We start from the raw sequence: 57,671 nt of genomic DNA on the forward strand, positions 1-57,671 counted from the left end.
CACGCTCCTCAGATGCGGCAGCAGCGTGTTGTTGATGACCGTAATAAAACCCCACATGAAGAACAGCGTCGCCAGCAACCTCAGCGCACCGGCGTAGGTTGCACCGGTGGATGCCGCGCCGGGCAGCGTGTTGGTGGAACCGAATGCGGCAGGCATCGAAAACCCCTCCCGTGTGTCCGAGCGACAGCACGGACTCTACCTTTACAATTTGTCTGAGTTTAAACTAGAGAACGGACAGGTCAATCGGGAGAGGATGATGGCAGCGCTCGAAACCGCGGCAGTCCGGCTGTTCGGCGTCGCGCCGATCGTGGCGGGGCTGCTCGTCTCGGCCGGTGCCCATGCCGCCACCGCCGAGCGTTCCGCCTTCGGCAAACTCGCGGACGGGACCGTGATCGAGGCGGTGACGCTCACCGGGACCAACGGCGTCTCGGCGCGTATCATCACCTATGGCGCGACGCTGCAGGCGCTGAACGCGCCCGGCCGCGACGGCAAGAGCGTCGACGTGACGCTCGGCTACGACGATCTCCAGAGCTATATCGACCATCCCAATTACTGGGGCCAGACGATCGGGCGCTATGCCAACCGGATCGCCGGCGGCCGGTTCACGCTCGACGGCAAGGGGTATCGGCTGACCCGGAACGACAAGGCCAATTCGCTTCACGGTGGCACGACCGGCTTCGACAAGCGGGTGTGGCGGATCGTCGGAGTGAAGAGCGGGCCCGATGCGAGCGTGACGATGGCGCTGACCAGCCCGGCGGGCGACCAGGGCTATCCCGGCAAGCTGGAGGTCACGACGACCTTCACGCTCGACGACAAGGGCAGCCTGACGATCGACTATGACGCGAAGAGCGACGCTCCCACCGTCGTCAACCTCACCAACCACGCGCTCTTCAACATGGGCGGAGAGGGGGCGCCCGGCGGCATCCTGCAGCACCGGCTGACGATCCCGGCCAGCCGCTATACCCCCGTCAACGCCGCGCTGATCCCGACCGGTGAGCTGAAGCCCGTCGCCGGCACGATCTTCGACTTCACCCGGGGCCGCGTCATCGAGGACGGCATCCGTGACGGCCGCGATCCGCAGGTCGTGATGGGGCGCGGCTATGACCATAATTTCGTGCTCGACGCCGGCAGGACGGCCGAGCCCAAGCTCGCCGCCCGGCTCGAGGATCCGGCCTCCGGCCGTGTGCTCGAGGTGCTGTCGGACCAGCCCGGCGTCCAGGTCTATACCGGAAATTTCCTCGACGGCACGCTCATCGGCAAGGGCGGGCATCTCTACCGGATGGGCGACGGCATCGCGCTCGAGCCGCAGCTCTTTCCCGATACGCCCAATCAGCCCGCCTTCGGCTCGGCGCGCGTCGCTCCCGGCAAGCCGTACCGCCACCGCATGATCTACCGCGTGTCCGTCGCGCGCTGAGCCTCAAGCTGCCGATCGTGCGGGGCCGCCTCATGGCCGATCGCCGCCGCTATGCCGATGCATTTGCAGAGGCGATGGATTGGCCCGAGCAGTGATCCGGCGTTGCCGGTCTATCGCCAGATCATGTATCGGGCGGTCATCCGCGTCATTGCTCCGCGATCGGTGGCGGGCGGGTGACGCCTGCCATGGTGGCTGCAGAGCCATAACTCGTGGTTATGCATGAGGCCCAGCTCGATATAGGCATCGCGGCCTATTCCTTCGCATATCGGATTGCTCGTATCAGTTCGGGGTTCCTCATGATCGCCAGCCCTTATCTGCTCTATCTCGGACGATCCGATGACGAGGTCGGCATCAAGACCTCGCGTGGCTTGGCTGTTTTTCGGCGTGACGACTGCGTCGGCGAGTATCGCCACGATGCTTGTCCGCTGACGCTCGGGCTGCCGCGCCTGACGTTCGCGGAGGCGGTCGCCGCGGGGGCGCGGACGCTGGTGCTGGGGATCGCCAACGCCGGCGGGCGGATGGCGCCGGAGCTGGTGCAGGATGCGGTCGGTGCGATCGAGGTCGGGCTCGACGTCGCCGCCGGTCTGCATCAGCGGCTCCGCGACGAGCCCGCGCTCGTGGACGCCGCGCGCCGTCACGGCCGCACGCTGCACGACGTCCGCGATCCTGCACCGGGCATTCCGGTCGGCAACGGCCTGCCGCGCGCCGGCAAGCGGCTGCTGACGGTGGGCACCGACTGTTCGGTCGGCAAGATGTATACGACGCTGTGCCTCGAGCGAGGTATGCGCGCGCGCGGGATCGCCGCCGATTTCCGCGCGACCGGCCAGACCGGCATCCTGATCGCCGGCGACGGCGTGCCGCTCGATGCGGTGGTGGCCGACTTCATCTCCGGCGCGATCGAGCAATTGTCCCCCGCGCGCCATGACGGCGGTTGGGACCTGATCGAGGGGCAGGGATCGCTGTTCCACCCGTCCTTCGCCGGCGTGTCGACCGGGCTGCTGCACGGCGCCCAGCCCGATGCACTGGTGCTCTGCCATGATCCGTCGCGCGAGCATATGCGCGGCCTGCCGCACTTTCGCCTGCCGGACCTCGCCGAGACGCTGGAGGCGAACCTCAGGACCGCGCGGCTGACCAATGCCGGTGTTCGCGCGGTCGGCATCGCCCTCAACACCTCGAAGCTCGCGCGCGGCGACGCCGAGCGGCTGTGCGCCGAGACCTCCGACAGGTTCGGCCTGCCCTGTACCGATCCCTTTGCGATGGGGGTCGATACCATCATCGATCGGATCATCGAATGCTTCGAACGCTCGGCGCCCGCCGCGACGCTTTCTCGTTAGCCGCGCCGTTCCGTATCTCGCGCGGGGTCAAGACCGTCGCCGAGGTGGTGACGGTCGAGATCGCGGATGGCGACCATGTCGGACGCGGGGAGGGGGTTCCCTATCCGCGCTACGGGGAGACCGTCGCGGGCGCACTCGCCGAGATCGCCACGGCGCGCCTCGCGATCGAAGGCGGCGCCGATCGTGCGGAGATCCAGCGGCTGATGCCGCCGGGGGCTGCGCGCAACGCCGTCGATTGCGCGCTGTGGGACCTGGAGGCGAAACGGTCCGGCACTTCGGTGACGGCGCTGCTCGGCCGTCCCCCGATCAGCGCCACGGCGACGGCGATCACGGTCAGCCTCGATTCCCCCGAGGCGATGGCGGCGGCCGCCGCCAGGCTCGCCGACGTGCCGCTGATCAAGGTGAAGGTCGGAAGCGTCGACCCGATCGCCTTGGTCCGCGCCGTGCGCGCGGCGGCGCCGCGTCCGCGGATGATCGTCGATCCCAACGAAAGCTGGACGATGGACCAGGTCGCCGGGCTGCAGGCCGAGCTGGCCGAACTGCGCGTCGACCTGCTCGAGCAACCGCTGCCCGCCGGCGCCGACAGCGCGCTGGAGGATTTCGAGCCGCTGGTGCCGCTGGCCGCAGATGAGTCGGCGCACGTCGTCGACGACGTCGGGCTGCTCGCCGGGCGCTACCAGGTCGTCAACATCAAGCTCGACAAGACCGGCGGCCTTACCGGCGCGCTGGCGCTGGCGGACGCGGCGGAGGCGGCGGGGCTGGGATTGATGACGGGATCGATGATCTCGAGCTCGCTGTCGATCGCACCGGCGCTGGTGATCGCCGCGCGATCGCGGTTCGTCGATCTCGACGGGCCGCTCTGGCTCTCGCGGGACAGGCCGGGCGGCGTGCGCGGCGAGCAAGGCGTGCTCGCGCCGCCCGAGCCGGGCTTCTGGGGCGAGGCATGATCCTGGTTCATGCGCTCATGGCGTGTCGATCGTCTCGGCCAGCAGATCGAGGAAGTCGCTCGCCAGGCGGGACAGCGGACGGCTTTCCAGCGCCATCGCATAGACGTCGAAGGTCAGCGACGGCCGCAGCGGGCGGAACGAGACGCCGTCACCGACAGCGGCCTGAGCGGTGAAATTGTCGAGCACGGCCATGCCTACGCCTTCGCGGACCAAGGCTGAGGCGATGTAGAAGGTGCGCGCCGATGCGACCTCGGCAAGGTCGAGGCCGAGGCGGGTCAGCTCGCTGCGCAGCAGATCGCCGAGCGGTCCGCTCTGCACCAGGCTGATGAAGTCGCGATCCGCGATGCGCTCCAGGTCGATCCGTGGCGGTGCGTCGGGCACATCGTCCTCGCGGTAGAGCAGGCCGAGTTCGCCTTCGCCCAGCCAGCGCGCATTCGCCGGCAAGCCGCTCGGCACCTGATAGGCGATGACGATGTCGGTCTCGCGCTCGTAGAGCCTGCGCGCGATCTCGTCGTGGTGGACGGTCTGCAGGTCGAAGAACACGTCCGGCGCCCGGCCAAGGAAGCGCGCGACCGCGCGCGGCAGCACCGACAGCGCCAGCGAAGGCAGCGCCGAGATCCGCAATGTGCCGCCCATGCCGCGCCGCATGTTGCGGCTCGCCTGGCGCAGCGAGGCCACCCGCGACTGGATGTCGGAGACGTCGGCGAACAGCGCATGGGCCTCTTCGGTCGGGATCAGGCCGCCGGCGCTGCGATGGAAGAGCGGAAAGCCGAGCAGCTGTTCGGCATGGCGCAGCGTCTTGGTCACGGAGGGCTGCGATACGTTGAGCGCCCGCGCCGCGCCGGTGATCGACCCGCTCGTGTAGACCGCGTGGAAGATCTCGATGTGCCGGAGGTTCATGGAACGAGGCTAACCGAGCGCGGCGCGCCGACCAAGCGGGTGTCGCGATGGTCCGCATTGACGGAACTGCGCGACCCCCGGTTTACGGCCTCCAGGCGAGCGTCCCCTCAGCGCAGCTGAAAGCGCACGCCCGCGCGGAAGGTGCGGCCGAGCATGTCCGAATAGGTGCTGTTGGCGGCGAGGCCGGTCTCGGGCACCAGCAGCGGCCAGCGGTTGAACACGTTCGTGACATTGATGAAGACCTGCGCGTCCGACGTGTCGCTGACCGCGATCTTCTGCGTCAGGTTGAGATCTACGTAGAACAGCCCTGAGACGTGGTTGTCGTCATAGGTCTGAAACGGCGATGTCGTGGTCGTGACCGGGCAGCCGGTGGTGCACTCGATGCCGTTGGCGACATATTTGCCCGCGCTGACACCGCGACCGGTGACCGTCGCCGAGAAGGTCGGCGTCTCATAGATCGCATTGGCACGGAAGACCCAGGTCGGCGTGCTATACTGTCCGCCGTTCGCGCCGACGGTGTTCACCGGGACGGTCCCGGCGATGCCCGTATCGGAGAGGTTCTCGATATAGCGTGTCGCGACGCCCTTCAGGGTGAAGCTGTCCGTACCCAGCGGGATGCGATAGGCCGCCTCAAAGTCGATGCCGCGCACCAGCCTGCGCACGAAGTTGAACGGCTGGCTGCGGATCAGCAGATACGGCGCGGCCGGCGTCGAGCGGATCGGATCCTCGGTGATCGCGTCGCAATAGTCCTCCACGCCGTCGGCGCAGCGGTTGACGATCTCCTGGGCGGTGATCGAGTCGATCGCGTCCGAAAGATTGATGCGGAAATAGTCGACCGATGCCGTGAAGCCCGGCAGGAAACGCGGCGACAGCACTGCGCCAATGTTCCACGAATTGGCGACTTCCGGCCTGAGGTTCGGATTGCCGGTGGTGAGGCCCGAATAGCCGAATCTCTGCGGGCCGTTCAGGCCGTCCGAAGTATAGTTGGGATTGGCCACCGTGTCGCTGTTGGCGGTGCCGGCCTGATAGAGCTCGTTGAGGTTGGGCGCGCGGATATCGCGCGAACGCGTTACGCGGAAGCGGATGTCCTCGATCGGTGCCCAGGTCGCGCCCAGCTTCCAGGTGGTGACATAGCCGGAATTCGAATAGTCGGTGGCGCGGACCGCGCCGTTGAACTCGAGGCCGAAGCCGAGCGGGATCACCGTCTCGAGATAGGCTTCCTTGACGTTGTACTCGCCGGTGAAGGGCAGATAGTTGCCCACCGACCACCGGTTGGTCGTGCCGGTGGTCGTCACGATCGGCTGGAATTCCGCCGGCACGCTGCCGCGGATCTTTTCCTTGCGGTACTCGCCGCCGAAGGAGATGCTGACATCGCCCGCCCAGGTGGCGAACGGGGTGATCGCCCAGTTGGTGCCGGCGACGTACTGCTCCATCACCTGGTCGCGATATGGGTCGCCCAGCACATAGTCGATCGCTGCCTGGCTGGCGACGCTCACGCCCATCCGGTTCAGCGGCACGCAGGCCGGATCGTCGTCGGTGGTGCTGGCGTTCACGTTGATCAGGCACTGGATCGAGCCGGCCGCATAGCCGCGCGCATTGCCCGCCGGCGCGAACGCCGCGGCCGTCGCATTGGCCATGTTGGTCAGGTTCATGATGTCGCGAAGCTGCTCGCGCAGATCGGAACGGCCATATTGGGCGTAGACCTCCCAATGTCCGGGCTTGCCGAACGCGTCGAAATTGCCTTCGGCGCCGACGACGTAGCGCTGCACCTTGCGCTCATTGTTGATCCCGCGGAACGGCAGGTCGGCCGCGGTGGTCGCCAGCGTGATGCCGGTGACGTCGGTAAGCCGCGCGGCGCCGAGCGACTGCAGCGCGAAGGCGTTGCAGGTCACCGGAACGGGAACGGTCGTGCAGCCGGTGGTGTTGATCGCGATGCCGGTCGACAGGTTCGGACCCGCGTTGAAGAAGACTTTCTGGCGGTTGTACGATCCCTCGGCGAAGACCTCGACGCCGTCGGCGACCTCGTAGCTCAGCCGGCCGAAGACGCCCCAGCGATCATCCTTGGGCATCAGGCCGATACGGGTACCGGAATCGTTGACCTGCCACGATCCGCCCTGGGTGAGGCTCGGCGCGGAGGATCCGGGCGCCCGCGTGAATGCCGGAAAGGTGAACGTGCCATAGTCGAAGACGTTCACCGCCCCGCCTTGGCCGAAATACAGTCCGCGCAGGGCATTCGCGCTGGCACCGGCCGAGCCGGTGATGAGGCCGCCCGGCGTCGAGTTGGACGCACCGACCTGGCGCTTGGTGGTGATGTAACGCGGCGTCGTGCTGACATTGGCCACCCAGTTCGGGTCCTGGACCCGTACATAGCCGGTGTGGTTCCATTCGCGCTCGTCATTGATCTCGAAGATGCCGTCCTGATGCGCGATGTTGGCGCTCAAAAGGATATGGCCGCGACCGCCGGCGAACGATTTGCCGCCCGCGATGCTACCCGAATAATTGCCGCCGTCGCCATAGGTGGTGACGCCCGAGTCTGCCTCGATCTTCAGCCCCTCGAGCTTCTTGTTGAGAATGAAGTTCACCACGCCCGAGACGGCGTCCGAGCCGTAGGCGGACGAAGCGCCGCCGGTGACGACCTCGACGCGCTCGACCAGCGCCTGCGGGATCGTGTTGATGTCGACCCAGCCATAGATCGTCGAGCCGACCGAACGGCGGCCGTCGAGCAGGACCAGCACGCGGCCTTCGCCGAGATTGCGCATGTTGAGCGCATTGATGCCGGCCGAGCCGTTCGACAGGTTGAGGCGCGAATTGGCCGGTTTGGTCGAGCCGGCGAGCTGGGGCAGCTGATTGACGAAGTCGGCGATGTTGTTCGTCGGCGAGGTGTTCTGGATGTCTTCCTGCGTCAGCACGATGAGCGGCGTCGGAGCCTGGAACCCGTCGCGCCGGATGCGTGAACCGGTAACAAGGATGTCGCTCCGATCCTCAGCAGGGGCTGCCTGTGCATCCTGCTGCGCGGCCGGCGCATCCTGCTGCGCGGCCGGCGCATCCTGCGCCATCGCCGGTGCCGCGTGGATGATCGCGAGGGCGGTCATGGCGATGCCCGTCGCACCGCGGCGGCCGATCCGCGGATGAATTTGCCCGAGAATAGACATTCGAAGATCCCCTTTGGCTTGGGATCAGGCCAACGCGGCAGGCGGCTTCCGACGTCTGCGGCGCGCTAGTCCGGCAAGACCTGATAACCCAGCTTCACCGATGTGACTGCCGTGCAGCACATTCGTCCCACCTGCTTCTTCATCGGGATTGTCCGGGTGAGCCGTTAGGGCTTCATACTCCCGTCACCCCTGTTTTCTCTGGAGAATTACCTCCGGTCGCGCGGGAACATGTCAGTTCCGAGACAGGAGGTTACAGGGTGTGGGAGAGCGGTCAATACGGCCGACATGCTTAGATTTTGCCTGGGTATAACCTGAAGTAATAGCGCCAGGGGAGCCGCAATGCGGCTTGCTCCCGCGCCGATAGCTCCTGGTTATAGGCAGCCGTTAGTTTGCTATGCGGTCGTGCCGGCGCGGTGCAATAGGCTTTCGATCTCGTCGCATCGGCGTCATGAGGGGAGGCTTGATGATACAGCGCCGCGCGTTCCTGCTAGCATCGGCAGCGATGCTGTCCCTGGAAGGCACTGGCCTCGCGCGGCCGAAGGGCAAGGCCAGGACCGGGCCTGGTGGCAAGGTTCGGGTCGCCGGCGCACGTGCGGCGATCGAGATCCTCGAGGACCGGATGGGCATCCCGCACATCCGTGCACGGTCCAAGCATGATGCGTTCCTCGGCCAGGGCTATGCCGTCGCGCGCGACCGGCTGTTCCAGATCGACTTCGCCTATCGCCGCGAGCTGGGGCGGATGGCGGAAGCGTTCGGCCCGCGCTTCGTCGCCGCCGACCGCGCCGCGCGTCTCTTCCACTTCCGCGGCGATATCGATGCCGAGCTCGACGCACTGCCGCCGGAGGTGCTGGAGTGCGCGCGCGGCTATGTCGCCGGGGTCAACGCCCGCATCGCCGAGCTGGAGGCCGATCCCACCCTTCTGCCGCTCGAATATCGCATCCTGAGCATCACTCCGCTGCGCTGGGACGTGCGCGATCTCGTCCGCGTCCGCGGCGACGGCATGGGCAACACCGACGACGAGGTGCGGCGCGCGCAGCTCCAGGCGCGCGGGCTCCTCCATCTCGACCAGTTCATGGACCCGCTGCGGCCGGCGTGGCAGTTCACCGTGCCCGAAGGACTGGATTGCGCGGCGGTCAGCGAAGCCGACCTCGGCATCCTGCTCGACGCGGCGAGGCCGCTGCCCTTCGACGACAACCAGGCCGCATCCTACGACCGCGAGTTGGATCGGATCGATCTCGCGGCGCAGGGCAGCAATGCCTGGACCGTGAGCGGCGCGCGTACCGCGACCGGGCGGCCGATCCTGGCGAACGATCCGCACCTCGGGATCGGCGGGGCGAGCCCGCGCCATATCTCGCATTTGACCGCGCCGGGGCTCGACGTGATCGGCGGCGGCCAGCCGGGGCTGCCCGGGATTATGCAGGGGCATACCGACCGCTTCGCCTTCGGCCGCACCAACTTCCATATCGACCAGACGGACCTGTTCATCCTGCGGACGCGCGAGGATGACCCGGAACAATATTGGCACGACGGCAAGTGGAAGCGGTTCGAGGCGGTCGAGGAGGAGATCGCGGTCAAGGGCGCGCCGCCCCAGCGCGTCGTGCTGCGTTATGCAGAGGGGCGCCCGATCGTCTCGGAGGACCCGACGCGCCACCGCGCGGTGGCCTTCGCCAGCGTGTCGCTGCTGCCCGGCGCGAACATGCGGTTCGCGATGATCGCGATCAATCTGGCGCGCGACTGGGCCTCATTGCGCGAGGCTTTCAAGATCCACGTCTCGCCGACCAACATCCATTACGCCGATGTCGATGGGAATACCGGCTGGCACACGGTCGGGTTCGTGCCCAAACGGCCGCGGCACGATGGGCTGTTCCCCGCGCCGGGCGACGGCAGCTATGACTGGACGGGCATCCTCGAGGTCGAGGAGATGCCGAGCATCTACAATCCGAAACAGGGCTGGTTCGCCTCCGCCAACGAGATGAACCTGCCGCGGGACTATCCGTACAGAGAGCGCAAGATCAGCTTCAGCTGGAGCGATTCATTCCGCCACGATCGGGTCGCCGAAGTGCTGAGCGCCCAGCCCAGGCATCGGATCGAGGACAGCATCGCGCTGCAGCACGACGTGCAGTCGCTGCCGGCGCGCGCGCTGGTGAAGCTGCTCCCCGCGACTCCATCGCCTGCGGCGGCGCCGGCCGTGGCGCTGCTGCGGCGCTGGAATTGCGCGATCGAGGCCGACAGCGCCGCCGCCCTGCTCTATGAACTGACGATGCCGGAGCTGTCGTCGGCGTTCCGCGAGCTGGTCATCCCGCCTGCCGCCCGTGACCTTATCAAGTCGGTGAACCTGTCCGAGATGCTGCGGCTGCTCGCCGCGCCCGACACGCGCCTGGGTGCCGATCCCGCGGCCGCGCGCGATGCGCTGATCGACACGGCGCTGGCGGCGGGATGGGCCAAGGCGGTCGAGCTGCGCGGACCCGATCCGGCCGGGTGGCGCTGGGGCGATCTCCATCAGGTGGCGATCGCGCACCCGCTGTCGAAGCTGCCGGCGATCGCGGCCGCCTTTCCCAGGATCGACGGCGGTCGGTCGGGCGGCGACGGTACGACGGTGATGGCACGCGGCGTCAATCCGGCACGCGGCTTCAACGTCACGCATGGCGCGAGCTATCTGCTCGTCGCGGACGTCGGGGCCTGGGACAATTCGCGGGTGCTGCTCCTGCCCGGACAGTCGGCCGATCCGCGTTCCCCTCATTATCGCGATTTCTATCAGGACTGGCTCGCCGGGAACATGCAGCCCTTGTGGTTCAGCAAGGCGGCGGTCGACGCGCATACGGTGTCGCGGACGGTGCTGACGCCCGCTGCGGGCTGAGCAGGCGACGAGCAGGATGGGGGCATGTCTCAGCAGCTGACGCGGCGGCAGCTCATCGGCGGCGCGATGGCGGCCGGAGGGCTGGCGAGCCTGCCGGGCCGCGCGGACGCGCTTGCCGACCGCGCGACCCTGTTCCGCGAGGTCATGCTCGTCGACGGGACGGGAGCTGCGCCGAGGCTGGCGGACGTCCTCGTCGCAGGCGATCGGATTGCCCAGGTCACTTCGCCGGCAGCTCGAGGCTCGGGATCGGCCATACGGATTGTCACCGGCGAGGGGCGCGTCCTCGCGCCGGGTTTCATCGACCTGCACAGCCATGGCGATCCGCTGAAGGAATCCTACGAATCCTTCCTCGCGATGGGCGTCACCACGATCACGCTCGGGGTGGACGGCAGCGGCCCGAGGGTAGGGAAGGACCTCGACCCCAGGCGCTGGATGCAGGCGGTCGACCGCGCGCGCATCGACGTGAACGTTGCTCTGCTGGCGGCCCACGGCACGCTGCGCCGCGCCGCCGGCGTGCCGGATTCGGTCCGCCGTCCTGATGCCGCCGGGCTCGCGCGGATGGCGGCACAGCTCGATTCCGAGCTCAGCGCCGGCGCGTTCGGTCTGTCCTATGGCCTGGAATATGTGCCCGGCATCTATTCCGAGACGCCCGAGCTCACCAACCTCGGTCGCGTGGTGAGCCGCTACGGCGGCGTCGTCATGAGCCACATGCGCTCGGAGAACGACGACGAGATCGAGGACTCGATCGACGAGCTGATCGCCTCCTCGCTGCCGGCGCGCCCGCACATCTCGCACCTCAAGGTGGTGTTCGGCAAAGGCGAGCAAAGGGCGCGCGCGCTGCTCGATTTCCTGGCCGAGAAGCGCCGCCAGGGGATCGACCTCACTGCCGACGAATATCCCTATGAGGCCGGCTATACCGGGATCGAGCTGCTGTTCCCGCAATGGGCACTGCCGCCGACCGACTATGCCGCGGTCGTCGCCGGGCGCCGGCAAGAGCTGCGCGACTATCTGGAAAAGCGCATGATCCGCCGCGGCGGGCCGGAGGCGCTGCTCCTCGGAACCAAGCCCCATGCCGGCAAGACCGTCGCCCAGGCGGCGGCGGAGGCCGGGCTCCATTTCGCCGACTTCCTCATCGAACTGGGACCGGAGGGCGGTTCGGGCGCGCATTTCACCATGGACAAGGCGCTGCAGGACGTGCTGCTCCTCGACCCGTACGTGGCGTTCTCGACCGACGGCCGCCCGGGTATGCGCCATCCCCGCGCGACCGGCACCTATGCCAAGCTGATCGAGGATTATGTCGTGCAGGGCAGCAAGCTGACGATCGAGGAAATGGTCCGCAAATCGACCGGCTTTCCCGCGCAGATCCTGCGCCTCGGCGATCGCGGCGTGATCCGGGTCGGCGCCAAGGCCGACCTCGTTCTCTTCGATCCCGCGAAGGTTCGGGCGCGCTCCACCTATGTCGATCCCTTCGCCCGGGCAGAGGGGTTCGACCTGGTGATGGTGAACGGCCGCCCCGCCTTCGAGGGCGGCAAGCGGGTCGGCAGGTCCGGACGATTGCTCCGCGCCCGCTAGATCAGCTCCCCGGCGCGCTCGCCGCCTTGCACAGGCTGTCGGTCGCGAGCGCGATGCGCGACTCCGGCGTGGTCCGGTTCGAAGCGTCGTTCTCGACGCCGCGGGTCTCCGTGTTGAAGGCGAGCAGGCTGCCCATGTGCTGGTCGGGGCACAGGCTCAGATAGGCGCGGAAGCCGTTCTGGTCGCCATTGTGGCCGACGATGCGGATGCCGTCGCTGCGGTCGAGGAAGAAGGACAGGCCGCTCCACGTCGTCGGCGCCATCCGGCCTTGGGTGAAATCGTCACCCGCGGCGATCTGCGGGCGCCACATCTCCTCGAGCGAGGACCGCTTGAGGATCAGGTCATATCCGGCCTGACGCTTCGCATCGCCGAGCAGGAAGGCCACATATTTCGCCATGTCCGGAAGCGGCGCGTTGAGCCCGCCGTTCGACACCGTCACGCCCGTGTCGACGTCGAACGGCGCCTCGACCCGCTTGCCGTCCCGCATGTGATAGCTGTGCGACCGGTGCGGCGAGAGATAGGGAGGCGTGCGGTCGAAATAGCTCGCATACATGCCGAGCGGCTTCAGGATGTTCTTGTCGACGTAGACTTCATAGTCCTCGCCCGAGAGCCGCTCGATCACCTGGCCAAGATAGACGATGCCCGGATTGGAGTAGCTGAACCGGGTGCCGGGCCGGAACGTCACCTCGGTATAGGGGAGCATCGCCGCCAGCTGCGCCCAGCTCGGCGGCTCGAACGGCTGCCAGTCGCGGTCCCGCCAACGCCAGGTCGCGCCGCCGAAGCCGGCACTGTGGCTCATCAGCTGGCGGATCGTGATCGCGCCCGTATCGCCGAAGGGATTATGCACCCGGGCGAGCTCGGGCACGTAGCGGACGATCGGATCGTCCAACTGCAGCAGCCCGCGGTCGCGCAGCTGCATGATCGCGATCCCCGTCATCGTCTTCGTGATGGACGCCCAATGGAAGATCGTCTGCGCGTTCACCGGCACTTTGGAATTCGCGTCCCGGAGGCCGAGATGGTCGGCGACGACGACGCTGCCGTCCCGTACGACGTAGAAGCCGCTGCCGACGATGCCGGCCCGCTGCATCTCGGAGCGGTGTAGCGCCCGAAAATCGGCCAGCGCCTCGTCGAAGGAGCGCTCGCCCGCCGCAGCCGGGCCGGCAATCAGCGATGAAGCAAGCACGAACCAGGCAGCGAGCCGACGGGACATGGGCGATTTCCTCGCTCCTCAGTGGAGCCTCCGCCGATGTTGCGGAGACTTGTCGACGACGCAACGAGAATAGGGTTAACGGGGCTGTCCCGCATTCCTTCCTGTTTCATGCGTCTGCAAACATGACGTTTGAACGTCGGGAAAAAGTCGCCGTCGTTTATCTGATGGCTCCTGGCGGCGGCAGTCGGATGGACGCCGCCGGATCGTATGTCCATTGCGCCTGGTCACGAAGCCCGCCGCCGGTCACCGTCACGACGTTCGTGCCCGGACGCAGCAGGATGTTCGACCATATCGCGACATGATCCCTGACCGCGACGCTGCCGATCTCCCTGCCGTTCAGCTGAAGCGAGACCTTCGGAAGGTTGGTATAGACCTTGACGTCGACGGCAGCGCGCGTGCGATAGACGTGGCGGCTGTCGGCGAGGTGCAGCACCGGCTGCCTTGACCAGTTCGCCTGATACCAGAAATAGGCGTCCTTGCGGACGGCTCGGTCATAGGTGACCAGCCCCTTGTCGTTGATGCCGTCGCGGTCGCCCTCGCTGCGGCCGTCGGATGCGAGATCGAAGGCGACCCATATGAAGGAGCCCCACAGAAAGGGCAGGTTCGCGATCCCGCGCCAGTTCCGCTCGTGATAGAGCGCCTGATATTGCTCGGGATGCCATGGCCCGGCGGGGACGGGCGGCCCGGGATCGCTTTCCTGGTGCCGGATGCTCCCGCCGGCGCCATATTCGCTGACGGCGACCGGCCGATCGGGGAATCGGGCGTGGAAACCGCGTGCCCATTCGCCGAGCGTGCCCTTCTGATCCGGATACCAGCCGAAATAGCGGTTGAACGCGCCCAGATCGGAGATCAGCGCCTTGGGCGCGTCATCCGCCTGGCAGCAATGGGCATAGGCGGTCGGCCGCGACGGATCGGCGGCCGCGGCGGTGGCCTGCGCGGCGCGGATGACGCGCAGCACGTTGTCGCTCTCCGCATAGACTTCGTTTCCCAGGCCCCAGACCATCACCGACGGATGATTGAAGTTCTGGGCGATCAACTCGCGCATCTGCTGTTCGATGTTGCGTTCGAACGCGGCGCCCGGATCGATCACGCCGTTCAGCGGTATCTCGGTCCAGACGAGCAGGCCGCGTCGGTCCGCCTCGTCATAGGCCTGCTGGGGATGCTGGTAATGGACGAAGCGGACGCCGGTCGCACCCAGATCGGCGATGATCGCCATGTCGGCCGACACCTCCCGATCGGTAACGGCGGTGCCGCGGCCGGGCCGCTGGGCGTGGAAATAGTTGACGCCATGCACCCGATAGGGCCGGCCGTTGAGCAGCAATCCGCGGTCGGCGGTGATCCGGATCGCGCGGATGCCGAACGGCGTCTCGATCCGATCGCGCTCGCGTCCTTCGGCATCGACGATCGTCGTCACCGCCGAATAGAGATAGGGGTCGGCAACGCCGTTCCAGAGGTGCGGATCGGCGAGCGTGATTTCACCGGCGACGTCCGTGGTCGCTCCGTCCTCGACGGCCACAGCCTTGCTGACGCGCGCTACCTCCCTGCCGCCGGCGTCGCGAACGCTCGTCACGATGCTGAGGCGCGTCGGCGCCTGCCCGTCGTTGGACACCCGCGCGCGGACACGGACCTGGGCGGACCGGGCGTCCACGCGCGGCGTCGACACGTAAACGCCGGGGCCGCCGTGATCCATCATGTCGATGTGCACGAGATCGGTCGAGACCAGCGACACCGGCCGGTAGAGGCCGCCGAACACGGTAAAGTCGCCGCCGAGCGGTGCAATGTCCCGCCCCTTGCCGTTGTCGACGCGCACCGCGACCGTGTTGGCGCCGTCGGCAAGCGCGTCGGTCACGTCGAAGCGGAAGCGGGCGTAACCGCCCTCGTGCCGCCCGACCTTTCTTCCGTTCACCCAGACGTCGGCGGCGAGCGCCGCGCCGTCGAATGTCAGATAATATCGGCGGGTCGGATCCTTGCGGAACTCGGCGAGACGGGTGCGGTACCAGGCCGGACCGCGATAATAGCCTCCGCCGTCGTCGCCGTCGCTGCCGTTGAACGTGTGCGGCAGCGTGACTCGGCGCCAGTCGCCGTCATCGAAGGCGGGACGGGCGGCATCGGTGATGTCGCCTTTTGCGAACGACCAGACCGCATCGAGCGGTGTTTCGCTGCGCGGCAGCGCGGCCGCTGGCACCGCCCACGCCATCACCAGGCAGACGAACAGCAACTGTCGGAAGAACGGATGGGCAGTCATCGGGGCTCCTCGAGAGACGGGCAGGGGTTCAGCGGTAGCGCCCCATCGTCACCTTGAGCACATGGGGCCGGTCGAGGAGGTTGATCCCATAGTCGGTCTGGTCGCCGTTCCAGACCCGGCTCGCGACCCAGCGCCCCTGCTCGAACCGCCCCTCCTCCACGCTGACCACCATGGCGTTCGGTGCGGTGCCCGGCGCGGCGGCGAAGCTCAGCCGGACATGATCGCCGACCACCAGGAACGCGTCGTCGGACAGCTGCGCGACCGCGACGCCGCCGACCGGTTCGGTCGCCCAGGACGGCGGCTCGGACTTGAGCCAGGTCCAGTCCTTCTGCCCGAACTGCCATTCGCCCCAGCTCGCGGTGACGGTCCAGGCGCCCATGGTGGCCGACTGCGGCGCGTTGTCGTCGGGTTTGAATGTGCCCCAGGTCGGTCGCTCCGCCGCGATCCGCGCCCAGTCGCGCATGATCGAGGACAGCGCGGCATAAGGCAGCGCGAAGGCGTCCAGCGTCCGCTCGTCGAGCTGCTTCGCGCCGAGCGGATAGTTGTAATAACCGGTGCCGTCGACGCCGAACGGCGCGAAGCCGATCGCGCCGCGGCCGATCGCGCCGTAGAAGAAGCGCGCGAACTCCCGAGCGTTGCCGATCTCGGGGACCATCAGGGCGTTGTCGGGCCGCGCGTATTTGTCGAGATATTGGGCGACGTTGCCGCTCGCGCGGTCGTAGATGTCGGGGGCGGCGAAATCGATCGCGGGCGCTGCCGCCTTCCAGATGTCCAGCACGTCCTGCTGCGGTCCGCCGCTGGCGACGCCGGTCGGATCGGGCACGTTGGACGGCCCGGCGAGTGCCGCGTTGACGTACATCGGCAGCGGCTTCGCCGCCTTGCCGGCCGCCGCGATCTCGTTGACGTAGGCGGCGACGTGCCAGGTGTTGAACGCGCGATCGGCCTGCGCGCCGAACGCCTGGGTCCAGGTCCCGGTCTTGCCGATCCGCTTGGCCAGCGCCGCCGGGATAGGCTGTGCGAACAGCCGGTCCGCGGCGGCGCTGTAGTCGCGCGGCACGCGATAGCTGCCCACCTCGTTCTCAGGCTGCACCATGATCACGGTGTTCTGCGGATCATGGTCGCGCAGATACTCCATGACCTTGACGAAGGCGCGCTTGTCGGCCTCCAGCGTCGTACGGGCCAGCGGCGTGTGGACATAATGGTCCTTGCCGGCGCGGTCCTTCATGCGCGGGAATCGCTTGTTGTCGAGCTTGGCCCAGGCCGGCATGTAGCCGGGCGCGGTGTTCTTCCAGGTGCCGAACCAGAGCAGCACGACGCGCTTGTCGTGGGCGCGTGCCTGGTCGAGCAGCGTCTGTAGGAAGGAGAGGTCGAACCGCCCCTCCTCCGGCTCGACCTGCTGCCAGGCGATCGGGACCTCCACGGTGTTGGCGTGGATGCGATCGAGCAGCGGCCAGGCGGTGCTCAGCGGCTCGGGATAGTTGCTGGAGTTGTTGACCTGCGCGCCGAGGATCAGGAACGGCGCCCCGTCGACGATCAGCGCGTGACGGCCGTTGCGTGTGACGAGCTGGGGGATGGGGGTGGTGGCCGCGGACTGCGCGGCTGCGGGTTCAGCGAGGGCGAGGCCCAGCGCCAGCGAGAGGGTCAGCAGCTTGTTGATCGTCATTGTCCTTTCCTCCCGATCGGATCGCCGTAAACAATCCCGCGTCCATCCGTGCCGATGTAGACCCGCCCGAACCGGCGCGGATCGCCGGAGATCACGCGAAAGCGCAGGCCCCATTGGTGGCGGTCGTCGTTGATCCGTTGCCAGCGGTCGCCGCCGTCGAGCGAGCGCCAGATCGCGTAGAGCCCGTTGCGCCGACCGATCGCGTAGATCGCCGGCAGGTCGCTGCCGGGCGCGGCGTGGCCGAGCCCGTAATAGGCGCAGTCGAGGCCGATCCCCGTCCGCGTCCAGCGCTCGCCAGCATCGACCGACCGGTAGAGATCGCCGCCGACCTTCAGCCAGAGCGCGCCCGCCCGGCCCGGCGTCGCGGCCAGCGGGTTCTGCGCCTCGCGCCAGGTGACGCGGGCGCCCGACAGGTCGGCGGGCAATCCTTCGCCGCGGACGGCCTGGAAATGGCGCCCGCCGTCGTCGCTGCGCAGCATCCTGTTGGCGGCGAAGTCGCTCGCGTAGAAGCGCCGGGCATCGGCCTTATCGGCGGTGACGCGGGTGCGGCCCGGCAGCCCCTCGATCGCCTGCCAGGTGCGGCCGCGATCGGCGGTCAGCAGCGGCCGGTCGGTTTCGACGACGAAGGTCGTGCCGTCGGCCGATACGGTGATGGCCGTATCCCCGGTCTGCTCGGGGCTCGGGCTGCCGTAGGCGCGGGGTTGCGAGGGCGGCGTGGCCAGCGGCGTCCAGCTCGTCCCGCCGTCGGCGGACCAGGCCAGCGACGGGCCCGGCACGATCGGCGAGTGCGTGCTGCCGCTGCGCACCATGATCGCCGGGGCGAGTCCGGCATAGTCGAGCGTGTTGGTGTTGGTGAGATACGGATTGCGGTGCACATGCGGCGGCGAGACCGTGAGGTCGTCATGGCGGAATCCCGCGATGTCGCCGAAGCCCGAGACAAGCGGCGCGCCGCCGGTCGGGCTCACCAGGGTGATGATCGCCGTCTGCTCGATCCCCCTGGTCCACGGCCGCCACAGCATCGTCCCGCGGCGGCCGAAATCGTGCGTCGCATAGAGCGTCGCGCCGGTGACATAGGCGGCGTGACTGTCGTCGAACGGATCGATCGCCAGCCCCGCGATCCAGTGGCCGAAATCGGCCTTGCCGTCGAGGTCGAGGAACGGCGCCGCACGGACGTCGCGCTCGCTGCGGCGCCACAGCTCATCCCAGTGCTTCCCCGCGTCGGTCGAGCGCCAGACGGTGTCGATCGGCTTGTAGCGGTTGACCGTGCTGACCGCGATCACCTTCGGGTCGCGCGCGGATACCGCTACCCCCATGTAACCGCCCGGCGGCGCGCCGGCGCCGCGCTCCGGCGTCACGTCGGCCCAACGATCGACGGCAGGGTCGTAGCGCCATACGCCGCCGCGCGTGATGCCGGTCGGGCCGATGCCGTCCGACCAGGTGATGGTGAGGATGCCGTCGCGGCCGACGACTCCCTTGACCGGCAGCAGGTCGTCCGTCGGGCCGCCGGCGACAGGGGCCCAGCGGACGCCGCCGTCGTCGGAGCGGAACAGGTGCGTGCCACCGGAATCGGCGCTCGCCACGAACAGGCGTCCGCGGTGCATGGGGTCGAACAGCACGAACGAGAGCCCGCCGTTGGTCGCGCGGCGCTCGGCCGGCCGGCCGCGGCCCGGTCGCGGAAAGCTCGCCACCTGCTTCCAATGCGCGCCGGCATCGTCGCTGCGCCATAGCCCGTCATGCCGCGATCCGAAGAACAGCGTCTCGTGCCGATGGGGGTCGACCGCCAGTCGTTCGCCGAGGCCGCGGCCGTCTTCGTTGCCGCCCATGGCGAACGGCACGGACACGATACGCCAATGCGCCCCGCGATCCCCGGATCGGAAGATCGCCGCCTCGCCGCGCTTGCTCATTCCCGCCGCCAGATAGACGACGTCGGGGTCGACCGGATCGGGGGCGATGCTCTCGATCCCCATGTAGCTCGAGATCGCCTGATCGTCCTGGAGGGGAATCCAGCGCCCTGCCTTGGCGTCCCAGCGATAGGCGCCGCCCATGTCGGTGCGCAGGTACGCCAGTCCCGGTTCGATCGGGCTGAACACGATCCCGGGTGCAAAGCCACCGCCGCCGACCGCGGCGTTGCGCCAGTTGTAGGGCACCGATTCGACCAGCTCGGGCGAGGCTTGGACGGCCGTGACGGCCAGCAGGATTCCCGCCCCCATCGCGAAGGCAAACCGCCCCTTCATTTGCGTCTTCCTCTCCGTTCCCCCGCCGCGCCTTGACGGTGCGCGGACAGGTAGGATAGCGCTAACACACCGAAAGAGGAAAGGGGCGTTGCGACCAAAGTCGTGCTCCGGCGATCCGCATAGGGGAGATGTCATGAAGTTGCGCCGCATCCTTGTTGCCAGCACGATCCTCGCGGTCGCCAGCCCCGCCGCTGCGCAGTCGCTGGGCACGGTCGACCGCCACGGCAGCATCGTCGCGGTCGAGCCCTATGCGCCCAACATCGTTCATGTGACGATCGCGCTCGATCCCAAGGAGGTCGCGGCAGGCGCGGGTTATGGCATCAGGGCCAAGCCCGACATGGGCGGGTGGACCCATCGCGCCGATGCCGAGGGCGACACCTACAGCTCCTCGGCGCTGTCGGTCACGGTCGCGGCGCAACCCTGGCCCAAGCCGCCCACGCAGATGCAGCGCTATTTCGCGCCGTCGCTCCCGCCCGTCTCGATCGTGATTCGCGGCGCCGACGGACGCGAGGTCACCCGGATGGGTGGCTGGGAGATGGCGCCCCACGAGGTGAACGGCGAGGCGACCTTCCGCGTCGGCGCGAGCTTCGGCGATACGCCCGGCACGCACTACTACGGCCTCGGCCAGAATCAGGAAGGCATCCTCGACCTTCGCGGACGCACGATCGATTGCCGTCACTATTACGACGCTCCGGCCGGCGAGACGGTGTGCGTCCCGTTCCTGGTGACGGACAAGGGCTATGGGATCGTGTGGGACAACCCTTCGGTGACCACCGTCTCCCCCGGCCTGCACAACCGCACGCATTTCCAGTCGGAGGTGGGGGAGCGCGTCTCCTTCTTTGTCATCACCGGCAAGTCCGCCGACGATCTCTACGCGGGCTATGCCAAGCTGACCGGCACGACGCCGCTGCCGCCCAAGGCCGCCTTCGGGCTCATCCAGTCGAAGGCGCGATACGAGAGCCAGGCTGAGCTGCTCGGCATCGCCGAGGGGTATCGCAAGCGGGGCTATCCGCTCGACGTGATGGTGCTCGACTGGTTCTCCTGGACGCGGATGGGGCAGCTCGACATCGACCGCGCTGCCTTCCCCGATCCCGCGGCGATGAACCGGCAGCTGCACGACGCCGGGATGCACTCGATCCTCTCGGTATGGCCGCGGTTCGAGCGCGAGAGCCGCTATTACGACATGCTCGCCGCGCGCGGGTGGTTCCTCAAGAACAAGGACGGCGATCCGGTCGACGGCCTACCGGTGCGGTCCGATCGCGCCGGCGCGCTGCTCGACAGCACCAATCCCGAGGCGCGTGGCTGGTTCTGGGGGAAGATCCGCGACAATCTGGCGAGCCAGGGCTTCGACTGGTTCTGGCTCGACGAGACCGAGCCCGATCTCGTTCCGTCCGGATATTTCTATTCGGTCGGGTCGGGCGATCGCTACTTCAATCTCTATCCGCTGGTCCACACCGCGGGCGTGGCCGAGGGATCGGCGAAGGACCGGCCGGGCTTCCGGAACCTGATCCTCGCCCGCGCGGCCTATCTCGGGGCGCAGGCGTCCGGGGCGATCTTCTGGACCTCCGACGTCCAGTCCACCTGGGAGGCGTTGCGGCGGCAGGTTCCCGCCAACCTCAACATGGCGGCGAGCGGTATCGCCTATACCAGCAGCGACACGGGCGGCTGGCAGTGGCCGAACGGGCCCGAGGCGCAGCGGCCGGTGCTGGTCGATCCGGCGGGGGCAACGGCGATGGCTGCCTCCTATCGCGATTACCCCGAGCTGTTCGTCCGCTGGTTCCAGCTCAACACCTTCACGCCGACGCTGCGCATCCACGGGCAGCGTCCCGCGACCGCGATCTGGGAATATGGCAAGGCGGCGGAGCCGATCCTCGCCGATTTCCTCAAGCTCAGGTATCGGCTCATGCCCTATCTCTATTCGCTCGGGTACGGGACCTATCGCACCGGCGCGCCGTTCATGCGCGCGCTGTTCATGGACTTTCCCGGCGATCCCAACGTCGCTGCGATATCCGACCAATATATGTTCGGGCCGGCCTTCCTGGTCGCGCCGGTGCTCGATCAGGGCGTGACCGGCCGCCGCGTCTATCTGCCTGCAGGAACCGATTGGTACGACTGGTGGACCGATGAGCGGCATTCGGGCGGACAGTGGATCGAGGCGGCGGCGCCGATCGATCGCATTCCGCTATTCGTCCGCGCCGGATCGATCGTGCCGCTCGGCGCCGACGTGCCGAACACCGGAGTGCGCCAGCCGCTGAGCGAGATCCGAGTCTATCCGGGGGCGAACGCGATCTTCACGATCTACGACGACGATGGTGTGACGAACGATTATCGGAACGGCGCGGGCCGATCCGCCGACCTCAAGTGGAACGACGACGCGAAGCGGCTGACCGGCTCCGGCAAGCTGCCGACCGGGCAGAGTGTCGATTCGCTGGTGCGGATTATGGGAACGGGACCCGGCCGGTAGTTGCCGGCAGGCCGCGCGCGCCAGAAGATTCAAAGCCAGGTCTGAACCCTAGGTTAGCGTCAACACTTGCGTTGCTAATCAGTGTCGGCATTCGTTATCGTCCTGGCGAGCGGCGGTGGTAGCGCGGCTACAAATGTAGTCGATAAGTCAACGACTTCCCTAGACCCTTACCCGAAATTGCATGGGCAATATCGCTATTGCCAGCCGCGAACCGCAGGAATAATAAGATCAGTGTGAGCGCTCACACACCTAGAGATGTGGGGCCAAGCGGACAGGCCATGTTCGCATATCGGGAGAGGGGATCGAAAGATGACAGCTACGCATCGGCAGAAGGGGCGTCAGGTGGCCAGGCGCGGTGTTTCACTCGTCGCAATGGCCGTGATGGGCGTTGCGTCGCCAGCCTGGGCCGCGGCTCCGGACGAAGCGACGGCCGCGAACCGGGCTCAGGATTCGTCGCAGGCCGATCCGAATGGTCCCGCGCAAACTGACCAGCAGAGAAATTCGACCAACGCTGACATCGTTGTCACCGGGCGCCGCGCCGCGCTGGAAGCCGCCGACGAGCGCAAGCGCCGGAGCGAGACCATCATCGACTCGGTCGTCGCCGACGACGCCGGCAAGCTGCCCGACAATTCGATTACCGAGGTGCTGCAGCGCGTCTCGGGCGTCACCATCGTGCGCTTCGGCGCGCTGAACGACCCCGATCACTATTCGGTCGAGGGGACGGGCATCCAGATCCGTGGTCTGACCGGCGTCGCCTCGCGCCTCAACGGCCGCGAGATCTTCAGCGCGAACAACGGACGTTCGCTGCAATTCGCCGACGTCACTCCCGAGCTGATGGCGGCGGTCGACGTGTACAAGGCCTCGACCGCGGACCTGATCGAAGGCGGCACGGGCGGCCAGATCGACCTGCGCACCAAGGTGCCGTTCGATTACAGGGACGAGCGCTTCCACGTCGCCGCGACCGGCGACCTCAGCATGGGCGACCTCGCGCGCAAGGCCGATGCTTCGGGCTCCATCCTGGTCAGCAAACGCTGGTCGACCCCGATCGGCGACATCGGCTTTCTCGGTGACCTGGCGTACAGCCGCCTTAGCTCCAACTCGCACTTCTTCCGCGTGGAGCCCTATTTCCGGCAGAGCATCTCGGGCACCGACTATTATATCCCGGGCGGCTACACCTATGGCGAGGAGCAGTTCCAGCGCACCCGCACCGGCATCTACGGCGCGGTGCAATGGGCGCCGTCGGATTCGCTGACCTTCACCGGCACCTTCTTCCAGTCGCGCTACAAGAACCGGTCGGGCGACTGGGGAGCGTTCGTGCAGTCGCAGACGATGGCCGTCGATCCGGCGAACAGCGAGTTCGACGAGAACAACATGCTGATCTCGACGCCGCTGCTGTTCAATCGCGATCAATCGACCTTCCTGCCGAGCGGTCAGACCACGACCGGCGGCAACAAGGGCGCCTATGCCAGCAGGACGACCACCAAGGACTATTCGCTGAGCTTTGACTGGTCGCCGGCGGATAGTCCGCTGTCCGTCAAGGGCGCCCTTCAGCGCGTCGATTCGACCCAGATCTCCGATCGTATGGACGTGTTCCGTGACGTCCCGTTCCCGGCGGGCTTCGGCTTCGACCTGAGCGGCGACCTGCCGGTCGTCACCATGCCCGCGGGTTCGCAGGCGAGATTCGACAATCCCGCCAGCTATTTCTGGACGGCATCGATGCCGCACAACGAGGACAACAGCGGACGGCTCGACTCGGCGAACCTCGATCTCGAATACAAGTTCGAAGACAGCTTCTTCAGGTCGATCAAGATCGGCGGCCGTGCCGCCAGGCGGACCGAGCGCGACTACAACAACGGCTTCAACTGGGCGGCGCTGGGCCGCGGCTGGAACGGCGATCCGCAGCTGACCTATGCCAATGCCGCGCCGGGCGACGTCGAGCTCCACGTCTTCAAGAACTTCTTCCATGGCCAGGCGGCGTTGCCGGCGAACCTGATGTTCCCGACCGACGCGCTCGTCCGCCGCTTCGACCGCGCGCAGTTGACTGCGCCGCCGCCGGCGGGCTTCTGCGGCCTGCCGCCGACCGATACGGCCCCGAACCCCCTTTGGAACGATTGTTCGGCGGCCGGTCCGCTGCCGCAGACGGGTTACGGCGGCGCTTCAGGCATCCGGCCGATCGGCTTCGTGCTGCCGATCGATCGTGTGGACAACGAGACCAGGACCATCGCCGGCTATGCGCTCGCGCGGTTCGGGTCCGAGAGCCTTGGGCTTTCCGGCAATGTGGGCGCGCGCGTCGTCCATATCAGGAACAAGGGTAGCGGCTTCGTCCAGCAGAATGCCGCGGAGTTCATCCGCAACGGCCAGACGCAGACGCTCATCAACGTAGCGGTCCCGCGCGGCGGCAAGGCGTCGTTCACCCGCGTCCTGCCGTCGATCAACTTCGACTATGCGCTGGCCGACAACGCCAAGATCCGCTTCGGATACAACATCACCCTGGATCTGCCGACGTTCCAGGCGTTGCGCGCGTCGGGTTCGATCGGTGCGGCGACGATCGGCAATCCCACCCCCGGGCTTCCGAACATCTTCACCAACTTCACCGCCGATACGGGCAACCCGCTCCTCAAGCCGGCCCTGTCGAACAACTTCGACCTGTCATTCGAATATTATCCCAGCGCCGGCACGTCCTTCCACCTGGCGCCGTTCTACAAGCGCCTGACGAACCTGCCGATCTATTCGCTGACGCAGCGGGAGGTGACGTTCGTCTTCGCGAACGGAGCCACCGAGACGGCGACCGTCGCCGCGACCGACTATATCAACTCGCCCAGGGCGGCGACGGTCAAGGGCTTCGAAATCGGCGGCCGCATCTTCTTCGACATGCTGCCGGGATTGCTCAGTGGGTTCGGTTTCGAGGGCAACTACACCTTCGTCGACAGCAGGAATCCGGGAGACCTGTATCGCGACATCAACGGCGTGATCCACAGCGACGCGCCGCTGGTCGGATTGTCCAGGCACAACTTCAACGCGGTGCTGTTGTACGAGCGCAAGACCGTCTCGGCTCGTATCGCCTATTCCTGGCGATCGCGCTATCTGCAGTCGACCAACAGCAACGGCACCAATCCGACCTATCAATATTACGCCAGTCCAGGTGTCGCTACGCCCACGCAGATCGCCCTGCCGATCTATGGCGCCAGCTACGGGCAGCTGGAGGCCGGCATCAGGTTCAGGGTTACCGAGAACTTCTCGTTCAACGTCCAGGGAACGAACCTGACCAATTCGATGCAGCGCACGTTGATGGGCGGCTATCCCGGTGGCAAGCTGGTCGGGCGCAGCTGGTTCCAGAGCGATCGGCGCATCAGCACGGGAATCAGCCTGGCGTTCTAGAAAAAGGGGGCCGGCCACCGGAAGGCCCCCCTGCCGGTGGCCGGGTATCGCTGAGGCACGGATGTGATGGCGAAACGCGTTCTGATCGTGGGCGGCGGCACGGCGGGCTGGCTGACCGCGGGCTATCTGGCGAAGCGGCTGAGCGCCGACCTGCCCGGCGGCGTCTCGATCCGGCTGGTCGAATCGCAGGCGATCGGCATCCTCGGAGTCGGGGAGGGGACCTTTCCGACCATCCGCCGCACGCTGGCCACGATCGGCGTCGACGAGGCCGAGATGGTGCGGCGGTGCGGCGCTACCTTCAAGCAGGGCGCCAAGTTCGTCCACTGGCGCCGTCCGCCCAGCAAGGGCGGCCCGGACCATTATCTCCATTCCTTCCAAGTGACGGAGGACCATAACGGGTTGGACCTTCTCCCCTATTGGCTGCTCGGCGTTGCGGGCGACCAGAACTGGGACGAGGTCAACACGCCGCAGAAGAAGGCGGCGGACGCGCATCGCGCGCCCAAGCTGCCGTCGCACCCGGACTTCGTCGGGCCGCTCAACTACGCCTTCCACTTCGATGCGGTCACGCTCGCGGAGCTGTTGCGCGACCAGGGAATCGCGAACGGGGTGCGGCATCTCGTCGACACCGTCACCGAAGTGCTGGTGGACGGCGAGGGGAGCATCGCGGGTGTGCGGACCGAGGCGAACGGCCTGCTCGATGCCGATCTCTACATCGATTGCACGGGCTTTCGCGCCGAGCTGATCGGCAAGGCGCTCGGTATGCCCTACCGGTCGTGCCGCAAGGTGCTGTTCTGCGACAGCGCGGTCGCTATGCAGGTGCCCTATCCGCAGCCGGACCATCCGATCGCCTCCTATACCATCTCGACCGCGCAGGAGGCCGGCTGGACCTGGGACATCGGCCTCGACAAGCGCCGCGGCACCGGCCACGTCTATTCCTCCAATCACACCGACGACGCGCAGGCCGAAGCATTGCTGCGCGCCTACAACGGCCCGGCGGCGGAGGGGCTTGAGGTTCGCAAGTTCCGTTTCGACGCCGGCTATCGCGAGACCAGCTGGCACAAGAACTGTGTCGCGATCGGCCTCTCCAGCGGGTTCTTCGAGCCGCTCGAGTCGACGGGGATCATCCTGTCTGAGGTCGCGGCGGCCATGGTCGCCAATCTCTTTCCCTGGGGCGGCGACTACGAGACCTCGGCGCGACAGTTCAACGCGATCATGCGGCGCCGCTACGAGCGCGCGCTCGACTTCATCAAGCTGCACTATTGCATCTCCGAGCGCCGCGACACCGCCTTCTGGCGCGACAATGTCGATCCTTCGACGGTTCCCGACAGCCTGCTCGAGCTGCTCGACCGCTGGCGCTTCCGTCCGCCGACGGAGATCGACATCGATACCAATATCGACATCTTCACCGAGTCGAGTTGGCAATATGTGCTCTACGGCATGGGCTGGAAGACCGACCTGAGCGTCCGCGCCGGTCTCTACCGCTATCATGACGAGGCGCGCGCGGCTTTCACCGAGATCGGCCGCCAGGCCCAGTTCGCGATTGCCAACCTTCCGTCGAACCGCGAGCTCGTCGACTATGCCCTGACGCGCGGCTTCGGGCCGCAGGTGGCCGCCGCATGACCGGCGACGGCCCGGTGCGCCCGATCACCCGGGTCGTCATCGTCGGCGGCGGCACGGCCGGCTGGATGACGGCGGCCGCACTGTCGCGGCTGACCGCCGGCGGCGTGTCGGTGACTTTGGTCGAATCCGACGAGATCGGCACCGTCGGCGTCGGCGAAGCCACCATCCCGCCGCTGCTCGATTTCAACCGCTCCCTCGGGATCGACGAGGACGCGTTCGTCCGTGCGACGCAGGCGACGTTCAAGCTGGGCATCGAGCTCGTCGGCTGGGGTAGGGAGAACGACCGCTATATCCATCCCTTCGGCACCATCGGCCGCGATGCGGAGGGGGTGGAGTTCCACCAGATCTGGCTGCGCCAGTCGCGCCTGCCCGGCGCGGCCGGCGATGTCGGGCCGATCGGCGATTATTCGCTGGCGACGGTCGCCGCGCGGATGGGAAGGTTCGCCCGCCCGTCGTCCGATCCGGCCGCGGTGCTGTCATCGCTCGGCTATGCCTTTCATTTCGACGCCGGCCTTTACGCTCGTTTCCTGCGTGGCTTCGCCGAGGAAGGCGGCGTCACGCGGATCGAAGGGAAGATCGTCGCCGTCGAGCAGCATCCGGCCAGCGGCTTCATCACCGCGGTGAGGCTGGAGGACGGCCGGGCGATCGGCGGCGAGCTCTTCGTCGATTGCAGCGGATTCAGATCGATGCTGCTCGGCGGAACGCTGGGCATACCTTACCGCAGCTGGCAGCACTGGCTGCCGTGCGACCGCGCCATCGCTGCACCGAGCGCGCGTTCGGGGACGCCGCCGCCCTATACCCAGGCCACGGCGGGCAAGGCCGGATGGCGCTGGCGCATTCCACTGCAGCATCGCGTGGGCAACGGACATGTCTATTCGAGCGCGCATATCGGCGACGCGGAGGCGGAGCGGGCGCTGCTCGAAGAGCTGGACGGCGCGCCGACGGCGGAGCCGCGCCAGCTGCGCTTCGTCGCCGGACGGCGTGAGCGCCTGTGGGACAGGAACTGCGTCGCGATCGGGCTGGCCGGCGGCTTCATCGAGCCGCTGGAGTCGACCAGCATCCACCTTATCCAGTCGGGCATCACGCGCCTGATGGCGCTGTTCCCCGACAGCGGCTTCGCGCAGCGCGAGATCGACGAATACAATCGCTGGCTGGTCCGCGAATATGAGCAGGTGCGCGACTTCGTCGTGCTTCACTATCACGCGACCGAGCGCGACGATTCCGATTTCTGGAACGACTGCCGCGCGATGCCGATTCCCGACAGTCTGGCGGCGCGGCTCGAGCTGTGGCGCGGCAAGGCGCGGATCTTCCGCGAGCAGGGGGACCTGTTCACCGAGGACAGCTGGATCGCGGTGCTGATCGGACAGAATGTGATTCCCCAATCCTTCGACCCGCTGGTCCACGCCCTGCCGGTCGCGGAGAGCGCGCGCTTCCTGCAGCACCTGCGCCAGATCATCGGCCAGACCGCCGCGGCGATGCCGACGCACGAGGATTTCATCGTCCGCCATTGCGCCGCCACGAAGCGGGAAGCCGCATGAAAGCTCGATATCGGCCGATGAGGTCGCACCCTATTCTATGCCTGATCCTGTCGCTGCTCGCGCTGGCGGCGCCGTCGGCTCCGGCGCAGACGCAGGTTCAGCCGATCCCGAAGATCGTGTCCAAGGACGGCCGCCACGCGCTCCTGGTCGACGGCAAGCCCTTCTTTGTCATCGGCGCGCAGGCGCACAATTCGAGCGCCTGGCCGGCGATGCTGCCGAAAGTGTGGCCGGCGATGAGGTATCTCGGCGTCAACACCGTCGAGCTGCCGGTGTATTGGGAGCAGATCGAGCCGCAGCCCGGCCGGTTCGATTTCGGTGTGGTCGACACGCTGATCGCCGAGGCGCGCCGGAACGACGTCCGGCTGGTGCTGCTGTGGTTCGGCACATGGAAGAACGGCAGCGCCCACTACCGGCCCGAATGGATGAAGCGCCAGCCGGAGCGCTTTCCCAACATCGTCGGCCGCGACGGCAAGGCGGTCGATTCGCCTTCGCCGCACTCGAAGGACGCGCTCGAAGCCGACATCAAGGCTTTCTCCGCCTTCATGCGGCACCTGCGTCAGGCGGATCCGCAGCGCACGGTGATCATGGTCCAGGTCCAGAACGAGCCGGGCAGCTGGGGATCGGTGCGTGACTTCTCGCCGGCCGCAGAGCGGCTGTTCCGGGCACCGGTGCCCGAGCAGCTGCTGCGCGCCATCGGACGCGCCGGCGATCGCGGGAAGAGCTGGCCGGCCGTATTCGGCGACGATGCCGACGAGACCTTCCACGCCTGGTCGATCGCGCATTACATCGAGCAGGTCGCCGCCGCGGGAAAGGCGATCTATCCGCTGCCGCTCTATACCAACGCCGCTCTCAAAGACCCGCTGCAGACCGGCCGCACGCCCGCCTATGAGTTCGGCGGGCCGACCCACAATATGCTGCACGTCTGGAAGGCGGTGGCGCCGTCGCTCGACCTGCTCGCGCCCGACATCTACCAGCCGCCCGCGAAGGTCCTCGCGGTGATGGATCAGTATCGCCGGCCGGACAATCCGCTGTTCATCCCGGAAACGATCCCCGCCGCTCCCTATGCGCGCTTCTTCTACGCGGCGGTCGCCAGGGGAGCGATCGGCTACGCCCCCTTCGGCGTCGACTATATCGCGCTCGCCGCCGATCCGCCGGGTGCGGCGCGGCTTAGCGAAGCCGACCTGCAGCAGCTGGCGATGAGCTATCGCACCGTCGGACCGATGATGCGCGAGATGGCGCAGTGGGCGTTCGAGGATAGGGTTCACGCCGCCATCGAGACGGAGGACAAGGCGCAGCCGGAAATCGGCCTGGGCCGCTGGAAGGCCAAGGTTCGGTTCGGGGTGGCCATGCGCGGCGACGCGAACGGGAATGAAACGCCGATCGGGCGCGTGCTGGTGGCGCAGCTCGGGCCGGACGAGTTCATCGTCACCGGCTTCTACGCCAACGTGCGGTTCGAGCCCGCCGGCAAGGATGCCGGCCGCCCCTGGGAATTCCTGAAGGTGGAGGAAGGGCAGTTCGCCGACGGACGTTTCCAGCCCATCCGCATCTGGAACGGGGATGAGACCGACTGGGGCCTCAACTTCGTCTCGGCTTCCCAGGTCCTTCGGGTGAGACTGGCCACGCGATAGGTCTTGCATCCGTCCGCGGTCGGTCGGCGATCGTCCTGGCTGATGATCCGCAACAAGCATGGAGAGGTGCAGATGGAGAAGCGGAGCAGGATGATGTGTGCCGCTGGGTTCCCCCTGGCAGAGTCTGCGGTCGGCATGGCGACATGGCGCAGGCGGGTGGCCGGCGGGGCCGCGGCGTTGGCGGCGATGCTCGCCGCTGCTGCGGCGGATGCGCAGACGGCCCGGTTCGAGCGTTTCAGCTATCAGGGCCGTTCGCAGGAGCGCGTCCAGCTCCGGGGCGGCGAGTATCGCAACCCGATCCTCTCCGGCTATTATCCCGATCCGTCGGTGACGCGGGTCGGCGACGACTATTACCTCGTCAATTCATCCTTCGCCCACTTCCCGGGCCTGCCGGTGTTCCATTCGAAGGACCTGGTGAACTGGACGCAGGTCGCCAATGCGATCGACCGGCCGGGGCAGCTCGACTTTGCGGGGCGCGTGGTATCGGAGGGGGTGTTCGCGCCCGACATCTCCTACCACGACGGCCTGTTCTACATCGTCAACACCTGCGTCGGCTGCAAAGGCAATTTCGTCATCACCGCCCGCAATCCGGCCGGGCCGTGGTCGGACCCGGTGTGGCTACCGTTCGGAGGGATCGATCCCTCGATCTTCTGGGAGGGCGACAGGGCCTATATCGTCAACAACGACATGCCGGCCGAGCCGCCGCGCTACGAGGGCCACCGCGCGATCTGGGTGCAGGCGTTCGACTGGCGCAACCTCAGGATGGTCGGCGAGCGGACGCAGATCGTCAACGGCGGTGTCGATATCAGCAAGAATCCGGTCTGGATCGAGGGGCCGCACCTCTTCAAACGCGGCCGCTACTATTATCTGATCGCGGCTGAGGGCGGCACCGAAGACAAGCATTCGGAGGTCGTGTTCCGGTCGGAAAGCGTGCTCGGGCCGTTCGTACCCTTCGCCGGCAATCCGATCCTCACCCAGCGTGACCTCGATCCGACCCGGCCCCATCCGATCACGTCAACCGGGCACGTCAAGTTCGTCGAGACCCAGGCCGGCGAATGGTGGGCGACCTTCCTCGGTACGCGGCCCTATGGGCCCGACGAATACAACATCGGCCGCGAGACCTTTCTGCTGCCGGTCAGCTGGCAGAACGACTGGCCGGTCATCCTGCCGCACGGCCGGCCGGTTCCCTTCGTCGCGCCCCGGCCCAGGCTGCCGGTGCAGCCGCGCGCGGCGCTGCAGACCGCCGGCGACTACGGCTATGTCGACGAGTTCGACGGCGATCGGCTGGCGCTGCAATGGGTCGGTGTCCGCACGCCCAAGCAGTCCTTCTACCGGCTCCAGGATGGCGCGTTGCTGCTCGGCAGCGGCGCGGCGCTCGGCGATCGGCAGGGCGTGCCGGCCTTCGTCGGACGGCGACAGCAGCATCACATCGCCACCGTCTCGACTACCTTGCGCTATGCACCGACCAAGGAAGGCGACCGTGCCGGCCTGGCGGCGGTGCAAAACGACGATTCATGGCTGTTCTTCGGTCTCACCTGCATCGACGGCACCCCGGCGATCGCGCTCTACGCCCGCGACAAGGCGAAGACGGATACGCTGGTCGCGTCCGCTCCGATCGCGGTCGATCGGCCGGTCACGCTCGCCATCCGCGCCGATGGTGGGAGGATGGCGTTCGATTATACGATCAGCGGGCAGCGAAGGACGCTCAAGTCGGATTTCGATGCGACCTTCCTCAGCACGCGGCGGGCGGGTGGTTTCGTCGGCACGATCATTGGCCCTTATGCCTTTTCGCAATAGCTGAGGAGGAAGGGGGCGGGCCTTCTACAACCCATCGAACGCCGCGATCACCGCGTCCCCTGTCGCCGGGCGCAGCGTAAAGATGCCGCTGTCGAAATGCCGCGTCGGATGGACGCGGTTGGTGAGCAGTGTCCAGGAGAGCCCGCGCGCGAAATCCACCCACAGGCCGGTGCCGGTGAAGCCGGTGTGGCCGATCGTCTCGTCCGAGCAGGCCTGGCCGCCCGACCAGCCGGCGAACTTGCGCTCCCAGCCGCAGGTGCGATGCTCGTACTGGCGCGTGCGGATCGCCTCCAGCATCGCCGGGCTCGCGCCGCTGCCGTCGAGTAGCCCCTGCGCGAAGTCGAGCACGCCCGCGACGGTGCCGAACAGGCCGGCATGGCCGGTCTCGCCGCCCATCGCGGCGCAATTCTCGTCATGCACCTCGCCCTTCAGCACGCGCTCGCGCCACGGGCAGCGCTCGGTGGCGACGGCCGGGCCGGGCGGTGGGCCGTAGCTGAGGCCGGGGCCGAGCGGCCAGGCCGAGAGCGGTGCGCCGGTGATCCGCTCGATCGCTATGCCGAGCAGGATGAAGTTGATGTCGGAATAGACCGGCGGTCCGTGCCGCCACTCGCGCTGCAACACGAAGGCGCGCAGCCGCCGGGGATCGTCGCCATAGGTGTAGATCGGCTCGACCGCGGGTAGGAAGGTGCGGTGCGCCAGGCAGTCGCGGAAGGTGAGGCTGCGCTCGGCGGCATCGGCGACGTCGTATTGGCGCAGGTCCGGGATCGCGTCGGTGAGGGGGCGGTCGAGATCGATCCGACCCTCGTCGGCTAGGCGGAGGATCATCGTCGTGGTCGCGATCACCTTGGAGACCGAGGCGAGGTCGAACCAATGGTCCTCGGTCAGGTTCTCGGGCGCGGGGACGAGCGCGGCCTTGCCGGCGTGCGTCACCCAGCGCCGCCCGTCGGCCGCGACGACGCCCAGCGTCGCGCCGGGGATGCGGCCCTCCGCGAGATAGCGGGCAGCGGGGGCGAAGGCTTGCTCGATCATGCGGGCTCCTCGTCGGCACGCGGCCGGATGCGCGCGAGCACCGGCAGGAAGGCGATCGCGGCCAGGCTCAACAGCCCCGAGAGCAGGAAAAAATTGTCGTAGCCGATCCGCTCGACCATCGCGCCGCCGGCGCCCGCAAGCAGGCGCGGCAGCAGGAAGGCGAAGCCTGACAGGAAGGCATATTGCGCTCCTGGATAGCGCGGGTTCACCAGCAGCGAGAGGTAGACGACGAACACCGCGCCCGCCATGCCGTTGCCGAACTGGTCGGCGGCGGTGGCGACGTAGAGCAGCAGCTCGCTCGCCGGCTGGTGCGCGAGCCAGACGAAGCCGAAATTGCCGATCGCGGCGAAGATCGCCCCGACCGCCAGGCTCCACGCCTGCGGCCAGCGCGCCGCCATCCAGCCGCCCAGCCCGACGCCGACCATGCTCGCCCCCAGCGCGACCAGGCTGTCGGCGCGGCCGATCTGGGTCAACGAATAGCCGAGGCCCTTGATCATCGGCTTGCTGAGGTTGAGCGCGAGCACGTCGCCCATGCGGTAGATCGAGACGAACGCCATCAGCACCAGCGCGGCGAAGGCATAGCGCCGGAAGAAGTCGACGTAGGGCCCGACCGCGACCGAGCGCCGGAACCATGCGTCCGACGGCGCCTTGCGGATGGCGGGAACGGCGGCCGCCATGATCAGGAACGGCACCATGCAGATGACGAGGACGTAGGGAGTGACGTTGGTCCTGTCGCTGATCCCCGCCGTCGCCGCGGCTGCCAGCACCAGCCAGCCGATCGCGGCCGTCGCCAGCATCGCGACGAAAAGGATCACCGCGCTGGCGGCGAGGCCGGTCGCCAGCGCCGCCAGCCGCCCGCCGCCGTGGCCGGGATCGGGCCGCATCGCCGCGAGGATGGGGAAGGGCAGGAACGCCGCCAGCGCGATCGCCAGATAGGCGCCGGTCCAGCCCCAGCCGGGCTGGTCGGCAATCAGCAGCGCGCCGCTGCCCGCCGCCACCATCGCGGTGCGATAGCCCCACAGGTTCGCCGCGGCGATCGGCCCCTGCTGCTCCTGGGTCGGCGCGAGCTCGATGCGCCAGGCGTCGGCGGCGACCTCCAGCGTCGTCGTCCAGAAGGCGAGCAGCACCGCGAACAGCGCCGTCACGCCCAGGCTCGCGTCCGAGGCGGTGAACGCCATCGCCGCCATCGCGGTGAAGATGCCGAGCTGCGCCAGCATGATCCACCCGCGCCGCTTGCCCCAGAAGCGGCCGAAGCCGGGGATATCGTAGCGGTCGAGCAGCGGCGCCCAGACGAACTTGAAGGTCGGCAGCAGCTGCACCCAGGCGAAGAATCCCAGCACCACCAGCGTCACGCCATGCGCCTGGAGCCGCAGCACCAGCACCGTCGAGAACATGTAGAACGGCAGGCCCGCCGAGAAGCCGAGCAGCCCATAGAGCAGCAGCCGGCCGACGCCGGGACGGATCGCCGGGTCTTCTGGGGTGGAATCGCCGGTGGAGACCGCCGCGGTATCGGCAAGCGTCGAATTCATGCGTCCTCACGCGGGGTGTTCGCGCCTAGCGTCCGATCAAGTGCGGCGACAGTCAACCGTTTGTCTGCGGGTCCTAAGCCCCTCCCCTTCAGGGGAGGGGTTGGGGGTGGGGCAGTGCGGCAAGCGAGATCGCCTGTGGAGAGGCCCCACCCCAACCCCTCCCCTGAAGGGGAGGGGCTTGAACGACACCTCCGAACGTCGATCCGGCCTATCCCTTCGCCACCAGCCCGGTGTCGACCCGGTTGACGAGCGGCCGCCCCGCCTCGGCATCGGCGATGCTCCGCAGCGTCGTCCCAGCGATGGCGTTCAGGGCCTCCTCGGTCAGGAAGGCCTGGTGGCCGGTGATCAGCACGTTGGGGAAGGTCAGCAGGCGCTGGAACACGTCGTCGCCGACGATCTCGTTCGAGAGATCCTCGAAGAACAGGTCGCCCTCCTGCTCATAGACGTCGAGCGCCACGCCGCCGATCCGGCGCGACTTGAGGCCCTCGATCAGCGCGGCCGTGTCGATCAGCGCGCCGCGACTGGTGTTGACGATGAGCACGCCCGGCCGCGCGCGGGCGATCGCGTCGGCATCGATCAGGTGACGCGTCGCGGGCGTCAGCGGGCAGTGGAGGGTGATGATCTCCGCTTCGGCCATCAGCCTCGGCAGGTCCACATAGCGGATACCGGAGGCGACGAGTGCTTCGTCTTGCGCGACGTCATACGCCAGCACCTCGCAATCGAAGCCGAGCCGCAACGTCCGCGCCACCAGCGCGCCGATCTTGCCGGTGCCGACCACGCCGACGGTGCGGCCGTGGAGGTTGCGGCCGATCAGCCCGTCGAGCGCGAAGTTGTTCTCGCGCACCCGCGCCCAGGCGCGGTGGATGCGGCGGTCGAGCGCGAGCAACAGCCCAACGGTGAACTCGGCGACCGCGTGGGGCGAATAGGCGGGCACGCGCACCACCGCGATGCCGAGGCGCTCGGCCGCGGCGAGGTCGACGTTGTTGAACCCGGCGCAGCGCAGCGCGACCAGCCGCACACCTTCGGCCGCGAGCCGCTCCAGCACCTCGGCGTCGGCGCGGTCGTTGACGAAGACGCACACGGCTTCGCAACCCGTTGCGAGCAGTACCGTCGAGGCATCGAGGCGCGGCTCGAGATAGACAAGCTCGTGCCCGAACGCCGCATTGGCGGTATCGAGGAAGCGGCGGTCGTAGGGCTTGGTCCCGAACACCGCTACCCGCATCTCAGCGCTCCGTCGACATCGAGTAGGGCCGGGCGGCGGAGGAGGTCGCCCAGTCCTTGTTGGGCGTCGCGCTCATCCGGAAGCGCAGCTCGCCGCCGGCCATGATCTCCTGATGGCGGATATAGCCGCGGGTGAGCGGCTTGCCGTCGAGCAGCACCTCGCCGACGTAGCGGTTGGCATCGCTCAGCCCGTCAGCGACGACGGTGAAGCGCTTGCCGTTCGGCAGGTTGAGCGTCGCGCGGTCCACGAAGGGCCTTCCGATCACATATTCGAGGCTGCCCGGAGTCACCGGATAGAAGCCGAGCGCGGTGAACACCAGCCACGCCGACATCTGCCCGAGATCGTCGTTGCCGGAGAGGCCGTCCGGCGTCGGCTTGTACATCGCGTCGACGATCTGCTTCAGCCGCTCCTGCGTCCGCCACGGCGCGCCGGCGTAGCTGTAAAGATAGGCGACGTGATGGCTGGGCTCGTTGCCGTGGATGTACTGGCCGATCAGGCCGGCGATGTCCTCGGCGTGGCTATAGTCGATCTTCGAATTGTCGAAGTCGAACATCGCGTCGAGCTTGGCGACCGCCGCCTTGTCGCCGCCCATGGTCTTGAATAGCGCCGCCTGGTCCTGCGGCACGAACCAGCTATATTGCCAGGCGTTGCCCTCGGTATAGTCGGAGCCGTAGTTGATCGCGGTCGGATCGAACGGCACGCGGAAACTGCCGTCCGCCTTGCGGGCGCGCAGGAAGCCGGTCCTGGCGTCGAAGCTGTTGCGCCAATAGCCGGCGCGCTTCCGGAACTCGGCAGCGACGTCCGGCTTGCCGAGGTCCGCGGCCATGCGCGCGATGGTCCAGTCGTCATAGGCATATTCGACGGTCTTGGACGCCGCTTCAGGCTCGCGGTCGATCGGAACGTAGCCGAGCTTCATATAATCGCCGAGCCCGCCATAGGGCGCATAGGTGGCACTCGCGACCATCGCCTTCAGCGCCGCCTCGCCGTCGAAGCCGCGGATGCCCTTGAGCCAGGCGTCGGCGATCACCGGCACCGCGTGATAGCCGATCATCGTCCAGGTCTCGCGCCCCTGGAACTGCCAGACCGGCAGGATGCCGTCCGGGCTCACCCGCTGGCTGTCGATCAGCGAGCGGACGATCTCGGCGTTTATCTTCTCCGGCTGCACCAGCGTCAGCAGCGGATGCTCGGCGCGGAACGTATCCCACAGCGAGAAGGTCGAGCGGAAAGTGTAGCCTTCGGCCTTGTGCACGGCGTTGTCCGGCCCGCGCCAGCGCCCGTCGGCGTCGCCCGCGACCGAGGGGGCGAGCAGCGTGTGGTAGAAGGCGGTCATCACGCTGGTCTTCATCGGCGCCGCCGCCTCGATCTGGAGCGCGCCGAGCGCGTCCTTCCAGGCTGCGGCAGTCTTCGCGCGGATCGCGTCGAAGTCGCCGGGCTCCGCATCGAGGTTGGCGATCGCGCCCGCCTCGTCGACCGAGGAGATCGCGACCTTCACCTCCAGCGGCCTGTCGAGCGGGCCGAAGTCGAGCCGCCCCACCAGCGCGCGGCCGAGGCGTTCCGCGACCGTATCGGTGCCGCGGCCAGGACCTTGGAAGCCCTTGTAGGCGATGTCCTTCTCGGTGTTGACGAACGCGTGGCCCTTGAGCGGCGCCGACAGCCGCATCGCGAAGAACAGCTGCCGATCGGGCGCCCAGCCGCGCGTCTGGCGCGTGCCGGTGATCGTGCCGTCCCGATGAAGCCGCAGCGACGACCACAGCACCTTGCCCGGGTAGTTGTAGAGCGAGGTCCTGAGGTCGATCACGAGATGCGCGGCTTTACCGGCGGGGAAGGCGTAGCGATGCACGCCGACGCGGGTGCCGGCGGTCATCTCCGCGCGCACGCCGGGATCGGTCAGGGTCACGGCATAATAGCCGGGCTCGGCGACCTCGTTCCGGTGGCTGAACCGCGAGCGGTAGCCCGATCCCGGCTTGGCGGCGTCGCCGGGCTCCAGCGGCACCGCATCGCCGCTCACCGGCATCACCAGGACGTCGCCGAGATCCGAATGGCCCGCGCCCGAGAAATGGGTGTGGGAGAAGCCCTGGATCGTCGGATCGTCGTAACGATAGCCGGCGGCGTGGCCGTAGCATTCGCGGATCTGGCAGCTGGTGTCGGTATCGGGGCTCAGCTGCACCATCCCGAACGGCGCGACCGCGCCGGGGAAGGTGTGGCCTTCGCCGCCGGTGCCGATGAACGGATCGACGTCCTGCGCGAAACCGGGAGAGGCGAGCGTGAGGGCGAGCGCCGTGACGAGGCTGATGCTGCGGGCCATGTGCATGACGGGGTTAGAGCATCGCCGGCCGCGCAGGAAAAGAGCGAATCCGTAAAACATCTTTCGTAATTCCGCCGGGCTGCTAGTTTCGCGCACATAATCGGAGAGAGGACGAGAATGGCCCTGGCACCCGCGCCCGAGACGACGAGCAGCACCGATCCCCTGCCCGACACCGGCAGCGGCGCCTGGGTGAACGCACCCGAGCTGAAAGGCTTCGTGTTCGCCCTGTTCTTCATTTTCGGCGGCATCACCAGCCTCAACGACGTGATCATCCCGAAGCTCAAGGACCTGTTCACGCTCAACTACACCCAGGCGATGCTGATCCAATTCTGCTTCTTCACCGCCTATGCGGTGGTCGGCATTCCGGGTGCGATGTTCGTCAAGCGGATCGGCTATATGCGCGGCGCGGTGGTCGGGCTGCTGACGATGATGGCCGGGTGTCTGATGTTCATCCCGGCGTCGCGGACCGGCATCTACGGGCTGTTCCTGCTGGCGCTGTTCGTGCTCGCCACCGGCGTGGTGCTCGTCCAGATCGTGTCGAACCCGCTGATCAGCCTGCTCGGTCCGCCGCGGACGGCGCACAGCCGGCTCACTTTTGCGCAGGCGTTCAATTCGGTCGGCACCACCATCTTCCCGTTCGTCGGGTCGATCCTGATCCTGGCGCCGCTCGCGGCCAAGGCGGGCACCGAGGCCCAGCCCTTCTGGGACGTGACGCGGATCGTCGATCCCGAATGCCGGGGCGGGCAGCAGAGCACGATCGTGCCGACCGCCGCCTATCGCATCGCCGAGACGCAGGCGGTCGCGCATACCTACGTCGGCCTGGCGGTGGCGCTGGCGGTGATCGCGGCCGTGGTGTGGGTGTTGCGCAACCGGCTGAAGGGCGAGCGGCATGAGGTCACCAGCCTGGCCGGCAGCTTCGCGCTGCTCAAGCGGCCGCGCTTCGCGTTCGGGGCGCTGTGCATCTTCCTCTATGTCGGCGCCGAGGTCGCGATCGGGTCGACCCTCGTCAACTATCTGAAGTCGGACCACACGCTCTGCCTGACCGAGCAGTCGGCGGGCAAGCAGCTGCTGTTCTATTGGGGCGGCGCGATGGTCGGGCGGTTCATCGGTTCGGCAGTGCTGCGCGTCGTCAGCCCAGGCAAGGTGCTGGCCGGCGTGGCGGTGGGCGCGATCGCGCTCGTCCTCACCTCGATCACCACGACCGGCGCGATCTCGGCCAACACGCTGCTCGCTGTGGGACTGATGAACTCGATCATGTTCCCGACGATCTTCACCCTGGCCAGCGAGAAGCTGGGCAGCCGCGCGGCCGACGGATCGGGCATCATCAACGTCGCGATCTTCGGCGGCGCGGTCATCCCGCTGATGACCGGCGGGCTTGCCGACGCGACCAGCCTGCCGTTCGCGATGCTGCTCCCGGTGGCCTGCTATGCGGTGATCGCGGTCTACGGCATCTACGCGCGCAAGCCGGCGGCCGCCTGAGCTATCCCGCCGCGAGCCAGCCGCCGGTGAAGCCGGCGCGCTCCAGCCCGCGGCGGATCGCCGGCACCTGGCGCATCGTGCGCCAGACGAAATCGTCGCGGTGGTTGGCGATCATGCCGATGATCGGCCCCTGGTCGATGCCCAGATAATTGTCCGAGACCCAGCCGACCGCCGGATCGACCTTGCCGAAGGTGAGGTCGATGTCGGACCAGCGGAAGCTGGGATTGAACGCGTCGTAGAAGCCGTAATGGCCGTAGAGCCGGCCGCCGCCCCATTCGCGCATCGCCAGCGTCGCCGGCACGACGATCTCCGGCGCGAAGGGGAGGGAGCCGATCGCCGCCGTCGGCGCCAGCGTGCCGTCGTCGCGGCCGTCGGGGAAGTCGATCGGGCCGCGGGCGGAGTAGCTGTAGAACTGGCGCGCCTCGCCGTTGAAGTCGCGTTTGACGTGCGCCGGTCCCACGCAGGCGGTGAGGCCCCAGATCGTCTCCGAATAGCCGTCCCAATTCATCGGATTGGCGATCGCGTAGCTGCGCTGCGCGACGGTCGCGCGGCGGCTGTTCTCGAAATAATCGAAACCGGCCTCGCGCATCACCTTGTCCTGGATGCCGCGGAAATCGACCCAGAGATGGCTGTACTGGTGGCCGAACTGGGGAGCGAAGGCGAGGTGGCGGGTCGGGCCCTCGCCACGCCAGTATCGATCGTAGGGCGCACACCAGGCATCCCATGCCTCGGGGCCGACCGGGTGCGTCGGCGACCCGAGCGCCAGCACATAGATCAGCATCCCCTCGATATAGCCGTCCCAGTTGCGGGTGATGAAGCCGCTCTCCGGATGCCAGCCCATCGAGATCACCGGCTGTCCGCGCTGGAACCATGGCCAGTCGGCGCGCTCGTAGATCGCCTGGGAGAGGCGGCGGATCTCCGCTTCCTCGGGATGGTCGCGATCGAACCACTGGCCGGCGAACAGGACGCCGCCGAACAGCAGCGTCGTGTCGACGCTGGACAATTCTGCCCGGCCGAAACGGAGGCCGGTTTCCATGTCGAGGAAATGGTAGAAGAAGCCTTTGTAGCCGCTGATGCCTTTCTCGGCATCGCCCTGCGGCGCGTCGTGGAAGAAGCGGAGCGTCGCCAGCGTCCGCTCCCGCGCATGTCGCCGGCTGATCCATCCGCGGGCGACACCCACCGGATAGGCGGTGAGGGCGAAACCGACCGCGGCGATGCTGCAGAAGGTCGGGTTCGGCCAATTGTCCGGGACCAGACCGTTCAGGGGGTTGGCGGTGTCCCAGAACCAGCGGAAGGTTCGTTCCTCCAGGTCGTCGAAAACGGCGGGCAGCGAAGAGGAGGGCCGGTTGCCGGCACCGAGCCGATCGACCGCACAGCCGCCGAGTGCGAGCGCACCTGCCGCCACTGGAACCTGGGCCAGGAGCGCGCGACGGGTAATCATGGATGTACGAACTTTCAAAAAGCGGAGAGACCTAAAATCGCTGCTCGGCGGTGGTGGCAACGGTTGTCCCGCGCACCACCAGCTCCGGCACGTGCAGCTCGACCTCGTCGACGGCGCGCCCTTCCAGCAGCGCGTCGAGGCATTGGATCGCGCGCGCGCCGATTTCCGCGATCCGTACGCGCACCGTGGTGAGCGACAGATAGCGCGCCACCGGGACATCGTCGAAGCCGGCGACCGCGATCCGCTCCGGCACCGCTATCCCTGCCGCGCGTAGCGCCTGGAGGCAGCCGATCGCCATCATGTCGTTGGCGGCGAACACCGCATCGACCGGCTCGCTGCCGGCGAGGATCGCGCGCGCGGCCGCTTCTCCGGCCTCCTCCGAAAAATCGCCGGAGATCACGCGCGCGGTCATGCCGGGCGCGTGGCGGCGCGTCGCCTCGAGAAATCCTTCGGAGCGCTCCTGTGCGTCGACGTTGCTATCGGGGCCGCCGATATGGATGATGTGGCGCCGGCCCTGGGCGACGAGGTGCTCGACCACGGCGGCGGCGCCGGCGCGGTTGTCGATCCTGAGCAGGGGGCGGCCGGGACTGGCCGCACGGCTGTTGACCAGCACCGCCGGTAGCGTGGCGGGCAGCGCCTCGACCAGCGCGGCGGAGTTCGCCTGCGGCGCCATCAGCACCAGCCCGTCGACGCGCCCGCGCATCGCCTTCAGCGCCTGCACCGCCTGATGGATGTCGGCGTGCATGTTCGAGAGCAGCAGCTGCAGGCCGAGACCCTTGGCCTCGCCGTCCATGCCGCGCAGGATCTCCGAGAAGAACTCGCCATGGAGATCGGGCAGCACCACGCCGATCGCATGGGTGCGCGACATGCTGAGGCTGCGCGCGCCGGCGTGGGGGACATAGCCCAGCGCCTCCGCCGCCGCGATCACCCGGGCGCGCGTCTCCGAGCGGACGCTCTTGTGCCCATTGAGGGCGCGGCTGACCGATGCCACCGACAGCTCGGCACGCCGCGCCACATCTCGGATTGTCGCTTCGCCCATCGCCCACAGGTCTCCTGCGGCCCGCGCATGTCCCCCCGCGCTGAACCGACGTTCTTTGTAACCGGTTACTTATGTCCCGCAAGCGCAATTTGGAGGTTTGCGCATTCCACCGTAACGGGCAAGGCCTCAGCGGAGGAATGATATGCGATCGATCGTCGGGGTTCCCTTGCTGCTGGCGGCGGCGCCGGCGCTTGCGCAGGAGGCGCCGGACATCGTCGTCACCGGCCAGGGGCTCGAGGAACTGCCCGGCGAGCGCGGCTACGACACCGTCAAGATCGATCGTGCGGAGATCGAGGCCTCGGCGAGCAGCCGGCTGGAGGACGTGCTGCGCGACGTCGCCGGCCTGCAGCAGTTCCGCCGGTCAGATTCGCGCAGCGCCAATCCAACCAGCCAGGGCATCACGCTGCGCGGCATCGGCGGCAACGCCTCCAGCCGCGCGCTGCTGATCCTCGATGGGGTGCCGCAGTCGGACCCGTTCGGCGGATGGGTGGCGTTCCCGGCTTACGCGCTCGATCGGTTGGGGGGGATTCGCGTGACGCGCGGTGGGGGCAGCGGCTATGCCGGGGCAGGGGCGCTCGCGGGAACCGTCGAGCTGGAGAGCGCGGGGCCCGATCAGCTCGATCCGCTGACGGCGCGCCTGGCCTATGGCAGCCGGGATTCGATCGAGGCTGGCGGGTCGACGGCGCTGGTGCGCGGCAACGGCTTCGCGACCTTCTCGGGCGCCTATGCGCGCGGCGACGGCTTTATCCCGATCGTGGCGGAGGACCGCGGACCGGCGGATCGCCCGGCGCCCTACGAATCTGCGAGCGGCGCCGTGCGCGGCGTGATCTCGCTCGGCGGCGACACCGAGCTCCAGGCCAATCTCTCCGCCTTCACCGATCGGCGCGATCGCGGTGTCGACTTCACCGCCAATTCGAGCGAAGGCGCCGACGCGAGCGTGCGTGTCGTATCGCGCGGGCGTTGGGGCTGGTCGGCGCTTGCCTATCTGCAGACGCGCGGCTTCTCGAGCCAGTTCTCGAGCATCGCCGACGGGCGTACCGGCACGACGATGACGCTCAACCAGTTCAACGTGCCGGCGACCGGCCTCGGCGGGCGGATCGAGGTGCGGCCGCCGCTGGGGCGCGACGTCGACCTGCGGCTCGGCGCGGACGTGCGCGCCGTGTCGGGGCGCACGCAGGAACTCTACACCTTCGTCGCCAGCGCGCCGACGCGCCGCCGCGATGCCGGAGGCGAGAACCGGACGATGGGGCTGTTCGCCGACGGCAGCGTCGCGCTGGGAGACGTGACGCTGAGCCTCGGCGGGCGGATCGACTGGTGGCGGATCATGGACGGCAGCCTGACCGAGTATCCGCTCGCCGGCGGCGCGGCGCTGACGGACAATCCTTTCCCCGACCGGGACGGCACCGAAGCCACTGGCCGCGCCGCGATCGCCTGGAAACCGATCTCGGTGCTTACGCTGCGCGTCGCCGCCTATCGCGGCTGGCGCCTGCCGACGCTCAATGAGCTTTACCGGCCGTTCCGGGTCGGCTCCGATATTACCGCCGCCAATGCCGCGCTCGTACCGGAGAAGCTGTCAGGCTTCGAGGGCGGTATCGACCTGATCCCTTTTCCCGGTGTGCGGCTATCGCTGACGGCTTTCGATAATAGCCTCGACGAGGCGATCGCCAATGTCACGATCGCGGAAGGGCGTCTCGTCCGGCAGAACCTCGACCGTGTGCGCTCGCGAGGGATCGAGGCGGACGCGAATGTCACCTTCGGCGAGCTCAGCGCCCGCGCCTCCTGGTCGCACGTCGATCCGCACGTCGAGGCGAGCGGAGTCGCCGCGCCGCTCGACGGGCTCCGGCCGGCGCAGACGCCGCGGGATACCGGCAGCTTGCGCTTGGCCTGGACCCGCCCGTCTGGATTGTCCGCCTCGCTCACCGGCCGCTACGTCGCCTCGCAATTCGAGGACGACCAGAATCGCGAGCCGCTCGACGACGCGGCAACGCTCGACGCCCGCGTGGCGGTGCCGGTCGGGCGCGGCCTGCTGATCGAGGCGCGCGGCGAGAACATCACCGACACGCGGATCGAGGCCGGCATCGGCAGCGACGGCTCGATCGAGCGCGCGGCGCCGCGCACGCTGTGGATCGGCGCCCGCTTCCGTCTCGGCGGATGAGTGACGTCGCGGGAATGTCGCGGCTCATCGCATCGGCCGCGCGCCCGTCCTTGACGGCTTGACGCTGCCGCTTCCAACGTCCGGCCGTTCGCGCTTGCAGCATATGAACGGTTTCGATCGGCTGCCAGCGGTGATCGTGTCGAGTCGTAAAGGAGCGTCGGGATGCAGTTCCTTCCTGCGGAAGCCCCTCATCTCGGCCCCGATCGCATCCGCAGCGGATCGGGCTTCATTCCAGGCCTCGACGGGCTTCGCGCGCTCAGCATCGCGATCGTCATCGTCGGCCATTTCTTCATGGGGGAGATGGGCGGCTTCTCCTCGCTCGGCGTCTATATCTTCTTCGTCATCAGCGGCTTCCTGATCACACGGCTGTTCTTCGCCGAGGCCAAGCGCGACGGTGAGGTCGCGATCGGCTATTTCTACTTCCGCCGCCTTCTGCGCCTCTACCCGGTGCTGATCGCCTATATGGCCGTGATCATGACGATGGCCTGGGCGCGCGGCATCGCATTCCCGGTGATCGAGCCGGCATCGGTGTTCCTCTATTTCGTCAACTATCTCTGCTCCTGGCAGGAATGGACCGGGACGCCGCGGATCCTGCCGATCGGCACTTTGTGGTCGCTGGCGGTCGAGGAGCATTTCTACTTCATCATGCCGTTCGTGATCCTGCTGGTGGCAGCGCGCGTGCGGCCGATGCTGATGTTCGCGGCGGCGATGTGCATCGTGCCGTTCCTGCTGCGGTTCCTCTATCTTGGCCTGCATCCCGAGTTCCTGGGCACGGACATCATCTACCGCCTGTCGGAGACGCGGTTCGATTCGATCGCCTGGGGCGTGTTGCTCGCGGTGATCTGCGAAACGGCGCAGGCGCAGCGGCTGATCGCGACCCTCAGCAGCAACCGCGCGCTGATCGCCGGAGGCGTGATCCTGCTGCTGAGCTACGTGTTCCGCGATCCCTATTTCAAGGACACGATCCGTTACACGATGCGCGGGATCGCCTGCCTGCTGCTCGTGGCCAACGTCGTGTTCGGGCAGCGTGCGGCGCCGCTCCAGACCGTGTTCAACCTCGCGCCCGTCGCCTGGGTCGGCCGGATCAGCTATTCGCTCTACATCTGGCACGGCGCGGCGGCGTGGTTCGTCGATCCGGCGAAGAAGTACCACGATCCGCTGCACGGGCTGATGTACGTCGCGATCACCTTCGTCTGCGCGGTGCTTTCCTACTATGTGGTCGAGCAGCCGTTCCTGAAGCTCAAGAGCCTGTGGAAGCCGCGGCGCAAGGTGCCGGAGCCGGTTCAGGCGCCGGCCTCGGCGGTGCCTGTTGCCGCAGCCGCCATCGACTGAAACAGCGACTGACAGGGTTTTAGGGCAGGCGTCGGAAAGCCGCGGAAATCCGTCGAAGGTCACGAAAGTCACGGGTAGGAGCAGCCCGATCCGGATGGCGTCTCCGGTATCGTGATACCCGAAAATGTTGACTAAATTGACTCAGGCCATGTGTGCACGAACCGGTCCGCTCGGAACGCTACACGAATGCGACAGATAGGCGACGCGGGCGCAACGGCGACGCGACACCCACGCGGCGCGGGCGCGACATTAAGATGGATCGACGTTCAGTAAATTAAGCCCCTCCCCTTCAGGGGAGGGGTTGGGGGTGGGGGAGTGCGGCAGGCAGCTCGCTTGGGGCGAGTCCCCCACCCCAACCCCTCCCCTGAAGGGGAGGGGCTCAGAATATGACTGTGCAGCGTGTTTGAATGTCGATCCGACCTAACGCGGCATGGGCGCAACATGAGCTAGACGAATTCAAAGAACGGTTCGGCGCCGCAGTGGCGTCGGACCGAGCGAGCCAAGCAGGCGAAATCCTACATTGCAAGCGGCGGTGACGGGCTGGCGGCTATCCGGCCCGGTGACGGCGAAATGAGTCCGTTCGACATTCACTCCTCCCCCTGGCGGGAGAGGATTGGTTGGGGCGCCCGCCAATCTGAATGTCGATCCATCCGGGGGGTATCAACGCTCGTAGGCCTTGGGCAGATTGCCCTCGGCTGGCGTCAGGTAGCGGTCCCTGAGCTTGCGCTGGCGGGAATCGAGCGGCTGCTGTTGGCCGTCGATCCACACCGCCACGGGCATCGAGGAGAGCTCGAGTGGATCGCCGTCCCACAGCACCACGTCGGCGCGGCGGCCCGGCCGGAGCGAGCCGATCTCGCCGTCCAGCCCCAGCGCGGCCGCCGGCCTGGAGGTGATGGTGGCGAACGCCTTGCCCCAGTCGAGTCCGGTCGCGCCCGGCACCTTGGTGATCGCGACGAGGTTGCCGGCGAACTGCTTGAGGGTGTGCTCGCCTCCATTGCCCTGCGACAGGATGCCGACGGTCGCGCCGGCCTGGGTGAGGCGGCCGACGTTGCTCTCGGTCGCCGCGAGCGATTCGAACGACGCCGGCAGGTCGGCGAGGGCGGAGGCGATCACCGGCACCTTGGCGGCGGCGATCTCGCGCGCGACCATCCAGCCTTCCGCTGCGCCGACCAGCACCAGCCGGAGCCTGGGATAGCGTTTCGGCAGCGCGAGCACGGTGCGGATGTCGCTCGCGCGCTCGACATGGACGAGCAGCGGCACGGTGCCGTCAAGCACTTGCAGCAGCGCCTCAGCGTCGGCGCGGGTGAGCAGCGCATCGCGGCTGCGGCCGTCGAAGCCCCCGGGATTGCGGCGATAGTCCTCGGCCTGGGCGAGCGCGTCGTGCAGCCCGACATAGGCCGCCGGCCGGCTGCCGCCCGCCTGCCGCGCGCTGCCTTCGCCGAGCTCGACATATTGGAAGGCGCGGGCCTTGGTCAGCGGATCGGGATCGGCGCCGAGGTCGATCACCGCACCCTGGCCGGCGAAGATCGATCCGCCGGCATCGGGCGCGACGATCGCGCGGGTGACGCCGCCGGCGCGCTCGTTGCCGACCATCGCCGCGTTGGGATTGATCGCCACCGACACGTCGATCGCCGCCTTGAACGGCGATCCGCGCGCGGCGCTGTCGTTGCTCTCGCCGATCCCGCCCGCGTCGAGCAGACCGAGGCCGCTGAGCCCCGCGACCATGCCGGCCGCAATCCATTTGCCCCTGGCGTCGACCACCGTCGCACCGGTCGGCACTGCCACCCCGGAGCCGGCGCCGACGATGCGCCCATCGCGGATCACGACCGTGCCGTTCTCGATCGGTGCCGACCCGTCGCCGATCGCGACGGTGCCGCCGGTGATCGCGATCGTCTGCGCCGCGGCAGGGCTGGCGAGCAGGGCAGCGGCGGAGAGGAGGAGGGAGAGCTTCATTTCACGTCTCCCTCACCGGGCTGGCCCAACTCGAAGTCGCTCACCGGCCTCAGCTTCGGATTGTCGGCGTCGTAGAGCAGCGCGCCGTCGACCCACACCTTCTCCGGCCGAGTGTAGACGCTGAGCGGATTGCCGTTCCACAGCACCACATCGGCCATCTTGCCGGGCTTGAGGCTGCCGGTCCTGTCGGCGATGCCGAGCGCCTTGGCCGGGTTGATCGCCAGCCATGTCCAGGCGACCTCGTCCGGAACCTGGATGCCGGCGTGGCGCCCTGCCGCGAGGGCTTTCGCGACCTCCTGATTGAGCCGCTGGATGCCGTTCTCGTCGTCCGAATGGATCATCGCGCAGGCGCCCGCATTGTGCAGGATCGCGAGATTCTCCGGAATCCCGTCGTAGCTTTCCATCTTGAAGCCGTACCAGTCAGCCCACACCGCGGCGCAGGTGTCGTTGGCCTTGAGCAGGTCGGCGATCTTGTAGGCCTCGACGGCATGGTGGAAGGCGGCGACGTGGTAGCCGAACTCCTTGGCCATATCCATGACCACGGCCATCTCGTCGGCGCGGTAGCAGTGGTTCTGCACCAGAATCTCGCCCGACAGGACGCCGCGCAGCGTGTCCAGCGCGATGTCGCGGGTGGGCGGGTCGCCGCCCTCCTTCTCGTACTTGTCCCACTTGCGCTTGTATTCGGCCGCGCGCGCCCAGGTGGCGCGGTCGACCGCGATGTTGCCCATGCGGGTGGAGGGCTGGCGCTGCCTGCCGCCGTAGACGCGCTTGGGGTTCTCGCCGCACGCCATCTTGAGGCCGTAAGGGGCGCCGGGGAACTTCATCGCCTGCATCGTGCGGGCGTAGACGTTCTTCACGACCACCGAGCGGCCGCCGAACAGGTTGGCCGAGCCGGGGAGGATCTGGAGCGTGGTGACGCCGCCGTTGGCGAGCGCGCGGCCGAAGCCGGGGTCCTGCGGCCATACGCTGTGCTCGGCCCAGACGTCGGCGGTGACGGGCGAGGTCGCCTCGTTGCCGTCCGAGAGCGCCGCGATGCTCGGGCTGGGATAGTCGCCCAGGTGGCTGTGGATGTCGATGATGCCGGGCGTCACCCATTTGCCGGTGCCGTCGATCACGGCCGCGCCGGCGGGGGCGTCGATGCTCTGGCCGACCGCGACGATCTTGCCGTCGGCGAACAGCACCGCGCCGTTGTCGATCCGGCCGCCCTCGCCGTCGTAGATGGTGACGCCGCGCACCACCGTCGGCACGCCGGGATAGGGCTTGTAGGTCGACGGGTAGGGATCGTGCGAATAGCCCTTGCCCAAGCCCGGCGGCGGCGCCTTGCTCGACGCGGTCTTGGGCGGCTCGTTCCCGCAGGCTGCGAGCGACAGCACGGCCGCTCCCCAGATGCCCGCCCGGATCAGGCGGGCGCTCGCTTTCCACATAGGTCGCTAACCCCCGTTGATCCGGCGAGCCTAGGGGACGGATGCTGCGGTGCGCAAGGGGCGGTCAGGCGGGGAGGTTGCGTCTGAGCTCTTCCAGCCACACCGTTGCCGTTCCATCCGAAGGGGCGCGCCAGTCGCCGCGCGGGGATAGCGCGCCGCCGCCCGAGACCTTGGGTCCGTTGGGCAGCGCCGAGCGCTTGAACTGGCTGGTCGCGAAGAAGCGGCGCAGGAACGCCTCCAGCCATTTCGCGATGGTGGCGAGGTCGTATTGGTGCTTGCCTTCCTCGGGAAAGCCCCGCGGCCAGCGCCCGGCATCGGCGTCCTTCCAGGCGTGCCAGGCGAGGAAGGCGACCTTCGACGGCGGCAGGCCGTAGCGGACGATATGGTGCAGGAAGAAGTCGTGCAGCTCGTAGGGGCCGACCACGCCTTCGGTGCTCTGGATCGCTCCGCTCGCGTCGGCGGGCACCAGTTCGGGCGAGATCTCGGTGTTGAGGATCGCATCCAGCACCCGATTGGTCATGTCGTCGAACTGGCCCGACTGTACCGCCCAGCGGATCAGATACTGGATCAGCGTCTTCGGCACCGCGCCGTTGACGCCGTAATGGCTCATGTGATCGCCGACGCCATAGGTGCACCAGCCGAGCGCGAGCTCCGAGAGATCGCCGGTGCCGAGCACGAAGCCCTGTCGCTGGTTGGCGAGCCGGAACAGATAGTCGGTCCTGAGCCCCGCCTGCACATTCTCGAAGGTGACGTCGTAGACCGGCTCGCCCTTGGCGAAGGGATGGCCCATGTCGGCGAGCATCTGCTGCGCGGCGGGACGGATGTCGATCTCCTCGCCGGTGACGCCGAGCGCGCGCATCAGCGCCCAGGCGTTGCCCTTGGTCGCCTCGCCGGTGGCGAAGCCGGGCAGGGTGAAGCCGAGGATGTCCGAGCGCGGCTTGCCCATGCGGTCGAACGCCTTGGCGGCGACGATCAGTGCATGGGTGGAATCGAGCCCGCCCGACACGCCGATGACGAGATGCTTCGAGCCCGTGGTGGCGAGCCGCTTGCGCAGTCCCTCGACCTGGATGTTGAATGCCTCGTAGCAGTCCTCGTCGAGCTGCGACGGCGTGTTGGGAACGAAGGGGAAGCGCCTCAGATTACGAACTAATCCGCGATCGGCATAATCGGGCCGGTGCGCGAAGCCGATCCGCCGGAAGCGCATCTCCGGATGTCCGCGCGCCGCCGCGGCATCGTTGAAGGTGCCGGTCCGCATCCGCTCGAGCCTGAGGCGCTGCACGTCGACGTCGGCCATCACGATCTCGCTGGCGAGATCGAAGCGTTCGCCCTCGGCCAGCATCTCGCCCAGCTCGACGATCAGCCCCTGGCCGTCCCAGGCGAGGTCGGTCGTGCTCTCGCCCGGCCCGCTCGCCGAGAAGACATAGGCGGCGGCGAGCCGCATCGACTGCGATGCGCACAGCAGCGCCCGCTCGCGCGCCTTGCCGATGATGATGTTGGAGGCGGACAGATTGGCGAGGATCGTCGCGCCCGCCAGTGCGCCGTCGATCGAGGGCGGGGCGGGGGCCCAATAATCCTCGCAGATCTCGGCGTGGACGACGAAGTCGGGCACGTCCTCGGCGGCGAAGATCAGGTCGGTGCCGAAAGGGACGGTCTGGCCGGCAAGCTCGATCGACAGGCCCGTCAACCCAATGCCCGGCGCGAACCAGCGCTTCTCATAATATTCGCGATAGTTGGGCAGATAGCTCTTGGGCACGACGCCCAGGATGCGCCCGCGGTGGATCGCCAGCGCGCAATTGTAGAGCCGCCCGCCCCGCCGGATCGCCGCGCCGACCAGCAGCAGCGGCCGCATTGCCTCGCTCGCCGCCGCGACATCCGCGATCGCCTGCTCGGTCGCCGTGGCCAGCGCGTCCTGCAGGTGGAGGTCGTCGACCGCATAGGAGGAGAGGTTGAGCTCCGGAAACACCAGCAGGTCGGCGCCGGCCTCGTGCCCTTGGCGGATCAGCGCGGCGGTGGCCTCGGCATTGGCGGCGGGATCGCCGACGGTGCCGAGCGGCGTGCACGCGCCGACGCGGACCATGCCCTGGGCATCGAGCGAGTAGAAGGGGTGGCTCACAGCATCGCCTCGATCATCTCCAGCGCGACCCGCATACACTCGATGCGGACGCCGCCGCGGCCGACGTCGCCGAAATGCTCCTCCCGGTGCGCGGTCGCACGGCCCTTGCGCGCGCAGGCGAAGTGGACCAGCCCCGGTTCGTCGCCCGGCTCGCCGGGGCCGGCGAAACCGGTGATCGACAGCGCGATATCGGCATGACTCGCCTGGAGCGCGCCCTCGGCCATTGCTACCGCTACTTCCTCGCTGACCGCGCCGCACTGCTCGACCGTGTCGCGGGCGATGTGGAGCAGCTCGCACTTGGCGTCGACCGAATAGACGACGAAGCCGCGTTCGAACGCGCTGCTCACCCCTTCGACATCGGTCAGCAGCGAGGCGAGCATCCCGCCGGTGCAGCTCTCGGCGGCGGCCAGCATCAGCGCCGCGCCGCACGCCTTCTTGAGCACCCGCCGCGCGGCGGCGTCGATGTCGTCCGGCAGGACGGGCGAAAGCGTTTCGGCAGCCATGCTATCGACTTAGGGGCGTCCGCCGTGGTGGGCAATGATTCCGGGAAGGGAAACGGCGCGCCCCGGATCATCCGCCATTGCGATGCGCTCCATGGCCTGCGTGAAAGTGAAGGGAGTCGCGCTGCATTCGTTCACTTTGCTCCACTTATCCCCGCGGCTGCGCCACGGCAGCCGCCGGCGGATCCAAGCAGGGCAAATCCTATTAGGAAAGCGATTTCTTCGGGTCGGGTCGCCGCCCGAAACGTCATGCCGGACTTGTTCCGGCATCCACTCCTCCACAAGGGCCGGCGTCGAAGTTTCGGCTGGAACCGTGAAGACAGTATCCGGCTGCCCCGTGGACCCCGGAACAGGTCCGGGGTGACGAGCGTGTCCTGCGATCCGCGCTAAATCGCCGAAGCCGCCTCAGATCTTGGCCGCGTAGATCATCCGGCCGTCGCCGAGCCGGTCGAACACCATCGCCAGCTCGGCCTCGCCGACGGCGAAGCAGCCCTGGCTGCGGCCGAGCTTGCCGTGCGTCGACAGCATGTCGCGATTGGCATACCACGCCCCGTGGACCACGATCGCGCGGCTCAGCGCGTTGGAATTGGTCGGATCGAGCCCAATCAGCCGCTGCGAGCGCCCGTGGATGCCGACATAATAGTCGGAAGTGAGGAACGCGCCCTCGCACGACGCCTCCGAATCCGGCTCGTTCGAGAAGCGCTGCAGCCAGCCGGTATGCGCCGGGTCCGATCCGATGCCGTGCGCGACGAGATAAGAGGCGGTGCCGCCCGTCCCGAGATTGACGATGTGGAACCGCGACAGGTGCGAGGGCGCCGAGAAATCGGCGATCGCGATGCGGTCGCGCCTTTTGATCGCGCCGCCGTGACGGTCGAGCGCGGCCATCGCGCGGTCGAACAGCTCCTTGCGGATACCGAGCGGCCGGCGCGGTTCCGCGGCGGTCGAGGCGGGGGGTGGAACATAGGGCGGGGGAGGCGGGGGCGCCGCCGTGGGAGCGCCGGCGACCCTGATCGCCTGTTGCGCACAGCCGGGTACCGCGAGCGCGGCGCCGGTCACCAACACGGACTTCACGAACGCGCGCCGCGACGGCGTGCGCTCAAACACGTCATTCATTCGCGTCCTCAGCTATGCCCCTTATATCAGAGATAGTGCTGGAAACGCTAGTTTCCAGTAAATGGGCGCCGCGCGTCCGCCGCCCGACCGGCTCCTTCCGGCGCAGCCGGTCAGCAGTGCTGCTCCAATTCAGGACATGTGCCTCTCGCCTCAACGGCGACTGTCCGATATTAGATCAGGGCAGATCGGCACGTCGGGAGTCGCGCATGAATCCAAGGGGTTGGCGGAAAGCGACCGTTGCAGCGCTGGGGCTGGTCCTCGCCGCGGCCGCGCCGGCCGCGTTCGCGCGCGAGGATGCCGCGTCGCTCGAAGAAGCGGCGCTGGCGCTGAAGCCAGGCCAGTATCTCTGGCGCGATCCCGGTTCGAACGGCGGCGAGGTCTCGGTGGTGGTGAGCCTGCCGCTCCAGGCCGTCTATGTCTTTCGGGGCGATACGCTGATCGGCGTTGCCAGCGCCTCGACCGGCACCGCCGGCCACCGCACGCCGGCCGGTGCCTTCACCATCCTGCAGAAGCGGGTGTTCCACCGTTCCAACCTCTATTCGAACGCGCCGATGCCGTTCATGCAGCGGCTGACCTGGAGCGGCATCGCGCTCCATGCCGGGCACAATCCCGGCCATCCGGCGAGCCACGGCTGCATCCGCCTGCCGCGCGCCTTCGCCAAGCTGCTCTTCGACGCGACACGGATCGGCGGCGCGGTGGCGATCGTGAACGGCGAATGGTCGGTGCCGAGCCGGGACCGCGAGATTCCGGTGATCGTCGCCGAGATCGACGAGCTCCAGTCCTCGCCCGATTACGTAACGGTCACCTTCACGCCGCGCGCCGGGCCGCCGCCGCAGCAACTCGCGTCGCTCGAGCGGCCGCCGGCATCCCGTCCCGGGCTGCGCGTGCGCGGCGACGAATGGCTGGTGCCCGAGGCGCGGCTGATCTTCCCGGAGATGCGTCGGGCCCGGTGACAGGGCCCGGTGACAGGCCGGTTTCGCGAGAGTAAGGCGCCCCCGTGCACGCGCTTCGCCTTCATCTCCTTCGTCATCGGCGACTCGCGCTGTGGCTGGTCGGTGCGGCGTTGCTGATGAAGCTGCTGGTGCCTGCCGGCTTCATGCCCGGCCTGTCGAACGGCATGATCGTGGTCCAGCTCTGCAACGGCCAGGGCGGCGCGCAGACGATCATGATGGAGATCCCCGGCAAGTCGGGCGATCACGACCAGAATCGCGGCGATCCCAGGAAGGCGGAGATGCCCTGCGCCTTCTCCGGCCTGTCGGCGCCGGCGCTGGGGCCGACCGATCCTATCCTGCTGGCGATCGCGCTTGCCTGGATCGTCGCGACCGCGTTCCGCATTGCGTCGCCGCCCGTCCTGCGGCGCGGCATTCCCCTGCGGCCACCGTCGCAGGGGCCGCCCGTCATCGCCTGATCCATACCGACGCAGATCGCTGCGCCTGCGCGCCGTACTGACGGCGCACGGCCGCGATCATCGTACGTGCTTGCCGCGGCTCGCCGGGCGAATGCCGCGCGGAACAGGGATTCCCGATGTCCAGATCCATGCTTTCGGCCGGCGCCATCGTCGCCGTCCTCACGACCTGCTCTCCCGCCTTCGCCGAGGATGAGGAGCAAAGAGATACGATCGTCGTCACCGGCGAGCGCGAGCGGCTCGACCTCGATGCCCGGAACGATACCGCAAGCCGCCTGGGCCTGTCGGCTCGCGAGACGCCGGCGGCGGTGGAGACGATCACCCAGGCCGACCTGCAGGTGCAGGGCCTCAGGACCTCGCGGGAGGCGTTCAACAGCGTCGTCGGCGCCGTTTCCGGCAACGTCCCCGGCAACCCGGCGGTGGTGTCGCTGCGCGGCTTTTCAGGCGGCGCGGTGTCGATCCTCCAGGACGGCGCGCGGGTGTCGACCTCGACCATGGTCACGCGCGATACCAACACCTGGCATTTCGACCGGATCGAGGTGATCAAAGGGCCGGCTTCGGTCCTCTACGGCGAGGGTGCGCTGGCCGGCGTCATCAACAAGGTGACGCGCAAGCCGGCCTTCGACGGCGACCATCTCGACGGGCTGCTGAGCTTCGGCAGCTTCGACACGCTGACGGCGGCGGGGGGCGTCAACCTGCGGCTTTCCGACAGCGCCGCGATCCGCGCGGACGCCAGCTACATGCGCTCCGACAGTCTTTACGACGTCGAGGATAACGATACCCGGTCGGCGGGCCTGACGGGCAGCATCCTGCTCAAGCCCTCGACGGACCTCACGCTGCTGTTCGCAGTCGAGCATTATGACGACCGCTACGACAGCAGCTATCAGGGCGTGCCGCTGGTGCCGGCGGCGGTCGCGCGCGATCCGAGCGATGCGCTGCGCAGCGCCGACGGGCTCGTCATCGACAAGGCGCTGCGGCATCGGAACTATAATCCGCGCGGTGCCTATTCGGGCGCGAACGAGACCACGCTGCGCTCGCGGATCGATTATGCGGCGGGCGGCGGCTGGTCGATCGCCAACGACTTCACCTGGTACACGGCCAGGCGCGACTTCGTGCTGAGCGGGGACCAGAATTTCACTGCGCCGAGCGCCGCTTTCCCGAACGGCAGCTTCGCCCGTTCGGTCCAGCGCATCTACCACGACCATAGGTTCTGGAACGAGCGGCTGGCGGTCGCCCACGACGGCGCGATCGCCGGGCATCGCAACCGCTTCACGCTGGGCGCCGAATATAACGAGACCGACTTCATCGACCCACGCCAGCAAAGCCCGATGTTCACCGGCCTCGGCGATCCGGTTGCCCCGGTCGATCCCTGGAATCCGGTCGTGGGCACCTTTCCGACCGGCACCATCTACACCGTGACCAATGTCGTGTTCGATTCCCATCTCAAGACCGCCTCGGTCTTCGCGGAGGATGCGTTCAACATCACCCCGGCCTGGCTGATCGTCGCCGGGGCGCGTTACGATCATATCGACCTCACCCGCGTCAGCACCGACCTCAATGCCGGCGGGAGGGTGAGCCGGGCGAATCCGACCTACGATCCCTTCTCGTGGCGGCTCGGCACCACCTATGACGTCGCGCCGGGGCTGACGCTCTATGCCCAATATACGACCGCGGTGACGCCGGTCGGCTCGATGCTTACGCTCTCGATCGCCAATACGAGCTACAGGCTCACCAAGGGGCGGTCGTTCGAGGCCGGCTTCAAGGCGTCGGCCTTCGACGAGCGCGTGACGCTGACCGGTGCGGCCTATCGGATCGAGCAGGAGAATATCCTCACACGCGATCCGGCCAACTCCGCGCAAGTCGTCCAGGGCGGCGAGCAATCGTCGCAGGGCATGGAGCTCAGCGTCGACGCCGCAGTGACCGACCGGCTCGCGCTCTCGGGCGGCATCTCCTACACCGATGCGCAATATGACCAGCTGATCGAGGCAGGCGGCGTCGACCGGTCGGGCAATCGGCCGATCAACATTCCCTCGACCACCGTCAACGGCTCGGTGCTCTATTCGCTGAAGGCGCTGCCGGTGACGCTGGGCGCGTTCGTCCGCCACGCCTCGGGCTTCTATACCGACACGGCGAACAGCATCTTCGTGCGCGGCCATACGGTGGCGGACGCCTCGATCGCCTGGCGCCTTGCCGACGAGGCGACGCTCACGCTGCGCGGGCGGAACCTGACCGACGCCTTCTACGGCGAATATTCGGGCTATCCGGCGACCAACATCTACATCGGCGCGCCGCGCAGCGTCGAAGTCGCCTTGTCCACGCGGTTCTGAAGGGCAGGACAATGGCTACGCTCGCAGCGTCATCCCGCCTCTACCGCGCCATCTGGCGGTGGCATTTCTATGCCGGTCTGGTCGTCGCGCCGTTCCTGCTCGTCCTGGCGGTGACCGGCACGATCTATCTGTTCAACGACGAGATCAACGACGCGATCTATCCGGAGCAGCGGTTCGTCGCGCCCCATGCGGCCGATGTTCCGGTGTCTCGGATGATCGATGCGGCGCTGGCCGTCCGTCCCGGGGCGGCGACGCGCATCGACCTGCCCGCCGCGAACGATCGCTCGGCCGTCGTGTTCGTGACGCCGGCGTCCGGCGATCCGGTGCGCGTCTCGGTCGATCCGGGGACTGGGAGGGTGCTCGGTTCCTTCGTCTATGAACGGACGCTGGTCGGCCTCGCCGATACGATCCACGGGTCGCTCGCCATCGGCACGGTCGGTGATCGCATCGTGGAGCTGGCGGCGTGTTGGGCGCTCGTCCTGATCGCGACCGGCCTCTATCTCTGGTGGCCGCGCGGGCGGAAGGGGCCGGGCGGCATCCTGTTTCCGCGCCTGGGGGCAAAGGGAAGGTTGTTCTGGCGCGATCTCCATGCCGTCACCGGCATTTGGACCGTCGCGTTGATTGCGTTCCTGATCGTCACCGGCCTGCCGTGGGCCGGAGTGCAGGGCGATGTGCTGAAGCGGGCCTTGAGTGCGGCGGGGATCGGCTACCCTGCTTCCAACCGCAACTACGACCCGCCGAAGAGCATTCCGAGGAAGACCGCGCTCGGCGAAGCGCCATGGACGCTCGAAGGCGCGCCGATGCCGGCCTCCGATCCCCATGCCGGCCATCCCGGTCACGATATCATGGCGGCGATGCCTGGGAGCCACGCTCCTGGTCTCACCGACGCCGTTGTTGCGGCAGTGGCCGACCATGGTTTGGAGGGAGGCTATCGGCTGTTCCTGCCGTCGGGGCCGACCGGCGTGTTCACCGCCTATAGCTATCCCGATCGGCCGCAGGGCCAGCGCACGCTCTACTTCGACCGCTATTCGGGGCGGCTGGTCCGCGAGATCGCCTATGCGGACTATGGCTGGGGCGCCAAGGCGATCGAGCTCGGCGTCCAGCTTCACATGGGCAATTACTTCGGCCGGGCGAACCAGATCGTGATGCTGATCCCCTGCGTCGGCATCGTGCTGATCGTCGTCAGCGGCATCGTCATGTGGTGGAAGCGCCGTCCGGCCGGTCGGTTGGGCGCGCCGCCGAAAGTGCCCGAGGCGCGGCTGCGTGGAGCCCTGGCGATGCTGCTGGTCGCGGGCGTGCTGCTGCCGTTGTTCGGCGCTTCGCTCATCGCCGTGTTTGTCCTCGATTGGTCG

35 protein-coding genes and 1 pseudogene (1 of these 36 running past the window's edge) are annotated in these 57,671 nt (G+C 67.8%); 18 read left to right on the forward strand and 18 right to left on the reverse strand.

Features of this window, described 5'->3' with window-relative positions:
* Window positions 1-156 (reverse strand): annotated as a pseudogene (locus ACMGER_RS08435) (glucose/galactose MFS transporter); the annotation flags it as partial.
* Window positions 157-256: 100 nt separating this feature from the next.
* Between ACMGER_RS08435 and ACMGER_RS08440 the strand changes: the two are divergent.
* The 3 genes from ACMGER_RS08440 (at window position 257) to dgcA (ending at window position 3,695) form a co-directional block, all read left to right on the forward strand.
* The gene (locus ACMGER_RS08440) at window positions 257-1,414 is read left to right on the forward strand and encodes an aldose epimerase family protein (protein ID WP_436811710.1); all 1,158 of its coding nucleotides are present in this window, start codon (window positions 257-259) and stop codon (window positions 1,412-1,414) included.
* 296 nt (window positions 1,415-1,710) lie between these two features.
* Window positions 1,711-2,748 (forward strand): N-acetyltransferase DgcN, encoded by a 1,038-nt coding sequence (dgcN, locus tag ACMGER_RS08445; RefSeq protein WP_436811711.1) that lies wholly within the window; start codon window positions 1,711-1,713, stop codon window positions 2,746-2,748.
* A complete protein-coding gene (gene dgcA / locus ACMGER_RS08450; protein WP_436811712.1) occupies window positions 2,706-3,695 on the forward strand; it encodes an N-acetyl-D-Glu racemase DgcA in 990 nt (329 codons plus the stop codon). Before dgcN ends, dgcA begins: the two co-directional genes overlap by 43 nt.
* 15 nt (window positions 3,696-3,710) lie before the next feature.
* Here dgcA and ACMGER_RS08455 read toward each other — a convergent pair whose 3' ends face one another.
* Entirely contained in the window at window positions 3,711-4,595 is an 885-nt protein-coding gene (locus tag ACMGER_RS08455; protein ID WP_436811713.1) for a LysR family transcriptional regulator, read from the reverse strand.
* A 107-nt stretch (window positions 4,596-4,702) separates the two neighbouring features.
* Window positions 4,703-7,747 carry a TonB-dependent receptor plug domain-containing protein gene (locus tag ACMGER_RS08460; protein ID WP_436811714.1) on the reverse strand — a complete coding sequence of 1,015 codons (3,045 nt, stop codon included), beginning with the start codon at window positions 7,745-7,747 and terminating at the stop codon, window positions 4,703-4,705.
* A gap of 502 nt (window positions 7,748-8,249) precedes the next feature.
* Here ACMGER_RS08460 and ACMGER_RS08465 point away from each other — a divergent pair.
* Together ACMGER_RS08465 and ACMGER_RS08470 are read left to right on the forward strand one after the other, a co-directional pair.
* Window positions 8,250-10,604: a penicillin acylase family protein gene (locus ACMGER_RS08465; protein ID WP_436811715.1), complete on the forward strand. Its 2,355-nt coding sequence runs from the start codon at window positions 8,250-8,252 to the stop codon at window positions 10,602-10,604.
* A gap of 24 nt (window positions 10,605-10,628) precedes the next feature.
* Window positions 10,629-12,176, forward strand: coding sequence for an N-acyl-D-amino-acid deacylase family protein (locus ACMGER_RS08470; RefSeq protein WP_436811716.1), 1,548 nt, complete (start codon window positions 10,629-10,631; stop codon window positions 12,174-12,176).
* Between the two features lies 1 nt (window position 12,177).
* On the opposite strand, the gene ACMGER_RS08475 is transcribed toward ACMGER_RS08470, so the two are convergent.
* The 4 genes from ACMGER_RS08475 to ACMGER_RS08490 all read right to left on the reverse strand — a co-directional run bounded on the left by ACMGER_RS08475 (window position 12,178) and on the right by ACMGER_RS08490 (window position 19,528).
* A complete protein-coding gene (locus ACMGER_RS08475; RefSeq protein ID WP_436811717.1) occupies window positions 12,178-13,386 on the reverse strand; it encodes a serine hydrolase domain-containing protein in 1,209 nt (402 codons plus the stop codon).
* A 157-nt stretch (window positions 13,387-13,543) separates the two neighbouring features.
* Window positions 13,544-15,631, reverse strand: a complete 2,088-nt coding sequence (locus tag ACMGER_RS08480) for a glycoside hydrolase family 2 protein (RefSeq protein WP_436811718.1) — start codon at window positions 15,629-15,631, stop codon at window positions 13,544-13,546.
* A gap of 28 nt (window positions 15,632-15,659) precedes the next feature.
* Window positions 15,660-17,294, reverse strand: coding sequence for a DUF5597 domain-containing protein (locus ACMGER_RS08485; RefSeq protein ID WP_436811719.1), 1,635 nt, complete (start codon window positions 17,292-17,294; stop codon window positions 15,660-15,662).
* A complete protein-coding gene (locus ACMGER_RS08490) occupies window positions 17,291-19,528 on the reverse strand; it encodes a WD40/YVTN/BNR-like repeat-containing protein (protein ID WP_436811720.1) in 2,238 nt (745 codons plus the stop codon). Before ACMGER_RS08490 ends, ACMGER_RS08485 begins: the two co-directional genes overlap by 4 nt.
* A gap of 133 nt (window positions 19,529-19,661) precedes the next feature.
* Here ACMGER_RS08490 and ACMGER_RS08495 point away from each other — a divergent pair, with 133 nt between their 5' ends.
* From ACMGER_RS08495 to ACMGER_RS08520, 6 genes are all read left to right on the forward strand, one after another.
* Window positions 19,662-21,992 carry a glycoside hydrolase family 31 protein gene (locus ACMGER_RS08495; RefSeq protein WP_436811721.1) on the forward strand — a complete coding sequence of 777 codons (2,331 nt, stop codon included), beginning with the start codon at window positions 19,662-19,664 and terminating at the stop codon, window positions 21,990-21,992.
* 309 nt (window positions 21,993-22,301) lie between these two features.
* Window positions 22,302-25,370 carry a TonB-dependent receptor gene (locus ACMGER_RS08500; RefSeq protein ID WP_436811722.1) on the forward strand — a complete coding sequence of 1,023 codons (3,069 nt, stop codon included), beginning with the start codon at window positions 22,302-22,304 and terminating at the stop codon, window positions 25,368-25,370.
* Window positions 25,371-25,436: 66 nt separating this feature from the next.
* Window positions 25,437-26,990 (forward strand): tryptophan halogenase family protein, encoded by a 1,554-nt coding sequence (locus ACMGER_RS08505; protein ID WP_436811723.1) that lies wholly within the window; start codon window positions 25,437-25,439, stop codon window positions 26,988-26,990.
* Window positions 26,987-28,528, forward strand: coding sequence for a tryptophan halogenase family protein (locus ACMGER_RS08510; protein ID WP_436811724.1), 1,542 nt, complete (start codon window positions 26,987-26,989; stop codon window positions 28,526-28,528). The genes ACMGER_RS08505 and ACMGER_RS08510 overlap by 4 nt, the downstream gene beginning before the upstream one ends.
* 17 nt (window positions 28,529-28,545) lie before the next feature.
* Window positions 28,546-30,156, forward strand: a complete 1,611-nt coding sequence (locus tag ACMGER_RS08515) for a DUF5597 domain-containing protein (protein WP_436811725.1) — start codon at window positions 28,546-28,548, stop codon at window positions 30,154-30,156.
* Between the two features lie 135 nt (window positions 30,157-30,291).
* Window positions 30,292-31,953 carry a glycoside hydrolase family 43 protein gene (locus tag ACMGER_RS08520; protein ID WP_436811726.1) on the forward strand — a complete coding sequence of 554 codons (1,662 nt, stop codon included), beginning with the start codon at window positions 30,292-30,294 and terminating at the stop codon, window positions 31,951-31,953.
* A gap of 24 nt (window positions 31,954-31,977) precedes the next feature.
* Here ACMGER_RS08520 and ACMGER_RS08525 read toward each other — a convergent pair whose 3' ends face one another.
* The 4 genes from ACMGER_RS08525 to ACMGER_RS08540 all read right to left on the reverse strand — a co-directional run bounded on the left by ACMGER_RS08525 (window position 31,978) and on the right by ACMGER_RS08540 (window position 38,044).
* Entirely contained in the window at window positions 31,978-32,982 is a 1,005-nt protein-coding gene (locus ACMGER_RS08525) for a serine hydrolase domain-containing protein (protein ID WP_436811727.1), read from the reverse strand.
* Window positions 32,979-34,511, reverse strand: a complete 1,533-nt coding sequence (locus tag ACMGER_RS08530) for an MFS transporter (protein ID WP_436811728.1) — start codon at window positions 34,509-34,511, stop codon at window positions 32,979-32,981. Before ACMGER_RS08530 ends, ACMGER_RS08525 begins: the two co-directional genes overlap by 4 nt.
* Window positions 34,512-34,719: 208 nt before the next feature.
* Complete coding sequence (locus tag ACMGER_RS08535; protein ID WP_436811729.1) at window positions 34,720-35,733, reverse strand: 2-hydroxyacid dehydrogenase; 1,014 nt, start codon at window positions 35,731-35,733, stop codon at window positions 34,720-34,722.
* 1 nt (window position 35,734) lies between these two features.
* Complete coding sequence (locus ACMGER_RS08540) at window positions 35,735-38,044, reverse strand: GH92 family glycosyl hydrolase (RefSeq protein ID WP_436811730.1); 2,310 nt, start codon at window positions 38,042-38,044, stop codon at window positions 35,735-35,737.
* A gap of 111 nt (window positions 38,045-38,155) precedes the next feature.
* Between ACMGER_RS08540 and ACMGER_RS08545 the strand changes: the two genes are divergently transcribed.
* Window positions 38,156-39,517, forward strand: coding sequence for a sugar MFS transporter (locus ACMGER_RS08545; RefSeq protein WP_436811731.1), 1,362 nt, complete (start codon window positions 38,156-38,158; stop codon window positions 39,515-39,517).
* Between the two features lies 1 nt (window position 39,518).
* Here the strand turns inward: ACMGER_RS08545 and ACMGER_RS08550 are convergent, their stop codons facing one another.
* Both ACMGER_RS08550 and ACMGER_RS08555 read right to left on the reverse strand, forming a co-directional pair.
* Complete coding sequence (locus ACMGER_RS08550) at window positions 39,519-40,958, reverse strand: glucoamylase family protein (protein ID WP_436811732.1); 1,440 nt, start codon at window positions 40,956-40,958, stop codon at window positions 39,519-39,521.
* Between the two features lie 31 nt (window positions 40,959-40,989).
* Entirely contained in the window at window positions 40,990-41,997 is a 1,008-nt protein-coding gene (locus tag ACMGER_RS08555; RefSeq protein ID WP_436811733.1) for a LacI family DNA-binding transcriptional regulator, read from the reverse strand.
* 142 nt (window positions 41,998-42,139) lie between these two features.
* Between ACMGER_RS08555 and ACMGER_RS08560 the strand changes: the two genes are divergently transcribed.
* Window positions 42,140-44,152 (forward strand): TonB-dependent receptor, encoded by a 2,013-nt coding sequence (locus tag ACMGER_RS08560; RefSeq protein ID WP_436811734.1) that lies wholly within the window; start codon window positions 42,140-42,142, stop codon window positions 44,150-44,152.
* Window positions 44,153-44,314: 162 nt separating this feature from the next.
* A complete protein-coding gene (locus ACMGER_RS08565; RefSeq protein WP_436811735.1) occupies window positions 44,315-45,484 on the forward strand; it encodes an acyltransferase family protein in 1,170 nt (389 codons plus the stop codon).
* Window positions 45,485-46,144: 660 nt separating this feature from the next.
* Here ACMGER_RS08565 and ACMGER_RS08570 read toward each other — a convergent pair.
* The 5 genes from ACMGER_RS08570 to ACMGER_RS08590 form a co-directional block, all read right to left on the reverse strand.
* Complete coding sequence (locus ACMGER_RS08570; protein ID WP_436811736.1) at window positions 46,145-47,437, reverse strand: amidohydrolase family protein; 1,293 nt, start codon at window positions 47,435-47,437, stop codon at window positions 46,145-46,147.
* The gene (locus tag ACMGER_RS08575; RefSeq protein WP_436811737.1) at window positions 47,434-48,861 is read right to left on the reverse strand and encodes an amidohydrolase; all 1,428 of its coding nucleotides are present in this window, start codon (window positions 48,859-48,861) and stop codon (window positions 47,434-47,436) included. Before ACMGER_RS08575 ends, ACMGER_RS08570 begins: the two co-directional genes overlap by 4 nt.
* A 64-nt stretch (window positions 48,862-48,925) precedes the next feature.
* Window positions 48,926-50,938: an NAD(+) synthase gene (locus ACMGER_RS08580; protein ID WP_436812847.1), complete on the reverse strand. Its 2,013-nt coding sequence runs from the start codon at window positions 50,936-50,938 to the stop codon at window positions 48,926-48,928.
* A 32-nt stretch (window positions 50,939-50,970) separates the two neighbouring features.
* Window positions 50,971-51,477, reverse strand: a complete 507-nt coding sequence (locus ACMGER_RS08585; protein WP_436811738.1) for a CinA family protein — start codon at window positions 51,475-51,477, stop codon at window positions 50,971-50,973.
* Window positions 51,478-51,879: 402 nt separating this feature from the next.
* Window positions 51,880-52,587 carry a murein L,D-transpeptidase catalytic domain family protein gene (locus ACMGER_RS08590; RefSeq protein ID WP_436811739.1) on the reverse strand — a complete coding sequence of 236 codons (708 nt, stop codon included), beginning with the start codon at window positions 52,585-52,587 and terminating at the stop codon, window positions 51,880-51,882.
* Between the two features lie 206 nt (window positions 52,588-52,793).
* On the opposite strand from ACMGER_RS08590, the gene ACMGER_RS08595 reads away from it, so the two are divergent.
* From ACMGER_RS08595 to ACMGER_RS08610, 4 genes are all read left to right on the forward strand, one after another.
* Entirely contained in the window at window positions 52,794-53,540 is a 747-nt protein-coding gene (locus ACMGER_RS08595; protein ID WP_436811740.1) for a L,D-transpeptidase family protein, read from the forward strand.
* A 44-nt stretch (window positions 53,541-53,584) separates the two neighbouring features.
* Entirely contained in the window at window positions 53,585-53,995 is a 411-nt protein-coding gene (locus ACMGER_RS08600; RefSeq protein ID WP_436811741.1) for a DUF2946 family protein, read from the forward strand.
* A 116-nt stretch (window positions 53,996-54,111) separates the two neighbouring features.
* Window positions 54,112-56,319 (forward strand): TonB-dependent receptor, encoded by a 2,208-nt coding sequence (locus ACMGER_RS08605; protein ID WP_436811742.1) that lies wholly within the window; start codon window positions 54,112-54,114, stop codon window positions 56,317-56,319.
* Between the two features lie 11 nt (window positions 56,320-56,330).
* Window positions 56,331-57,671: the 5' portion of a PepSY-associated TM helix domain-containing protein gene (locus ACMGER_RS08610; protein ID WP_436811743.1), read on the forward strand. It continues 51 nt past the right edge of the window; 1,341 of the gene's 1,392 nt are visible here — the first part of the coding sequence; it begins with the start codon at window positions 56,331-56,333; its stop codon lies beyond the right edge, outside the window.

Origin of the sequence: Sphingomonas astragali, assembly GCF_051400615.1 — a bacterium.
In the GTDB taxonomy this organism is placed as follows: Bacteria; Pseudomonadota; Alphaproteobacteria; order Sphingomonadales; family Sphingomonadaceae; genus Sphingomonas.

Excerpts from the sequence above, each read along its gene's own strand:
- ACMGER_RS08505 (WP_436811723.1), top strand. The coding sequence starts at position 25,437 with ATGGCGAAACGCGTTCTGATCGTGGGCGGCGGCACGGCGGGCTGGCTG.
- ACMGER_RS08535 (WP_436811729.1), bottom strand. The coding sequence starts at position 35,733 with ATGCGGGTAGCGGTGTTCGGGACCAAGCCCTACGACCGCCGCTTCCTC.
- ACMGER_RS08520 (WP_436811726.1), top strand. The coding sequence starts at position 30,292 with ATGGCGACATGGCGCAGGCGGGTGGCCGGCGGGGCCGCGGCGTTGGCG.
- ACMGER_RS08580 (WP_436812847.1), bottom strand. The coding sequence starts at position 50,938 with ATGGTCCGCGTCGGCGCGTGCACGCCGCTCGGCACCGTCGGCGATCCC.
- ACMGER_RS08595 (WP_436811740.1), top strand. The coding sequence starts at position 52,794 with ATGAATCCAAGGGGTTGGCGGAAAGCGACCGTTGCAGCGCTGGGGCTG.
- ACMGER_RS08540 (WP_436811730.1), bottom strand. The coding sequence starts at position 38,044 with ATGCACATGGCCCGCAGCATCAGCCTCGTCACGGCGCTCGCCCTCACG.
- ACMGER_RS08565 (WP_436811735.1), top strand. The coding sequence starts at position 44,315 with ATGCAGTTCCTTCCTGCGGAAGCCCCTCATCTCGGCCCCGATCGCATC.
- ACMGER_RS08500 (WP_436811722.1), top strand. The coding sequence starts at position 22,302 with ATGACAGCTACGCATCGGCAGAAGGGGCGTCAGGTGGCCAGGCGCGGT.
- dgcN (WP_436811711.1), top strand. The coding sequence starts at position 1,711 with ATGATCGCCAGCCCTTATCTGCTCTATCTCGGACGATCCGATGACGAG.
- ACMGER_RS08440 (WP_436811710.1), top strand. The coding sequence starts at position 257 with ATGGCAGCGCTCGAAACCGCGGCAGTCCGGCTGTTCGGCGTCGCGCCG.
- dgcA (WP_436811712.1), top strand. The coding sequence starts at position 2,706 with ATGCTTCGAACGCTCGGCGCCCGCCGCGACGCTTTCTCGTTAGCCGCG.
- ACMGER_RS08550 (WP_436811732.1), bottom strand. The coding sequence starts at position 40,958 with ATGATTACCCGTCGCGCGCTCCTGGCCCAGGTTCCAGTGGCGGCAGGT.
- ACMGER_RS08525 (WP_436811727.1), bottom strand. The coding sequence starts at position 32,982 with ATGATCGAGCAAGCCTTCGCCCCCGCTGCCCGCTATCTCGCGGAGGGC.
- ACMGER_RS08470 (WP_436811716.1), top strand. The coding sequence starts at position 10,629 with ATGTCTCAGCAGCTGACGCGGCGGCAGCTCATCGGCGGCGCGATGGCG.
- ACMGER_RS08530 (WP_436811728.1), bottom strand. The coding sequence starts at position 34,511 with ATGAATTCGACGCTTGCCGATACCGCGGCGGTCTCCACCGGCGATTCC.
- ACMGER_RS08570 (WP_436811736.1), bottom strand. The coding sequence starts at position 47,437 with ATGAAGCTCTCCCTCCTCCTCTCCGCCGCTGCCCTGCTCGCCAGCCCT.
- ACMGER_RS08585 (WP_436811738.1), bottom strand. The coding sequence starts at position 51,477 with ATGGCTGCCGAAACGCTTTCGCCCGTCCTGCCGGACGACATCGACGCC.
- ACMGER_RS08515 (WP_436811725.1), top strand. The coding sequence starts at position 28,546 with ATGAGGTCGCACCCTATTCTATGCCTGATCCTGTCGCTGCTCGCGCTG.
- ACMGER_RS08460 (WP_436811714.1), bottom strand. The coding sequence starts at position 7,747 with ATGTCTATTCTCGGGCAAATTCATCCGCGGATCGGCCGCCGCGGTGCG.
- ACMGER_RS08575 (WP_436811737.1), bottom strand. The coding sequence starts at position 48,861 with ATGTGGAAAGCGAGCGCCCGCCTGATCCGGGCGGGCATCTGGGGAGCG.
- ACMGER_RS08555 (WP_436811733.1), bottom strand. The coding sequence starts at position 41,997 with ATGGGCGAAGCGACAATCCGAGATGTGGCGCGGCGTGCCGAGCTGTCG.
- ACMGER_RS08510 (WP_436811724.1), top strand. The coding sequence starts at position 26,987 with ATGACCGGCGACGGCCCGGTGCGCCCGATCACCCGGGTCGTCATCGTC.
- ACMGER_RS08560 (WP_436811734.1), top strand. The coding sequence starts at position 42,140 with ATGCGATCGATCGTCGGGGTTCCCTTGCTGCTGGCGGCGGCGCCGGCG.
- ACMGER_RS08495 (WP_436811721.1), top strand. The coding sequence starts at position 19,662 with ATGAAGTTGCGCCGCATCCTTGTTGCCAGCACGATCCTCGCGGTCGCC.
- ACMGER_RS08545 (WP_436811731.1), top strand. The coding sequence starts at position 38,156 with ATGGCCCTGGCACCCGCGCCCGAGACGACGAGCAGCACCGATCCCCTG.
- ACMGER_RS08605 (WP_436811742.1), top strand. The coding sequence starts at position 54,112 with ATGTCCAGATCCATGCTTTCGGCCGGCGCCATCGTCGCCGTCCTCACG.
- ACMGER_RS08490 (WP_436811720.1), bottom strand. The coding sequence starts at position 19,528 with ATGAAGGGGCGGTTTGCCTTCGCGATGGGGGCGGGAATCCTGCTGGCC.
- ACMGER_RS08485 (WP_436811719.1), bottom strand. The coding sequence starts at position 17,294 with ATGACGATCAACAAGCTGCTGACCCTCTCGCTGGCGCTGGGCCTCGCC.
- ACMGER_RS08475 (WP_436811717.1), bottom strand. The coding sequence starts at position 13,386 with ATGTCCCGTCGGCTCGCTGCCTGGTTCGTGCTTGCTTCATCGCTGATT.
- ACMGER_RS08590 (WP_436811739.1), bottom strand. The coding sequence starts at position 52,587 with ATGAATGACGTGTTTGAGCGCACGCCGTCGCGGCGCGCGTTCGTGAAG.
- ACMGER_RS08480 (WP_436811718.1), bottom strand. The coding sequence starts at position 15,631 with ATGACTGCCCATCCGTTCTTCCGACAGTTGCTGTTCGTCTGCCTGGTG.
- ACMGER_RS08455 (WP_436811713.1), bottom strand. The coding sequence starts at position 4,595 with ATGAACCTCCGGCACATCGAGATCTTCCACGCGGTCTACACGAGCGGG.
- ACMGER_RS08465 (WP_436811715.1), top strand. The coding sequence starts at position 8,250 with ATGCTGTCCCTGGAAGGCACTGGCCTCGCGCGGCCGAAGGGCAAGGCC.